The organism is Acinetobacter bouvetii (genome assembly GCF_902753875.1).
GTDB classification, from domain to species: Bacteria; Pseudomonadota; Gammaproteobacteria; order Pseudomonadales; family Moraxellaceae; genus Acinetobacter; species Acinetobacter bouvetii_A.
The window spans coordinates 115343-172799 of the sequence record NZ_CADDTS010000004.1 but is presented as its reverse complement, the minus strand read 5'-3'; the positions used below and the strand labels follow the sequence as shown (position 1 = coordinate 172799).

The window sequence follows — 57457 nt, the reverse complement described above, 5'->3', positions numbered from 1 at the left end:
TCATCAACGACCAAGTGGTGAAGAAAACTTCGAAGAAATATGAAAAAGGTGCACATCCTGTAAACCAAGCCGCTGTACTTGGCGCGGGTATCATGGGTGGTGGTATTGCTTACCAAGCGGCAAGCAAAGGCACACCAATCATCATGAAAGACATTGGTAATCCGCAACTTGCATTGGGTATGAAAGAAGCGAATGGCTTGTTAACAAAACAAGTTGAACGCAAGAAAATGAAACCTGCGCAAATGGGTGAAACCCTTGCTCGCATCCGCCCAACTTTAAGCTACGATGAGTTTAAAGAAGTGGATATCGTGATTGAAGCGGTAACTGAAAACCCGAAAGTGAAAGGCATTGTATTGGCTGAAACTGAGAAGAACGTTCGTGACAACACGATCATTGCTTCTAACACTTCAACCATTTCAATCACACGTCTGGCTGAAAACCTGCAACGTCCTGAAAACTTCGTGGGTATGCATTTCTTCAACCCGGTACACATGATGCCATTGGTAGAAGTCATTCGTGGTGAGAAAACTTCTGCTGAAGCAATCGCGACTACTGTGGTTCTTGCTCAGAAAATGGGTAAAACACCTATCGTTGTGAACGACTGCCCAGGCTTCCTTGTGAACCGTGTATTGTTCCCTTACTTTGGTGCGTTTGACCTTCTTCTTAAAGACGGTGCAGACTTCCAGCAAATCGATAAAGTAATGGAAAAATTCGGCTGGCCAATGGGTCCTGCTTACCTGATGGACGTTGTGGGTATCGACACAGGTGTTCACGGTGCAGAAGTGATGGCTGAAGGTTTCCCTGACCGTATGAAACCGGACTTCAAAGGTTCAATTCAAACCATGTATGAAGCAAAACGTTTGGGCCAAAAGAACGACGTTGGTTTCTACAAATATGAATTAGACCGTAAAGGCAAAAAAGCCAAAGTGGTTGATCCAACTGCTTATGAGCTTGTTGCTTCTGTGGCAACTGCGGAAAAACGCGAATTCGATGCTCAAGAAATCATTGACCGCATGATGCTGACTTTCTGTAACGAAACTGTTCGTTGCTTAGAAGACAACATCGTTGCAACTGCTTCTGAAGCAGACATGGCGATGATCATGGGTGTAGGTTTCCCTCCATTCCGCGGTGGTCCATGCCGTTACATCGACCAAACGGGTGTTGCTGAATACGTTGCGCTTTGCGACAAATACGCTCACTTAGGTAAGGCTTATGAAGCGCCACAAATGTTGCGTGACATGGCTGCTAACAACAAAAAATTCTACGGTTAAGGAGCAACGCGAATGGCTACTTTAAATCCGCGTGACGTTGTCATCGTTGATGGTGTACGTTCAGCAATGGGTAAAACCAAAAACGGTATGTTCCGCAATGTACGTGCTGACAGCTTGTCTGCTGAATTGGTTCGTGCATTGGTTGCTCGTAACCAGTTTGATGTCAACGAAGTTGAAGACGTGATCTGGGGCTGTGTTAACCAGACTCTAGAACAAGGTATGAACATTGGCCGTAACATTGCGTTATTGGCTGATCTTCCTAAGACTGTTGCAGGTCAAACCGTGAACCGTCTGTGTGGTTCTTCTATGCAGGCAATCCATACTGCGGCTGCGCAAATTGCGACAAACCAAGGTGATATCTTCATCATTGGTGGTGTAGAGCACATGGGCCACGTAGGTATGATGCACGGCATCGACCTGAACCCTGAAGCGTCTAAGCACTATGCAAAAGCGTCTAACATGATGGGCTTAACCGCTGAAATGTTAGGTCGTATGAACGGTATTTCTCGTGAAGAACAAGATGCGTTTGGTGTTGAATCACACCGCCGCGCTTGGGCTGCAACGCAAGAAGGTCGTTTCAAAAATGAAATCGTGGGCGTTGAAGGTCACGATGCAAATGGCTTCAAAATCCTGTGCGACATCGACGAAGTGATTCGTCCAGATGCTAACCTTGAAGCGTTCCAAGCTTTACGTCCAGTATTCGACCCGAAAGGCGGTACAGTAACTGCTGCAACTTCATCTGCTTTGTCTGATGGTGCTTCTGCAATGTTATTGATGTCTGCTGAACGTGCTCAAGCGCTTGGTCTTAAACCGCGTGCTGTCATTCGTTCTATGGCAGTTGCAGGCTGTGACGCTGCGATCATGGGTTATGGCCCAGTTCCAGCGACTCAAAAAGCGCTTAAACGTGCTGGCTTGTCAATCTCTGACATCCAAACTTTTGAGTTGAACGAAGCGTTCGCTGCACAAGGTTTGTCTGTTCTTAAAGGCTTAGGCATTTATGACCAGCAAGACCGTGTGAACCTGAACGGTGGTGCGATTGCGCTGGGTCACCCATTGGGTTGTTCTGGTGCACGTATCACAACGACTTTACTGAACGTTATGGAACAGCAAGATACACAAATCGGTCTTGCGACTATGTGTATCGGTCTTGGTCAAGGTATCGCGACTATTATCGAACGTGTTTAAGATTTAAATACTGAGATAAAAAAACCCCGCTTATTGCGGGGTTTTTTGTCCCCACTATGTCCCTTTTTAAACACATTCAAAATGTCATTATCCTTTTCGTAGACATACCAACTACACAAATTATTAAACACGAAAAGGAAAAGTCATGACTAATTTAGCAATTAATTTAACAACAGATTCAACTTTACAAGGAGCCATTTTACCTACCTCTATCGAAGCTCTGAATTTTGATAAATTAAAGCTTAAGCTTACATCTAGCAATGAAGCGATTATGTCCAAAGAGGTATTTCATTTTGCTGAACAAGAGTACAAACGGTTTTTAGCTCTAAAATACTTCTATCCAAAAGAAACACTTGTACCTAATAAACTAGTAGATGAATTCTGGCATGCCCATATTTTAGATACACGCAGTTATCATATGGATTGTTTGAAAGTTTTTGGCGCTTACATGCATCATTATCCATATTTTGGGATTCATGATGAGTTAGACCAACAAAATTTAGAAAGTACATTTAAACGAACTAAGGAATTATATGAGATTTGGTTCGGCCCATATCCAGACTTCACAAGAGCAGCAAGATGTGGAGATGATCATGCTTGCCATGCTCCATCCAGTTGTGCCTGTCGTGTTCCTGGAGCATGCAAATAACCTAATAAGGGAGCTTTTTGCTCCCTTTCTCATTTACATATACTTTTAATTAATCCATCAATATTTAAGTCAAATTTTTTCATTTTCATATCAGTATTATTTTTTTCCCAAAGTTTATACTCTAGAAAAAAGTTATATTTTTTGAAAGCATCTTCTTTTTTTAAAGAAATGGTACCAACTTTTGCACGCTGTACTTCTTTTTTTAATTTTTCATAAAAAGTATCATCAAAGTTTGAAAAATCATCACTAAATGCTTTCAACTTACCATCATAACAATCTTCTAATAACTCTAAAAATCTTGATAAATGCCGATTTTGCTGATTATCATTTAACGACATTCTCGAATACCCTCATTCGCTATGACATTACTCAATTTTCCTGATCTTGGATAATCAGTTCTTTCCACGATATAACTAACATAACACGTGCATATTTTAGCAATTTTTTCCGTAGACCAATTAGGTTTACTCATTGAGTAATTTGCCTTACATTTTCTATCAAAGTGCTCAATTTGCAAGTCTGTCCAATTTGTATTTAATTCTGAGTAATTAATCTCTGATGGTTTAAACCTTTCCTGTATTTGATCAATACCTAATCCCCCAACCACTCCAACAAAAACTGAAGCTATCAAAAGATTAGTTATCTTAGAACCCTTTTTTTCTTTATTAACAATCAATAAATCATTTCTACAAGTACCACAGGTATAAATACCTTGTCGACCTATCTCAACCACCCTATTTTTTGAGTTACATTTACTACAGATTAAATAACCATTTGTTTCTATTTCATTCATCTAGGCAGTTTCTTATACACTATATAGTTAACTATCTTAAACAAAAAAATTATTTTTATCATTATAAATCAAAAAGATAAATAATAATAAAACTTCTAACAAAATAGATAAAGATCGATAGTTATTATTCAATCCACTGCGCCAACAACGTCGCAAAATGCTGTTTAATCCGCTGCCCTTGTGCATCGACCCGATGTAACTCTCCGACATTTTCATTGTATTTCATTATGTTCCAGCCCTCGTATAAAGCACTTAACTCACCTTGCTTAAAGGTAAAAGGAAAGTCAGGCTGTGCAGGTATGTCTGGCGTGTCCATCGCACAGACAATCAGGTTATAGCCACCCGGAGCTGTCGCCTGCTGCATCTGCGCAATTAAAGGTCTAACGGTTTTGGCCTGTAAAAACATCATCACCACGGTACAACAAATAAAGTCATATGTTCCTGCAATGCTCTGGTCGGCATTGAGGTCTCTCTGCTGTACCTGAATATTATCAATCTGCTCAGCCTGGATAATCTGCCTTAAGGTTTGCAGGCTGTTTTCATTCACATCCCAGGCATCTACCTCAAAACCATGCTGACTTAAATACAGAGCATTGCGCCCCTGCCCGCAGCCCATATCCAGAGCACGGCCACCTTGCAAATACGGCGTAGCAGCCAGAATTTCCGAATGCGTGGGTGAAAGCTGATATTTTTTATGAAAATAATCTTGCGGTAGACAGTAAAACTGCAGCTGGCATTCAATGTCATCACTGGCAGAAACAATTTTGTGCCACGCCTGCGGTTCAATAAATGGAGGCTGCTGCTCTGGGCTAAACACATGCTCGGACTGTACGGCGCCCGATTCTTCCAGCATGGCAAAATGCAGCTCGCCCTTGAATACCGTGAGTTTTGCCCAGGTACCGGCTTTGGTATTGTGCTGTTTTTTAAACCCTTGCGGAATAGTCTGCTGTGTCCAGACAGGAAGTTCTTTATAACAAATCAGCTGTTGCATAAAAGACTGCGCTCCAAAGCATCGGTGGTCGGGCTGAAATTAATCAGTTGATGATGTATGTTTTTAGCATAGTACGTTCAACCGCAGATTGAAATAAGCTACTCGCATTCCATTCAGGCAAACCACGTATCCTTTTAAAAACAAAAACTGCCCAGTACGGACAGTTTGATGGTCTTTAAAAAAGAAGTAATGATACTTCGGTTTTACTGCAACAGTTGTTCGCGCAGCCACATCATGTATTTTTCCCGGTCCATAAAATCAGGCGCACTGCCCGTGTCCAGACTAAAATATTGCTGATTGAACCGAATCACAATCTGTTCGGTATAGTGCCAGCCTTCAATCATTTCAAAGTATTGATTGAAGAAAGAACGGGTTTTACCCCTGTTGTTTAAGCTTTCCAGTTTCGGATATTTTTTATTTTCAACAAACTCACTATACACATGCTGAATATCATCAAAAACGTGTAGAGTTTTCATGACTCACCTGCCTAGATTTCATGTCGTGATCTTTGCGACTGTTTTAATCTAGCAACCGAATTTGAACGGCAAATGACAGTCCTATTGCAAAACTGTCATGTTTGAAAAGATAAGATTCATGTGTTCAGCTGCATGAGGATTTTACCCGGTAAATCCCAAGAAAAATCCAATGATTACAAACATTAAAAATATCAATTTCTGTTTAATTAAACTTGGATAGAACTAAAAACTCAAAAGTAATGTAAACCATCCGCAACATCATGTTATACCTCGGTAAATCTAGTTGAATATTCATACAATCAAGCCAAGCTAACTTGTTCACTTTTAAAAAATTAATCCCTGTAGCGTTAATATAAGCCGTACAAAACCCTCTTTATTCTCATTATTGAGTTATCCACATGAATCCTATTAAAACTGCTTTGGCTATTGTTTTAGTTACCGCAACTACAGCTGCTATGGCAGCTACTACTGTAGAAACCACTCCGGCGGCTAAAGTTGCTGCTGCAAAAGCACAAGTAAAAGCAGATGCGGCAAAAACAACGGCTGCAGTTCAAAACACTGCTGCTGTAACTAAAGATAAAGCGGCTGCCGTGTCTAAAACTGCTGCACATAAAACTGGAGCTGCCAAAGATGCAGCCCTAACAAAAACAGCTCATGCAAAAGATGTCACTGTAGCTAAGACTGTAGCAGCAAAAGAAAAAGCGGTCGTTGCAACTCAAACTGCTGCTCACAAAACAGAAGTTGCTAAAGAAGCTGCTGTAGCCAAAACTGTAGCGGCTAAAGACGCACCGGCAGCCAAAGTGGTTGAAGCGAAAGATGCAACAGTTGCTAAAACTGCACAAGTATCCGATACCGCTGCGGCTAAAACTGTCACTGCAAAAGATGCTACTGTAGAAAAAACAGCTGAAGTCAAAGAAGTCGTAGCTGAAAAAACGGATGCGGTTAAAACTGAAGTCAAAGCCGAGAAAAAAGGCTTCTTCTCTTGGTTTAAAAAATCTGCGGCTTAATCTGCATAACGGATTTTAACCGCCAAAAAGGATGCCATTAATAGGCATCCTTTTTTATTGCTATTTTAGCGATCAAACTCGAGTACACCCTCCTATTCAAAGGAGTTTTTTGCTGTAGTTGCAATCCCCTAATGAATTAATTTTGCGGAACATTTTCCAAAACACCTAGTGAAATTTGCTCTCGGGCAATTTGCACATTGGTGGCACGACGGTCTATACCAAAAGGCTCAAGCAGCACATACAGGCCTTCTCTTGGATCAGGTGACTGCAAACCTCGGGCAATGGCCAGAACATATTGCTGCAATGCCAATGGCAAGCTGTTGATATCCGGCATAGGGGTTTCAGGAACCAGATCTATGGTCATCAGGATAGTGGGATCAACCACAAAGTTTTGCGTATCCATCTGGATCTGCATAATTCTATGCTGCAAAACTCGCTCATTTTGGGGATCAGTCCGATATTCAATCACGGGCGTGGTTTCAGCGCTTAACTCGGCGTCTGTTAAGGGAGTTAATCCAGGTGCATCTGCTATATCGGCAAAAGTAGAGGAAATAGAAAAGCTTGCGGCAATCGCTACGATTGCACAGGACAATTTTTTTAGGATCTTCATGGCAGTTCTACTCAACAATGAATTGAAGTAAACAAACAACCGTCGACACCTATAATTGTATAGTTTATGCGCCTTTCAGCCAGTTGCCACAGACCAGTGGTCTGGCAGGACATTATAACTTTCGTTAAAAAACTGCTTTCTTTCACCGCTTAAAAAACATTAGACCTGGGCCTATACAAAAGCTCTGCGCTGAATCATGTTGCTATAAATCAGATTTTTATCTTCCCCTGCTTATGCAGCCCTGCTCACAGAAAGACACGACTACAATCTTTATTTTTCTCGCATTCCAAGGCGTAAAAGTACAGGAAATGTTACATCTAAATATTCAGCTGCCGTTTGCAAAGCCGCTGAAATCGGCTGTAGCGGGTCATTCCGGTTGTGTTCCTGGTAATGTTTCAGGCCTGACCAGGTCTTTAAATAACTGAGCAGTTGCTGCCCTGTCCATTGATATTCCAGACGCAGCTCCGGAACCGCCTGTTCATGAAAGGGAAATGGAATGGTTTGATACAGCTCATCAATATAACGCCGTTCGCTATCCCAATAATCTTTTAGGGTTTCAGCATACAGCTGTTGAACCAAAGCATTGATTGCAGCATCCTGAACTTGAATGAGGCCATAGCCAATGACGGCCAGCACCCCTTGAGGTTTAAGCACCCGTATCACTTCTTTATAAAATGCGTCAAAGTTAAACCAGTGTATGGCTTGCGCTACGGTCACCAAATCAATGGACTGGTCCGGAATTGTCGTCTGCTCTGCCGCTTGCAGCTGATAGCTGACATTTTCAAAATAAGGCGCTTGTTGCAACTGGGCTTCACTGATATCGGTGGCCACCACATGCTCGAAATACGGCGCCAGAAGCTGGGTAAACTGACCGGAGCCTGCTCCACAATCCCAGGCAAAATTTCGTTCCGGCACATGTTTTAAAATTTCTTTGACAATTTGAGTGGAATAAGCTGGACGGGCCTGTTTATAACGCTGACTCCCCCCAGAAAACAGATCTTTCATTTAACGATGCTCAAATATTTTTATAAGTTTAATCAATAACCTGATCAATTTTAAAACTGGTCTGGGCAATCGGCGCCAGCTGATCATTCAATTGATAATATTTAACATCATATATGCCTGCTTTCCAGCCCTTTGCCGGGCTAAAACTAACCCAGTTCTGTTCCCGATTGGCACTGATGCGCTGCGGCATAAAAAACAGCACCTCACCTGTCGCCTGGTTGCTCCATCGCACAAAGACCTGCTCGTTATTCGGCGTTTTTCCCAACGTATCAAAATGAGCAAATAGCTGCTGTCCGGCATAAACCTGCCTAGGCAGTACACCACCTGCGGAATATTGTTGTTGTGCCGTGACCTTGGCCTGACCGGTCATGGCTTCATTGGGATCATTTTTTGCATCGACAAATTCACTGACCAGACGTTTGGCAAACTCGCGCTTGTTTTGAATTGCAGATAGATCATAGTTCGGAAAAGCCTGTGACAGATACTTATCGATCTGCTGGGGTGTGGCCTGATCTATAATACTATTGACCTGAGCTTTCTGGTTTTTCAGTTGCTGTTGTAACACAAGCCGGTCTTCAGGCTGGGTCTGCGTTTTTTGCTGAATAGTATGGATAAAATTTTCCACAGCCCGATCCTGAGTGTGCTCAGCAACAGGCGGTTCAGGTTCAGGCTGGAATGAGGCAACGAAATAGCCCAGTCCAAAACACGGAATGCCAATCAGCAGCGGCATAACGAATTTCATGCGGCCTAAATACACGACTTAGTTACAGGTGATGGTTTCAGTCAGGTTTCCGACATTGATATTCACGCTTCCAGTAGGAAATAATGCCCCTGCATTGACTTGCTGCCTGGTCAGGTTGGTTCCTGAAAGCAGTCTTAACCCTTCCGAAGTACACAGTCCGGTCTGGGTATCATTGGTTAGTCTAGCCACACAGCCATCTACTGTGACTTGATGGATATTGGCTGCTGTTTGAGTACATAACTGAGTAATGACGGCTGAAGAAGGTGATGCCAGCTCACAGGCTGAACAGTCCTGGCTTGGACCACCACAGGCATTTGCCGCTGTTTCACTGCGGCAAATAAAAGTTTGCGTACCAAAGGTAAAGGTTTTCTCAAAAGAAGAGTTGAAGTGATCTCCAAATCCACTACCGCCACAAGCTGTGACTAATAATGATAAACCAGCAAAAACGGGAAGCGCGATTCTTTTCATTGTGGATTCTCCAATTGTTATTACTTTGATTCTATAAGAAAAAAAATTCTTAACCTGTGGAGATCTCAAACGAGAAAAATTATTGCGTTTTCGGTGTCAATACCTCGGACACAGGAAGACTACGCATAGAATTTTCAAGCATGTCAATGTTGATATTGTTCAGGTTGATCTGTATATGACCACGGTCGAGGGGGCGCATACTGTTGCTACGGTCTATGCCAAAGGGCTGCAACATAATATATAAACCTTGTGTAGGATCACTCGACTGTAACCCCTGAGCAATATTCAATACATGCTGTTGTAGTAAGGGAGGTAAAGAATTTAGGTCTGGCTGTGATTGTAAAGGCTGAATTTCCAGATTGGCAACCACCTGGCTGTCGATCATAAAGTTCTGGGCTTCACGTGAATTACGAATTATTTGATGCTGCAAAGCACGGCGGATCTTTTCATCATTCTGATACGGCACGATCCCTGTTTCTTTACGCAATTCTGGCTCAGCCAATACTTGTAAGGTCGGCAAGTTCACAATCTCATCTGCGTGGGCGGTCATGTTCCCCATATAACCTAACATCAACATCAAAGCAGAGATTTTTAGAAGATTCATAAGCTTGACTCATAACGTAATTTCAAGGCAATGCAGCTTCACACCATGCAAGGAAAATGTTTCTCACTGCAACTGTATACGTTATAGCCTACATGAAATTCCGTTTTAGCTCACTCAGACTCAGATGAACGGTCTTCCAAAAGTATCTCAATCTATTAATGATATTTGGTTTTTTCAGCCTTTTATCACATCTTGATCTTGCATGCAGGCATAGGTTCCCATATCCAACAGGCAGGCAAAAAAAATCCCCAAACAATGTTTGAGGATTTTTTGAATATGGTGGCGAGACCCAGGATCGAACTGGGGACACACGGATTTTCAATCCGTTGCTCTACCAACTGAGCTATCACGCCGATGCGGTGTATTAAGCCGTATCTGGCATCAATAGTCAATATAATTCATCACATTTTTATTTGATCGAATATTTTTTACCCAAAAAAAATCCCTGATGGGATCAGGGATTGAAATCTTAAAACAGATTTTAAATATGGTGGCGAGACCCAGGATCGAACTGGGGACACACGGATTTTCAATCCGTTGCTCTACCAACTGAGCTATCACGCCGATGTCGCGTATTAAACAGGTTAAGCCTTTTTCAGTCAAGCAAGTTTTAGGCTTTTTAAAGCAAGTGCTTATTTTTAAGGCAAATTGGCGTTTATTTGCCTGTTTTTTATTTAAAACTCAAATCATTATTTAATCGTACCCATATTTTTCACTTATAAAAAAACAGCCTGAAGGCTGCTTTTTTATGTATTGGACGGGTTTAAATTTTTTCCAGATGCGCCAGACAGCGATGAATTGCCCCACAGCCCGGTTCAAATGTCTTTACGCCTTTTTCTTCTTCTATGCGGCACACTTCGCTGACCAGCCGTTCTGCAACCCCACGTCCACGGTTAGCCGGGTGTACCACAATATTTTCCAGTGTCCGGCTTTCCCCCTGCCCGGTACACCAAATTGCCCCAATCACTTTAGTATTAAATTCTGCTGTGTAAACTAGGGTATACTGAGCCAAGTTTTGCTCTAGTTGTTCAATGGCATCCTGCCCATCTCCAAATTCCGGGCTAGTGTCATACAGTCGCTCAAGCTGGCTGCGCACTTCGTCATTTTCCAGTGAAGTATAAGCATGTACGGTAATAGGCATTGATAAACCCTCCTGAGCAATCTAATATGCGGGGACTTCGTCACCGCGAAAAAACATTTTACATCATCATTTTTGACGTTTTTGAGGAACGTGTCTATGACGCAACGTATCAGTGAAGTGGTAAGAAACACTAACGAAACCAAAATTCGAGTTCGTGTGAATCTTGATGGTACAGGTCAAGGCACTCTCAATACAGGTGTCCCATTTTTAGATCATATGATTGATCAAATCAAGCGCCACGGTTTGTTCGATATCGACATTCATTGTGATGGTGACCTGGACATTGATGACCATCATACGGTCGAAGACTGTGGTATCACACTGGGTCAGGCATTTGCCCAAGCTTTGGGTGATAAAAAAGGCCTACGTCGTTATGGTCACTTCTATGCCCCACTGGATGAATCTTTAAGCCGTGTCGTGGTTGATTTATCGGGTCGTCCGGGCTTATGGATGGATATTCCATTCACTCGTGCCCGTATTGGTAGCTTTGATGTTGATCTATTCTCTGAATTTTTTCAAGGTTTTGTGAATCACGCCTTAATGACGCTACACATTGATAACCTGAAAGGTAAAAATAGCCACCACCAGATTGAAAGTGTATTTAAAGCTTTTGCACGTGCACTGCGTATGGCGTGTGAAGTCGATCCACGTGCTGAAAATACTGTGGCTTCAACTAAAGGTACTTTGTAATGACCCGTATTGCCCTTCTTGACTATGGTATGGGAAATTTACACTCTGCAGCCAAAGCCCTGGAACATGTCGGTGCAACTGTAGATGTCACCAATGATCCCAAACTGATTGCTCAAGCGGATAAAATTGTTTTTCCCGGCGTAGGTGCCATGCGTGACTGCATGCAAGGTATGCATGAAGCCGGTATTGATGAAGTGGTGCGTCATGCCGTGTTCAACAAGCCGGTACTGGCGATTTGTGTCGGCATGCAAGCGCTGATGCAACGTTCGGAAGAAAACGGCGGTTCAGAAGCATTGGGGATTTTTGCTGGTGAAGTGAAACGCTTTCCAGATGTTGAAGGTTTAAAAGTGCCACATATGGGCTGGAACCAGGTGCATCAGGCGGACCCAAGCCATCCAATGTGGAAAGACATTGAACAGGATGCACGTTTCTATTTTGTGCATAGCTTCTATGTTGAGCCTGAAGATAAAAGCATCGTAGCAGCCACTTGTGACTATGGTCTGGAGTTCTGCACCGCACTGCATAAAGAAAACCTGTTTGCGACCCAGTTCCATCCAGAAAAAAGCCACACCGCAGGTTTACAGTTGCTGAAAAACTTTGTGGAATGGAAAATCTAAACCAAGATTTTTAGATATTTTTAAAAGCTCAACTCTGGTTGGGCTTTTTTATTTTGAGATCCAAGCCTAAAAAATTTCTCTTTTAACCCACCTTAAAATTGATTATTATTTGACTAAATATTAAATATATCCATTTAAAAAATAACAGGAATATAATGATGAACAGCTATTCAAATGACTCAGCACTCAATGCGGCTGGACGCTTTGGACGATTATCTTATTTAGGATGGAACGGACTACTATTATTAGCTGTGATGACTTTAGGCATTCTTAGCGCCATTCTGCTTCCTGGTTTTGCACCGGAACCCAGCCAAGGTATGTCAATTTTCCCCATGTTGCTATTAGGCATTGTCTATATTGCTATGATTTACTTCTCTTTTATTTTTGTAATTCGTCGCCTGCATGACCTGAATAAAAGTGGCTGGTTGTCTCTACTGATGTTGATACCATTGATCAATTTATGTTTAGCTGTGTATTTAACCTTTGCCAAAGGGGATGAACATGAAAACCATTTTGGTCTGCCGCGTACAACAAAAACCTGGGAAAAAGTTTTAGCATGGTTCTATGTGCTGATTTTTCCACTTGGTATCCTCGCTGCTATTGCAGTCCCTTCCTATCAAGATTATGTGCAACGTGCACACGCGGCGCAAATGGAAATACAACAGCAAACAGAGCAAAATAACTAGGGCCTGTCATCAATTGGCTTGAGAAAATAGAACCTGTCCTCATTATTTTTTCATGACTAAACGCTATGCATTAAGAGATGATCAATGGGAACAGATTAAGGATCTGTTGCCTGGACGGGCAAGTACTGTTGGAGTAACTGCCAAAGACAACAGGCTATTTGTTGAAGCGGTATTGTATCGGTATCGTTCAGGTATTCCGTGGCGAGACTTACCAGAACGCTTTGGGGATTTTAGAGTCGTGCACACTCGCTTTAGCCGTTGGGCTAAAGCAGGCGTATGGCAGAAAGTTTTTGAAGTGCTGTCACATGAAAGTGATAATGAATATGCCATGCTGGACTCAACCATTGTGCGCGCTCATCAACACAGTGCTGGAAAAAAAAGAACAAGCGATCGGACGCAGTAAAGGTGGCTTAAGTACCAAAATTCATGCCCGTACTGATGCTTTAGGCAACCCAACAGGATTTTATCTCACTGCCGGGCAGGCTCATGACTTAAATGGTGCTGATGTGCTGCTGGACTTATCGTTAAGTCAGACTTGGCTCATGGATAAAGCCTACAATTCCAAGGATCGGGTGATTGATCCAATCCATAAGATCAATGGTCAGATCGTGATGCCGTCCAAAAGTAACGCGATTGATCAGCGTGATTATGACCCACATCTTTATAAGGCAAGACATCTGATCGAGAACTTCTTCGCTAAGCTCAAGCAGTATCGAGGTATTGCTACGCGCTATGATAAATTGGCTCAAAACTTCCTGTCAGCGATCTACCTTGCCTCAATCATGATATGGCTTAATTGATGACACGCCCTAACTGTTTCCTCTATAGCTGACTTGAGCCTGCAATATGCAGGCTTTATTTTGCCTAAAATCTGGAAAGCGTTTAAGCTGAATTTAAAATAAATCACTGTATCGATCATCATGGAAGAGCTGCTGCTTCAAACACTCCCTAGCAAAGAACAAATTCAAGAATTTCCTGTATTTCAAAATCTTCCACTGCAACAAATTCAGGTCATTAACAACATTGAACAATGCCTTGCCCTTGAAAAAGATCTAAAAAACTGTGCATTGCTCGGTTTTGATACTGAATCCAAACCTACCTTTACCAAGGGTGAAGTTTCCACCGGTCCGCATCTAATTCAATTGGCCAGTGCTGAGCAAGCCTATTTATTTCAAATCAATGCAGAAATTCTGCACTTCCTAAAGCCTGTTTTTGAAAATCGCGACCAGATTAAAGTCGGTTTTGGTTTAAAGAATGATGCCCATCTGTTTCGCAAAAAAGGTATTGAACTGAACAGTGTCATTGAACTCTCAAAATGCTTTTCAGCCTTTGGTTTTAGCAATCCGATGGGACTGAAAAATGCCATGGCGCTACTGTTTCAGGTCAATTTTCCGAAAAGCAAAAAAATCAGCACCTCAAACTGGGCACGAAAAATTCTAACACCACAACAGATTGAATATGCTGCAGCAGATGCTTATGCCCCAGTTTTGGTTTTTGAAGAACTGCTACGTTTAGGTTTATTACCCAAACATATTCCCAATACCTCATTAAAATTACGCATCCGTCCGAACAAAATAAAAGCTGAAACTGATGCTTAGAGATTTGCCAATACTTTGTTAAGATGGCACACAATGAATTCAACAAGATTTGGCAAGGAGCGAAAGCATGCTGATCATCCCTGCAATTGACCTGAAAGATGGCAAATGTGTCCGTTTAAAGCAAGGCCGTATGGAAGACGATACTGTATTTTCTGACGATCCAGTTGCAACTGCACAGCATTGGGTCAATGAAGGCGCGCGTCGCTTGCATTTGGTGGATTTAAACGGTGCTTTCGCTGGTACACCTATTCATAAGCCTGTGGTTGAAGCCATTGCCAAGGCACAACCAGAACTTCCAATTCAGATTGGCGGTGGTATTCGCTCGCTTGAAACCATTGAGCATTATCTGGATGCCGGCGTGTCTTTTGTCATTATTGGTACCAAAGCAGTTCAAAATCCTGAATTTGTGGAAGAAGCCTGCAAGAAATTTGCTGGCCATATCATTGTTGGTATTGATGCCATGAACGGCATGGTGGCAACTGATGGCTGGGCCAATGTGACTGATGTTAAAGCCACTGATTTGGCTAAACGTTTTGCCGATGCTGGCGTATCCAGCATTGTGTATACCGACATTGCACGTGACGGTATGATGCAAGGGGTAAACGTTGAACAAACTGTGAATCTTGCTCAATTCTCTGGTTTACCTGTAATTGCCTCTGGTGGTGTGACCAACTTGGATGACGTGCGTAACTTAAAAGGCAAACCGGGCATTTTGGGTGCGATTACCGGTCGTGCAATTTACGAAGGCACATTAAACCTACGTGAAGCGCAATTATTGTTAGATGAACAATCACTTTAATGCTGTGATGCATCTCCAAGAGGTCTTCGGACCTCTTTTTTTATGCAATGGATATCGGTTTTCAGCCCAATCTCTTAATAAATGACATTGCGAATAAATTTTAAAGGTATATCTGCACGGTTAATGTATCGATATTCCAGGGTACTGGAAAAAACAATTGACTCCCCTGCACTCAATACTTGAATGTCGCCTGCCAAATCTAGCGTCAGCTCACCTTCAATCACATAGAGCATTTCACGCCATCCTTCTGGGTCTGGCTCTGCACAATATTGCTCGTTCGGGGCAAGTACCCATGTCCACAGTTCAATCTTTTGAGTTGCAGCCGATGAAGCCAATAGTTTTGCCTCACTTGCAGCTTGTTGTCCCTGCCAGACCAAAACATTGACCACGGCTTGTCCTTGCTGTTCAGGCGCAGCAATGAGCTGGGCAAAATCGACTTCGAGCACATCGGCAATCAAACTCAGTTTTGCCAAACTGATGTTATCCTGACCCGATTCTACCCCTGCCACCATACGCCGGCTTAAACCTGACAAATCAGCCAGCTGCTGCTGACTCAATCCTTTGAGATTACGATAATGACGCACATTTTGACTGACATGTTGTAAAACCGCAGGCTGTTTCATAAAAAGGAATCACAGAAATATTGAGCAATATATTGCACAAAAGCATGAAGCATGACAAGCTATGTGCAATATATTGCATAATTTTTATTTTTATGTTCAAGTTTTCATTCGGCGCTAAAGCACCTCAACTTGCCTTAATTTTGATTACCATGATTTGGGGCGCAACTTTTATTACCGTGCAATATGGCTTAAATTTCAGTAGCCCCATCCTGTTTGTCGGTTTGCGCTTTGCTGCCGCGACCCTTGCCGTGAGCCTGTTGTCATGGAAATCCCTGAAACATTTTTCCAAACAAGATGTCTTGGCAGGTGCTGCCATAGGTGCGGTAATTGCCACAGGCTATGCTACGCAAACGGTAGGCTTACAGAGCATTAGCAGCAGTGAGTCAGCATTTTTAACTGCATTGTATGTGCCTTTAGTCCCCATATTTATGTGGCTGTGCTTTAAGCATAAACTGCACCTGATGACAGGCTTAGGGGTATGTCTGGCTTTTGTCGGTTTGGTCTTTTTAACTGGAAATGGCTTTGGTGCCATACAACTGAATTTTGGGCAAATCATTACCTTGTTCGGTTCGATTGCCATTGCCTTTGAAATTATTTTAATTAGCTATTTTGCACGACGGGTCAATTTACGCCGCGTAACCGTACTGCAACTGGCTTTTGCTTCACTGTTTTGTTTTTGCTTTGCACCGATCTTGGGTGAAACCCAACTGCCTACCATGCAATGGCCACTCATCGCCGTACTTTGTGGCTTAGGGCTTGCCAGTGCGGTGATTCAATTGGTCATGAACTGGGCACAGCGTATGGTCGACCCTGCACAGGCTGCGATCATTTATGCTGGTGAACCGGTTTGGGCCGCCATTATTGGGCGAATTGCTGGTGAACGTTTAACGCCTTTGGCACTGTTAGGTGGACTGTGTGTGGTGATGGGCGTGATTGTCAGTGAATGGCGGCCGAAGTTTTTAAAAAAACATGAGGAAGCTGCATCTTAATAAATCACTCTTTTTTCTGGCTGATTCTGAACACCCTCTCCCACTTCCTTACTCAAAATATAGGTTGAGGATGTTCATCCGAGAGAAGGAAATTCATGCTTAACTAACCAGTTCGACATGAATTTATAAAAAAGCCCCCTTTCAGGAGAAGCATAGTGAAATTTATTGGTTATCCGTATAACGAATCAAAGATTATTGATACATCGGCAGATTATCATTCAAGCGAATAATACCGCGAATGGCACGATAGACAATCCAGATCCATGAAACACCTATTACAACCAGACAGAAACTACTTGCACCCAAAGCTATGCCAGCAAAGGCATTGCTGTTTTCGCCGGTAAAAAACAGGAATATAAAAGGCACAAAAGCCACAATATTCCAGAACAGATACCACCAGAAGGTTCGAATTTGCCAGCTAAAATGACTGTCAAAAATAGAACCACGTACATCATTGCGCTTTACATAGTTAATGATCAGGGCAATTACAGCCAATAAGCCGCCAGTGAAAATGGCAATGATATAGAGAATATAGAGGACTAAAGTCAGGGTACGGTTGGGATCTTGATCAATAGAATAATTCATTATTATACCTTTTAAATAAGGGTCTACCCCTTTAAAGCTTCAATACATTTAAAGGAGAAATTAACCATAAAATCAAAATGATGTTCAGAGCTATAGTACAAAAATAAATTTTTCTAAACGGTTGTTTTTGTGTTTTATGCCGCAGCTTTTCCTGTGCTAGCCATGCTGTCGGCCAGCCCCCCAAAAATGATAAAATATGTAGCGTTTGCTCCGGAACACGGCGATTACCCAACAACGCTGCTTCTTTATCCAGTGCATACATCCAGTAAGTGAAAGCATTAATTACACTAATAAACAGCAATACCATGCCGCTTAACCAGCCCGCTACGGTAAATACAGCCAAAGCCAAAACGTAACCTACACAGGCAATTTGCATAGGTTTCAGTTTTTGTTGCTGCATGTTTGGCTTTTTCAGCTTGGTGGATAATTTTTGGGTCTGAGACGCTTTTAGATAAGTCACCTGCTGGGCACGGAAACGACCATCACCATCAATCAACACGGTATATTCCAGCGCACATCCGACGATGGGACGCGGTCCTTGACGGGCAAAGTCCTTGATGTGTAAAAACACGCGATCTTTCGCGGCATCATTGGGTTGAATAAAACCATAGCCTTTTTCATCAAACCATTCAACTAAGCGCCCCTGATCACGCATTTTTTATTCCTATTCAAGCCGTCACAAATTTTAAACGTTCCACAAGCATATTGCGCATTTCTAAAGGATTTTTCTGAAGAATATCATCTCCGCTACGTCCTTGTTGTGCATTTTTTTGTGCGACTTGTAAACGCATGAGCCAAAAGCGTGCTGCAGCTATGGCTAAGTAAATTTCCAGACAGGCTTTTTCATCCTGAGTCAGCGGACGGACTGTTTCATATGCCTCTAAAAATGCTTGCGCTTTGGCCTCGTTCAACTGTACCCCAGGGTATTCAGTACAGAAGTCGTTTAAGGTAATGGCGATATCAAACAGGAATTCATCTTTATTCAACTCATAAAAATCCAGAATACCTTTTAATTCATTGCCCTCAAATAAGGTATTGTCACGGAACAGATCCGAATGAATAAATCCCTTTGGACGGTCTGGATAAACTGCCGTAATGGCTTCATAAAGTCCCAGTACTTCACTCAGTAAAATAGAATCTGCCGGATTTAAACTTGGTTTTAATGCTTGGGCCACTTGTAACCAGTACTCATGATTACGATATTCTGCACGTTCCAAAGGAAAATTCTGTAATGCAATATGGATTTTTGCCTGAGCCACCGCAATGGCCTGAGTTTGCTCTAAAGTCGATGGCATGGGATGTTCACCCAGCATCCGTGGTGCAATCTGTGCAGGCTTATGCTTTAAGCTATGGATCGCTTTACCGGCATAATTTAAAGGTACAGGAACAGCCACGCCCTGCTGCCCTAAATGCTCAAGGACTGGAACCAGCTCGCCTGCACCTTGTTCATCCATCTCTTCAAATATGGTGAGCACATACTGCTGGCCATTTTCGCAAACTATAAAATAGTTGGTATTCTGAATACCTCCTTGAATCGGAATCAGCTCAACAACCTCTAATCCATAAGGTGCTGCGAATGTCTGAACTTCCTGTAAAGTCAAAGTGGTATAAACCGACATAGAAAACCTGCGAAAAAACTTACATAATTTTGATAGAATACATTCTACCACTAGCAAGGTGTAGCACCTTCGTGGCGAAGTTTCATATTCGGCTGTTATTTCTGGAAAAAATTATGCTTGCTAAACGTATTATTCCTTGCCTTGACGTAGATAATGGTCGAGTGGTGAAAGGTGTACAATTCCTTGATATTCGTGATGCAGGCGATCCAGTCGAAGTTGCACGTCGCTACAACGAACAAGGTGCCGATGAAATTACCTTTCTGGACATTACTGCAACCTCCAGTGGTCGTGATACCACGTATCGTACCGTTGAACGCATGGCTGAAAGCGTGTTCGTCCCTCTTACTGTAGGTGGTGGGGTGCGTAAGGTTGAAGATATCCGCTCATTGCTGAATGCCGGTGCTGATAAAGTCAGTATTAACTCAGCTGCGGTATTTAACCCTGAATTTGTACAGGAAGCATCTCAACGTTTTGGTGCGCAGTGTATTGTGGTTGCCATTGATGCCAAAAAAACCGGTGATAACAAATGGGAAATTTTCACCCACGGCGGCCGTAAACCGACCGGTATTGATGCGATTGAGTGGGCTGTAAAAATGGCAGAATATGGCGCGGGCGAACTGCTGATCACCTCTATGGATGCAGATGGCACCAAAGCCGGTTATGACTTGGCGTTAATGCGCAACATCAATGACCGTGTCACTATTCCAACCATTGCTTCTGGCGGTGTGGGGAACTTGCAACACTTAGCTGACGGCATTCTCAAAGGTGGTGCGGATGCTGTACTTGCCGCCTCTATTTTCCACTTTGGTCAATACACCATTCCTGAAGCCAAACAGTATCTCGCTGCACAAGGCATTGAAATGCGTCTCTAATAGACTTATTCCGGATATTCAAAAGAGTGTGCTAGCCACACTCTTTTTTATTTTAAGTTAGCACCTTAAAGTCCAGACCCTATCAAAATGACAGACAAAAAAAAGGAGTCTTAAAGACTCCCTATAAACCAAGAAAACTACAGCTTGAGGTTTCTTGCGAGGTAAAATAATACAATAAAGACATATACATAGACACTGACTGGGCTAAGTGAAGTTCAACTTAACTTGGCAGCAAATATAGATTAAAAAATCGCCAAGATATTGACTATTAATGCCAAAAATATTGACAAATCACGACAACTCTTCAGATTTAACTCTTATTCTAAGTCTTCATTGATCTGGTTTTGCCCTCATTCAATCCACAACCGTTTCCTTTTGAAATGGAACTTTGGTCACTCTGTCCACCCATTTCGCCGGAAAATAATTCTCTGCCGCCCGATTCAATAACTTTGATACTGAAGATGGCAGTGCGACCCCTAAGGGATTGCGTTCTTGCAAATCTGGGGATGAAATGACCCTTGTTCCCAAGAGATAATCAAACCAGGGTTTGGTCACACACCAGTTGGCATCCTGATTCGAATTCATATGATGATCATAATGCCAGGGAATTTTTTTCATGGCCCAAGCCGGCTCTAAATGTGCACGGCGGTGAATATAATAATAATTACAGGCGCTATATAACGTGGCTGCGGTCATACCTTTAGATACCGGATAAAAAGCCGTACCAAACACTCCCGCAACCACGACCAGTGAAATAATTTCGTTTTTAGTGCGCCAGTTTTCAATGCCTTCGACATAACCATAATCATGAAAGCGGGCTTTGCGGACTTCACGGTGATGTTCCCAATGCGATTTCATGCTCTCAGGTACAGGGCTATAACGTGGTTTACCACTACGATGGGTACCATGCAAAATATATTTATGTGCGAACCATTCAAAACCATTCGCAACCACCAAACCGACCAAGAAACCTTTCCACATTATCGCTTTCTCCCTACTGTGTATTGAATATAGGCGATAAAATGTGCTAAATATTGACCATAAAATAAAACTTGATTGACAAATTACGACAATAAAAAGACCCAGATGATACGATTTAAAGATTACACCGGCTCAGTCTATGGCGGGCTTGGACACTTACTTTACGCTTACTCTCAAAGTAAAGGTCTAGCTATTTCTGAACAGCTGGAACAGGTCCAAAATTTAGAACGCTTTGACTTTAGTGTTTGGCGTGAATTACTGTCCAATCTCGATCGGCAGCTGTGTATCCCAGCTCTTGGACTTGAAATTGCCGAACATGTAAAACCCAAACATTTAGGCATCATTGCCTATATTGCCATGTCCTGTAACACTTTAGGCGAAGCCTTACAGCGTTATTACGATCTACATCGTTTAATTTATGATGGTAGCCCATTACAAGCCAGCATACTGGGTGAGCATTTAGCCTTTGGCTGGGGAAGCGTACCCTTTCACTTGACCACTCAAGTCACCAACGAAATTGCCATTGCCTTGATGATGCAGTTTCTGAAACATTTTGTAGAATTTGAAGATATTCATGTACATGAAGTCCATTTCACCCATCCTGCACCCACAAATGTAGGCTTTTACGAGCAGTATTTCCGTTGTAAAGTGCGCTTTTCTCAACCCGTAGCGCAAATTATTTTACCCTTGCATGAACTTGCAAAACCTTTTCGGCAAGGTGATCAAACCTTACAAAATCTGTTAGTTCAGCAAGCTCAGGCACTGCTGGATAAGTTGCCCAATTCCACCCAGTTAGATGAGCGTCTGCAACAGGCTATTCTCACCGGGTTGCAAAAAAACCTGTATCAAATTGAACCGATTGCAAAGCAACTCAGTATGTCAGTACGGCAACTGCAACGCCATTTGCAACAGCAAGGCACGACCTATCAGCAGCGCATGCAGGAGGTAAGGCATTTATTGGCCGAACAATACTTAAAAGATCCGCATCTGAGCCTGCAAGAAATTGCATTGTTATTAAGCTATTCCGAACAGAGTGCCTTTCAGCGAGCCTTTAAACAATGGACAGGTTTGACACCACAACAATGGCGGCAACAATCTGGATAGAGATTCATCTTGTCGACATCTTCCTGTCATATCTATTCATCATGTTGTGATTGAGAAATACGTGATTTCTCGATAAATATAAAATCTCACTTGGATTAAAAATAAATAACCGTGTCTGGAGAATAAAATGAATAAATATCTTGCCGAATTAATAGGAACATTCTGGTTGGTGTTTGGTGGTTGTGGTAGTGCAGTACTGGCTGCAGCATTTCCGGAACTAGGCATTGGCTTTGCTGGTGTGGCGCTGGCTTTTGGTTTGACTGTTCTGACTGGTGCATATGCCCTTGGTCATATTTCTGGCGGTCACTTCAACCCTGCCGTCAGCGTGGGCTTATGGTTTGGGGGCCGTTTCGATGCCAAAGATTTGATCCCTTATATTATTGCCCAAGTCATTGGTGCAACATTAGCCGGACTGGTTTTATATCTGATCGCACAAGGTCAGGCCGGTTTTCCCGGTACTGGCGGCTTTGCCAGCAATGGTTATGCCGAACTATCACCAGGTAAATATTCAATGATTTCCGCCCTGATCATTGAAATTGTACTGACGGCGATGTTCCTGATTGTCATTATGGGTGCAACTGACAAGCGTGCACCTGCTGGCTTTGCACCAATTGCCATTGGCCTGGCCTTAACCCTGATTCATTTGATCAGTATTCCAGTCACCAATACCTCGGTCAATCCAGCGCGTAGCACCGGTGTAGCTTTCTTTGCTGAAACAGCAGCCTTAAGTCAACTATGGCTCTTCTGGGTTGCACCTATTTTCGGTGCCATTCTTGGTGCATTAATCTATAAAGTAATTGCACCCGAAAAAAAATGATATTCAACTCATATAAAAAAGCTCACTATAGGTGAGCTTTTTTATGTTCCACATGGAACACGCTGATAGAAAGCTATTACAAGAATGGATTTTCAATTTCCTGTGCATCAGGACGGTCAATTTTTTCCGGTAAATTCTGTTCACTCTCCAACGTGTTAACCACATCATTTAATAAGGCTTGTAAGGCCTTAGCCGCCTGCAAGCCAGCCTGATCTTTAGTCAGCTGCAAATTACCATAAATACTGACACAATCTTGTTGATTTTCTAAGGTTAAGTCATGAATGGCATACGATTCGGTGCCATTTTGAAAAGGCTTGAACATGGTATTCTCACAGATCTTTGTTGTTATTTAAAAAGTAGGATGATTTCCTTCATCCTACCTAAAAACAGTCTATTTCAACAACTGCAAAATATATTGTAACAATGACTCGATCAGCTGCTTCACGATGGCATCTTGAGTTCCTGAATCTATCGTTGTTGCTTGACCATTCTTTTCACTCGATTGAGAACTGCTGTAAGCAGAGCTACCAGGGGAAGATTTAAATTGTTTTTGCACAGCCGTCAGCTGATCTTCACTGACCTCTTCAGCACATTGACTTTCTGCATCCCAGTGTGAATACGCTATTTTCTGGTTTGCTTTGACCGCACTTGCCGTCAAGGGCAAATTATAGGTATTGCGCTTTTGATCTTCAGTCAATTGAGGGAAAATATTAATCCCGGTGAGATCTTCCAAAGCACAGATACTGGTAATTTTTACCTTAGGTGGCGTATCTTTTAAAGTATTGTCCGCATAGTAAACCCCGGCAGCCCCTGTTTTCGGCAGGTAAATTGCCTTAAAGGTGGCTGTCGGAACAATCACCCCTTTACCAATGGTTTTTAATTTCTTCGCAGCAAAAACAGGCCCTGTAACAATATATACATCCTGCTTCTGCTTGTTCACCATGGCACGGGTGGCTTCTTCCAGTTCACGCCAGACTTGCTGATTATTTTTGGGTGCCTGCGGCACCATATTGGCTAATGAAAAACTGTCGAACTGTGCCTCTTTATTGGGCATATCCGCATTTGGAGCCATATGTCCACGGTCATAACCGGTCGCCTTGTAATCCGCCAGTGTGGCACGGTGTTCAGCATCTACCTTTGTTTCTTCATGAAAATTGTCTTCACGCGGAATTTTCTGGCTCAAACGCTGTGGGGTCAAGGCCTCAGCAACCCATAACGGGGTTTTAGAAACCCCTGAATACATAACGTTGAAACCATTAAAACATAGCGGATAGCTATTTTTTTTCAGGCTTTCTTTGGCCAAATATGGTGGAATATCTCGATAAAACTGATCCAGACAAGCCGAATTATTTGAAGATGGCAATGATACAAACTGCTGGATTTTTTCCTGCCCGAATGCAATGGCAAAACTACCAGTGGCGACTAAACCTAAAATAATTTTTACGCTATTTTGATTCAAAAGTTGCACCAAAGAAGGACTGCTTTTACGTTTCTTGATTGCCATTGCTACATTAACACCCATTTTTCATGAGCTTAACAAGCAGTGAAAATGAAGTATATGTGGCAAAATTTATTTGCTTAACATTTAGGCTAAATTTGATTAACAAAAGCACAGTTGTTGTAACAGTCTGTCTAATTTTCTAAAGCTTTTATAAAGACTCTTAATGGCTTTGCGTATGTTTGATTGAAAAACCGATCATGACTATGACAAGGTAAAAATACGCAAAAAATCGGAATAATTATTTCTACGGAGTATTTTATGCATTCTAAGCTTTTAGGTTTAAGCCTGGTGACAGGACTCATGAGCGCAACTGCATTCGCAGAACCAGCCATCCAACCTGGCGATACTTTAGAAAGTTTATCTCATGCCAAAGTGACCACCACTGTGAATGGTCAAGCAGGTTCGATTGAAGAGTTAGTCGCAAGTGGTCAAATTCGTATTGTAGATGCAGGACAAGCAGCGGTAGCAACAGCTCAAGCCGGATCTGAATCAGAACTTCAAACCAACTCAGCTGCAAATGCCACTGCACCACAAACTGAAGCACAAGTCACAGATACGAATACTGCCGCACAAACGGCAGAACCCGCCCAGGCCGCACCTGAAGCAGTAGGGCAAACTGCTGCTGATGCGACTGCACCGCAAACAGCAGAGCTGAATACCACAGCACAACAGGCTACAAAACCTGCTCCAGAACAGCTAAATTCTTCAGCAGTTGAACAAACTGCTCAGGCAGCACCTGAAAGTGCAGATCCAATGCAGCCCAATGCTGAACAAGCTGCACAACAGGCTGAACAAGTAGCTGATCAAGAAATGGCAACTGCTCCAGCCAGTCAGCCAACTAAAGATGTAACCAATCAAGCGCTTGCTGCAGCTCCTGTGAATAATGCTGAAGCCACTGTACCCCAAGAAGCCTTTGCAGCAACCCCGGAAACAACTCAACTAGGTGATGCTGTACAAGCAGCGCCATCAGCTGAAGTAAGCGATGCACCAGTGAATGCATCTCCTGAAGCTCCGGTTACAGACAGCACAGAGAACTAATCACTCTCTTTTTCAGGCTTTCATCCTCCAAATAAAAAACCAAGGTTTTTCCACCTTGGTTTTTTATTGTCTGCAGAAAATCAGGCTTAGATTTCGATCTGACTACCTAATTCAACCACGCGGTTAGGAGGAATCTGATAAAAATCACTTACCGGACTGGTATTGCGCTGCATGGAAATAAATAATTTTTCACGCCATGGTGACAAACCCTCACCGACCGTATGAATGAGTCGATCACGAGAAATAAAGAAGCTCATTTGCATCATGTCGAATTCCAAATCCATTTGCTTGTATGCCTGTTCAAGCGCTTCAGGAATATTGGGCTGATCTTTAAAACCGTAATACATTGAAATCCGGTAAAAACGATCATCCAGCTTTTCAACATGCAGACGTTGCTCTGGTGCTACATAAGGAATATCACGGGTGATAACAGTCACCATAATGTTCAGTTCATGCAGCACCTTATTGTGCTTAATATTATGCAACATGGCATGCGGTACAATATTTGGTGTACCCGTCAGGAAGACAGCAGCACCCGGTACAAAATGGGTTTCAGCACTCATGCCAATACTTTTAATAAACAGGTCAATAGGCAGTGCATCTTTTTCCATACGTGCCAACACAATTTCCCGTCCTGTTTTCCAGGTCATCAGAATAGTATATACCGCTGCACCAATTAAAATTGGCACCCAACCGCCGGCTAAGATTTTTAATGAGGTAGATGCAACAAAAACCATATCAATTAACAGGAAAGGTACGGCAAATAAAAGTACCTTCCACACTGGCCAACGCCAAAAGCCATAGGCCAGGAATGAAATCAGAATCGTGCCGCAGAGCATGGTCATGGTCACCGCCACGCCATAAGCACTGGCAAGGTTGGCACTGTTTTCAAACAATAGAATCAGAATAACCACTGAAATAAACAGCACCCAGTTAATGAACGGCAAATAGATCTGGCCTTGTTCAACATCTGAAGTGTGATGTACAGTCAGTCGAGGTAAATAACGCAGCTGAATAGCCTGATTAGCCATAGAATACACACCGGTAATCACGGCTTGTGATGCAATCACGGCAGCTGTAGTCGCAAGACCAATCATTGGATACAAAGCCCAACCTGGAACCAGCAGGTAGAATGGGTTCGCAATTGCATCCGGATCACGCAGTAACAATGCACCTTGTCCTGCATAGTTTAAGAGCAGACAAGGCAAAACAATAAAGAACCAGGCCAGACGAATCGGTAAACGGCCAAAATGCCCCATATCAGCATATAAAGCTTCGCCACCCGTCATGGTCAAAATAACTGCACCCATAGTTAAAAATGCCACATAGGGTTGATGCACGATAAAATTAAAGGCCCAATGCGGACTAATCATGGTCAAGACAAATGGCGTTTGAATAATACTCCATAGCCCGACTGCGCCAATAGCTAAAAACCACGCCATGGTCAAAGGACCAAAGAATTTCCCCATGGTTGCTGTACCATGACGCTGTACCATAAATAGACCAGTTAAAATGCCAATCGCCAAAGGCATGAGCCATTGATTAAACATGGGGGTTGCAATACTGAGGCCTTCTATCGCCGACAGTACCGAAATTGCTGGCGTAATAATGCCATCACCAAAGAACAAGGATGCGCCGATAAACCCCAAAGCAATCAGATAAATTTTCTTGTTGTCGGCAATTCGTGTGGTTCGCAGGTTTAATGCCAATAAAGACATGATCCCGCCTTCACCATTGTTGTCTGCACGCATAATGATGGTGACATACTTATAGCTGATAGTCAGCGTAAGGCACCAAAAAATCAGCGACAATATTCCAAGAACTGATGCCTCAGTAATAGCTAAATGTGCGGTGAGGAAACATTGCCGGAGGGCATAGAGTGGACTGGTGCCAATGTCTCCAAATACCACCCCAAGCGCTGCAAGGGTAATCACAGGCAAGGCGGCTTTTTGTGCAGTACTTTGCATATTTCGTCTTCATTTTCGACACTATTTTTTCGCAATCATATCACTGAGCAAAAACTTTTGCTCTAAATCAATTGTTTCAACTTGGCAGAGCAGTTTTTTTTCGTTATTATCGCGGCGCAACGGTGAAGTGTCCGAGTGGCTGAAGGAGCACGCCTGGAAAGTGTGTATACGTTTATAGCGTATCGAGGGTTCGAATCCCTCTTTCACCGCCAAATTCGACTTTTACGGTAGTTTACCGTAGTGCAAAAGGCTTGATTCCAAAGGGATTGAGCCTTTTTTTATGCCCGATACACCACGATGGATAACTGTAGTATACCGACAACTTTGTCGGTATATTTGTCGGTATAAGTTCAAATCAGCTAAATTTTGACCACCAATCCAAAGAAGTGCTGATTTTGTACCGACAACCAGGAGAAATCAGAATGGCAAAACAGTCAAATAAGCTGACTGCTAAAGGAGTTAAGAACCTTAGCTTTGATGTGAATGGTGCAAAGAAGCAAAGACACCCTGACGGCGGTGGTCTGTATTTATTGATTGATGATACCGAAGCGAAGTATTGGCGCATGGATTACCGCCGACCAGTGACGCAAAAATATAACACCCTTGCAATTGGCACTTATCCCACTATTAGCCTTGAACAGGCACGAGCAAAGAGAGAAGAATTTAAAAAGATGCTGGCGGATGGTATCGACCCAGCCGAGCAACGAAATAATAAAAAACGCGAGCAGCTTGAAACCTTAGAGAATACTTTTAGTAAATTTGCTACCGAATGGTTAGAGCTGCGCAGACGTGAAGGAAAGGTGGACAGTGAAACGATACGCAAACTTGATAAAGATATACTCCCCTTTATTGGCAAGTTACCAGTAGCACAACTGACTACTGAGCAACTGGAGCGTGATGTGACCGATGCACTTGTAGAACGTGGTGCGCTTGAATCGGCTAGACGTGTGAAGTCAATTATAAATATGGTGCTTAAACTTCCATTAAAGCGCCGAATCATCACCTACAACCCTGCTCCAGACATTAGCCTACCTCAACCAATCAAGGGCAATCACAATGCTGTGACAGATGAGAGAGAGTTAGCCGATCTACTCCGTAAAACGTGGCGCTTAACCAAAGACTTTCCACGTACACGGATCCGAACTGAGTTAGCAATAAAGCTATCAGCGTATATTTATCAGCGCCCGGGAGAAATCAGAACCTTACTATGGGAATCAGTCGATTTCGAAAATAGATGCCTATCCTTTGCAGCAAGTAAAACCAATCAAGACCATATCGTGCCGTTATCAATTCAGGCTTACGACATTCTCAAAGAGCTTGAGGACATGCGGACCACTTCAAAATACGTCTTTCCAAGTGTCAAAACCTCATCTGAGTGTATGAGTACAGATACCCTCACCCAGGTATTAAAACGATTAGGTTTTAAAGGGAAACATACAGCTCATGGATTCCGTGCAACGGCGCGAACCCTGCTGGATGAGGAAATCGAATACAGAACCGATATTGTAGAGCATCAGCTTGCTCACAAGGTTAGAGACCCGAATGGTACAGCTTATAACCGAACCAAGTTTTTGCGCCGTCGACGCGAAATGATGCAGCTATGGGCTGATTATTTAGACACACTTCGTCAAGGCGGGGATGTATCAAGGTTTAAGCCAAATGATGATGGTGAAAATTTGATTCAATTCCAACAGAACACTAAAACCGCATAATTTTCAGTATTATTGAATAGCCAGGTATAGGAGGCATCCGACAAGCAAGCACCCAACTTGTTTACCTAGCTGCTTTTTGGGAGTGCTGTGGGAGGCACAAAACATGAGTAAGTTATTCAATGTTCCTGCCGTATTGATAGGCGAAGTCCTAACCTTAGAGGGAAAACATTACGATTTCTTCAGAAAAATATTTGATAGAGTGTGCACCCTTTCTACCAGACAAGCTAAAGATAGTGAAACAACTAGGCAGGGCTTTGAAGAGGTTTTAAAACTAGAGCATGTGCCTCACGATGATAGCCATATCAAAGCCCTTATTAATAATTTTAAGTCTTGTTCACCAGAGGGTTACTCTTCGGCTTTTTTGTTTCACTTCTACGCTCTAAACACTTTAGATGCTGCTTATAAGTACTGCTGCCAAGAAGAAGCTGAAGCTAAGGGCAAAAATTCACTCCATACATTAATTTTTGGTCCAGATACTCATAACCATCTTGTTGATGTAATCGATTATTTAGCAGATCTAGAAGAAATTTCTACAACGCATCTCACCGATAAAACAGTTAAGCACTTTATAGACAAAGCAGTAGAAAAAGCTAAAAAGGAAGCTACACAGAAAGCTACACATGAAGCGAGACAAGGTCAAAGTAAAGGCGGAAAGGTCAAAGCTGAAATTGAAGCAAAACGACTAGAGCCCGCTAAAGAGAAGTTACGAGAAATATGGGATAAAGATAATTGGACTTCAAAAGGCAGAGGGAAATATTCTGATTTTGCTAAATATATAACTTACAATGACATGGTTGATGGCGTTGATTATGATTTTATCCGCACTTACATTTCCAAATATGACAAGTTATAACTTTGAATTTTGCTAGCAGCATTACAAAACTGCTAGCACATAAATTTATTCACATATAAAACAACAAGATACTACCTCTAACGCCGTTGCACTACGACACACAGTTAGAGGTTTTTTTATGTCTAATAAACAACAGACCAATACTCCGAAAGGGTTTTACCGAATGTCTCACCTTGCGACTACTGCACCACGCAAGGAGCGCAAGTACACCGCCAAAGATGGCACAACCCGAATCATCAAAGCGCGTCCTGAGCGTCAAGGCCTTCTTCCGATGGGTGAAACAACAATCTGGGACAAGGTACGTGCTGGCGAGTTCCCCGCCCCTATCAAGTTAACTGAGCGTATCACCGCTTGGCGTATTGAAGATGTTGAAGCATGGATGGCTTCAAAAGGATTGGAGGCTTGAGCATGAGTGAAAACCATCAAAATCGGGTTTTAGCACACCTCAAAAGTGGCAGAACTCTTAGCCAAGCCGAGGCTATCAATCATTTTGAATGTTACCGCCTGAGTGCCGTGATTAAACGTTTACGCGACGCTGGGTATGACATCGTGACGCACAGCGAACCTAACATTAAGGGTAAAGGCAGCCATGCTCGTTATGAACTTAAAGAGGTGGCAGCATGAATAAAAAACTCACTATCTCCAGTCTAAAGTTTTCTAAAGATTTTGGCTTACATCATAAAAATGTACTTCGTACTATTCGTGGCTTCAAATGCTCTAAAGAATTTAACGAGCGCAACTTTGAGCTGGTTGAATACGTGGATGCTAAAGGTGAAAAACGCCCAATGTATGAAATCACTCAACAGGGCTTTACCTTCCTTATTTCTCGCACTTCAGGTCGTGTAAATGACCAATATGTTGAGATGTATATCAATGCTTATGAAGAAATGGCCCAGCAATTAAGCCATGAAGAAAAATCACTTCATTATCAGTTAAACCAATTCACTTTGCAGTATATGTATGCTGAAGATGGAGCGAGTAACGCTGGTCGTGACCTCCAATACTTGGGGAAAAAAGTTAAGCCCGAGCTGAGAAGAAAGATTCAAGAATTAATGGATAAGATTCAGTTGAAATTGCCTTTATTGGGGGGGACTTGAAGTATGAAAGACCTATCCCTAAACATATTAAAACTGTTTTTAGCCTGGGCAATAGCTGTTTTTCTTGTTGCAAGCTATGGACGTTCCGCTTATTCTAAAGACCTCTCAAAAAACGTAAGCGTCACCCCACAGCGTCATTGTGGTTTTATTGTGCCTAATTTTTGTTTAGCCTCTCAAGCTGTACAAGAATCAAGCGCAAGCATTACAGCCATGCAAACAAGGCTGAACTCCCTCTATGAGGGGATGACACGACAAAATAAGTCATTCGTGGCGAATATGTCGGGCGGTACTTACGTTCCGAGAGTGAATCCCCTCACCAGTTTATTTACTGGTGAAAATCTCAAAACTCAAAAACGTAAGGAGGCACCCCATGCCTAAATCTATTCAAACTAAAACAGCTCAAAACCATTTAGCAAATGCTCAAGTCCATCTTGAATCATTAGAAGTGGCAGTTGATGCGGTTATGAATCTACGGGGTGCAGCATGAATGCAAAACTCCCTTGTGATAAAACTGCAATCGCTTTAGTGGTCAGCACCGATCCGGTGACAGGCAACACAACCGAATATCATTCGATTGAAGATTTTGCAAAAGGCTGTATTGATGAGCAGAATTTTAAAGTTAAGCCTGAGAGCTATATTTATTCTGAATTGCCTGACTATAACTGCGAAGAATGCGAAGCACTACCCCTGGTTAATCCTGATGAATTGACTGAAGTCATCGGGTATGGAATCAGAGGAACGGCTAAAAAGTACGATACTAGCCAGACACCATGTAAAGAAATTGATTCTAAAAAAGTATCTTTTTCTATTGGCGTTGCTGGAGTGTTTGCAAGCAACACAAATAATAAATATACGCCGTATGTTCTAGGTACAGACAATATAGATTTATTTGTGAAACTTGCTAAGGCTGGAGAGGCCATTGTGCTTCATAAAGATATTGATGCAGCATATCAGATTATAAACAACGGTATGCCTGAATCAATATTTAGAATGATGGTGGGCTTTAATTCATCCAAACATAATCAGGATTTATTTGTTCAGGTAAATGAGAGTTTTAAGACACTTTCAACAAATCAGATTAAGCATTTTTTTACCGAAAAAAAGCAGCAAATCATAAAATCAATTGAATCTGACTCATTTGTACAGCCTCAAGTTGAGGAGATGCCAGCGGATCGGAAAGTTGAAAAGCTGGATACTTGGCAGACCCCAATCAGTTTAAGAAATGACACCCTGATTCAATCAAAACCTTATCCAATTGATGAGCTGCCGGAAATCGTTAGAAATGCAATCCTTGCTGCTGCTGAATATGCCCAAGCTCCCTTAGCAATGGCAGCTCAATGCGTTTTAGCCAGTATTTCATTTTTAGCACAAGGTAAGGTGAATGCACCCAGAGAAACCAATAGAGAAGGAATGCCCTGCTCTCTATTCTTTTTAACTGAAGGTGGTAGCGGCGGGCGTAAGTCATCTTGTCAAAAGTTGGTTGAGCTGCCGATCCGGGAGCATGAACGTCAGCAGAATGACGAGTATAAAAAGGTGCTGGGGGATTGGAATGCCAGATCAAAGACAATTGAATCAAAAGAGTTCGCTCAATGGGCTTTAGATAATCCAAAACCTACCGATCCGACCAGTATTTTTTCAGACATTACCATCGAAACATTAACCAAATTTTATATTAAAGGAGTAGTTAAAAATGCTTCGTTAAGTAGTGATGAGGCCGGACAGTTCTTTGATGGTCACACAATGAAAGGCGACACGGCCAAAAGTGCGTTAGGTGCATTTACCAAGTTATTTGATGATGGTTATTGTCAGAGAAACCGCGCGTCATCTGATGATAATGGAACGGCTTATGATGTCCGCTTGACCTTCAACTTACTTGGGCAACGTGCTGTATTGGCTGGAGCTTTAAACGATCCGACATTAAGGGGACAGGGCTTTTTACCTCGATTCATTTTAACCGCTCCAGAGAGCATTGCTGGACAAAGGACTCATACGGTTGAGTTTAGACAAAAGCTGAAAAACTCACACAACGACCCTCGATTAACTAAATTTTGGAATCGCTGTAGAGATATTTTAAAAGACGAGCTACCTGTCCTCTTGAATGATTCCGGGGAGGTTCCATACTTTCCAGTGATGCAGCTATCAAATGAAGCTGAGTTACTGGACCTTGAGTTTTACAATGAGTGCGAGATTCTACAAGGTAGTGGAAAACAGTTTGAATTTATGCAGCCTTTTGCTAGTCGTGCAAATGAGCTTGCCAGACGTTTAGGAACTGTCCTGGCTTACTTTGAAAACAAGTCTGAGATTGATTCTGAAATCATGCAGGCAGCTTGTGCTGTTATTAGACATTCATTGTCTGAGTGGTTCCGGTATTCGGATATTGAGGTTGCTGATGAAAGTGATTCTGAAAAATTGATTAAGTACCTTTTAACTAAATGTAAAAAGGAAAAAACCGACCGACTGCAAAAAACGGTAGCAATGAAAGGAGCACCACTTCAGATAAGAAAATCAAAGGAATTTGACCCTTGTCTAAATGAGCTGATCGAGTTCAATTATGTGCGACTGGTGACAATTAACCGCTCCACTTACATTGAATTAAATCCAGCATTGCTGAAATAGTTGCGATTTTGCGATTTATGGCTGAAACCATTATGTAGCAAGGTTTTCCATGTCGCAAAGGGGGTGCGATTCCAATGCGATGTATGCGACATGAACCGGTAAAAATCGCACGTGCCGCATACGAATCGCAAGGGTAATGCGATGCGGAAAGCTATACAGGACAAGGCTTACAAGGAAAAATCGCAAAATCGCAAGAAATCTAGGAAAATATAAATTAATAGGTCTGAATAATGGCAAATTTAAATAAAGCAATGGTGGCAGACCAACTGGATTTATTTAGGAGTCTGGCATGAGTATTAAAAGGGCACTTGAGCTCATCATGGCAGCTAAATCATTTCAATGCGTTTTATATCCTGATCCACCCAATGGCATACGATGGGCCAGCCAAAAAATGCCACCAGATGAATTTTTAGATGATTTGAGGGTGAACAAAGCATCACTGGTTGAATACTTCAGTTATACAGACAGAGATTTAACGCCGTTTTTTGTTCGTGCGTTTGATGGGTACCTGTACTGTCTTAACCAGGTAAACAAAGGTGCCAGCAATATCGGCAGATCAGCTCACCCAGTATCTACCTTGTATTGGCGTTTCACAGTTAAGGAAGCTCTACAGCTCAGCAATCCAGAGTTAGAACTCATTGAAAAGTTTTTAATAGAAGAGAAATGCCTTAAATATCTGGACGACTCTAGAACCGAATTAATCACACCAGAGCAAGAACAGCAAAAATACTCACCGGATAGGGATGCAGGTACCGCATTCAATGACTTGCTGAGCAAACGTAGACAGTTCATTTATTGCTGACGAACAAACGATTTAAGAATAAAAGGAAAATAGAATGGCGAACTTAAACAGAGTCACAGTGATGGGCGTATTGGGCCGTGACCCTGAAACAAAACAATTTCCCAACGGTGGCAGCGTTACCACGTTCAGCGTGGCTACTACCGACTTCTGGAAGGACAAGACCACAGGCGAACGCAAAGAGGCCACAGAATGGCACAGAATCACCACCAACAACCGTTTAGCCGAGATTGCGAGTAAGTACCTCAAGAAAGGTGGAAAGGTATTTATCGAAGGCAGTCTAAAAACTAGGAAGTGGAAAGACGGTAAAGGGATAGAGCGCGAGATAACGGAAATCAAAGCTGAAACGCTGCAATTACTTTAAATGAATAGCCCCCTTAGCTGGGGCTTTTTAATGTCTTAGATTCGATTAGATCGGCACAGTCTAATTAGACAATGAAGGCTCAATTTTGAGCTTTGATTGGTGGCTTATACCTTAAAGATTAATATGACCAGTAAAATGATCAGCACATAGTTCAATGAGTTAATCTTTTTCAATTCGTTAAATATGTGTTTTGGGAAATTATTTCTCTCTTTATCGATTTCATCAAGAAGCGTAACTTCGTTATTTGACTGTTCTCGATCAAGTCTGTCTTCTAAGGACCATACATCGTCAATCCATTCCCCTTTCTTCACATACTTGGGTTTTGAGGATGAAATATAAAAACAGCCAACCTTTACGCTATCCAGGTCATGCTTAATAAGAAGCACCTTCAGATCTTCCCCACCTACTTCTTTTCGCTCAGTTGAGTAATCCAGATTATCTAAATCATAGTCAATGCTTATGACGTGGCCCTTATTTCTCTCCCGACTCTCAAGAATCTCATCATCAGTGACATGCTTCACCAGCTCAATGATAAGAGTCGTAAACTGATCATCGACCATGCTTTTAATAAATTCAAACTGCTCAAAACTAAAATTAAGGTCACCGATGTATAGGGTTCTGTCATGAATACTCACAAATGGATTTGCGAGTAAATTATTATCGTTTTTATCAAATACGTTAATGCTTACAGCAATGCTATCCGCCGTATTCCCCTGGTGAATACTTGTGGTAGCGTCTTTATCATCAAAAATAATCAGATCTTTGTCTGTCAGTAAGTCTTTAACACTCCCCTTGATGCTTAGCTGAAATCCTCTCTTTGGGGGAATGTACTCCAGACCTTCTTTATCGCGGTATTTGGCTGGTTCAAGGTGTGCGCTTTGCACAATGTCGGCTTTGCTTAATTTGATGTTTAATTTTAAATTGTTCATATTATTCCCCTGCCTAAGCAAGGGAATATATAACACAAATACTAATCTTTTGCTGTTTTGGCTCCAACGGTAGCGCCACCAACAGCCCCAAGTTTTTGAGCCTGAATCAGTAGATTGGCCATCTGTGGGGAGTTCGGTGGAACATCCTTGGCAGCAAGTAATATCCGCTTTCCTGCTTCAGTGGTAAACAGCGCCTTAGCAATAGCAGAAACTCCAGCACCCTGAGCAGCAAGGGTAGGATTCACACCAGCACCCAATCCAAAAGCAATACCGACCAGTCTGTTTCCTGTTGGTGGGTTTTCAGCATACTGGCCAGCTCGCTCAACATGGCGCATGAGCTTAACAAAGCCATCCATCTGAGCTTTATCGCCACCAGTGAAGATATTGTTATACGGCGCTCCCAGTCGCTCAAATTCTTGAGCAAACTTGGCAGGGCTGAATACATCCCTGTTTGAGTCCCATGCTTTATCAAAGGCATTTTCAGCCATCTGATAGCGCAATGCGGCCTGTCCTTTTGGGTCTAGGTTTTTGTAGAAGTTCGCAGCCTTGTCACCCTTTCCGGCCTTCATGAACTGATTGAAAATCTGATCCGGCTCAGTGCCGCGCAAGGCATTAGCAAATGCTTTATCCTTTCCTTTCTGAAGTTGCTTATACAGTGCATTAGCTTTCTTCAGCTCCCCTAGTAGTCTGGTGTTTCCAGATCCTTGAGCAAAATCCAAAAGGTCATCATCAATAGCGGTTTTGATCTGAGTGAATGCGGATGTGCTTTTCCCTTGGCGTCCCCACTCATCAGTTAATTTCCCAAGTCGAGATTGTACGGCGCGCATCTCTTTGAAGTCTTTTTTGATATTAGCGTCAGCAAGACTTTTACGAATACCGAGCAACTCCCCTTGCAGCTCCTTGTTGGGGATAACCTTGGAATCATTAGCAATGATGTCATCAATCACCTGAACGGTCTTATTTGGAGCTATAGCGCCGTCACCAGCCAAGTTCTGTACTCGATCATACATTTGCGATGCAACACGCTGACCACGCCAATTTTTAATCTCTGCTGCAGCTTGTAGAACCTTACCAGTGTCATCACCAGCATCATTCACCATACCGAGAATGCGGATAGCGTTTCTATCGCCCGTATTGGCCGCTGCTTGAATATTCGGGATAGCCTTGTAGTCGATATCGTCCAACTTGGTTTTAAGGCCATCAAGGACCTTTGTGGCTGCATCCTTCACCTGTGCCTGTTGGGCCTGTCTGAACTTGGACGTACCAACCATGGGGATTGATTCCATAGCAACTTCAGATTTCTGCACCAATGGATTTTTACCAATATCCCCCACGGTGGTCTTAACACCAAATTGCTTCCCTAGATCATCAACTTCCTGAGCGCCTGGCACCATGCGACCTTGTTTAATATTGACCGCCTTAGTTACACCATCCCCGACCTTCTTAGCAACACCAGCACCAACCGCACCCCCAATAGCGCCATTTCTCATACTCTTGAGACGTTCTGCATTATTCTCATGTACGCCAGTTGCGCCAATCAATCCACCAAGCGCAGCATTTTCGCCAAGAAATGCCGCACCTGCTTTTGACATAAGTGGGGTTCCAGATTTAAGCACGCCAACACCACCACTCGCCATAGATAATGGAATGGTTGTTGCTATATCTGTTCCGATCCGCCAATAATCAGGGCCTTGATTGTTAGCTTTGCGTACAGTTTCATGGTTTTTATTTGCTGTTTTCAGCCCTCTAGTGACACCTTCATAAGAATCGGTACGTAGATTGGTTCCAGCAACTTTATTGATTCCCTTGCTAATTTTATCCCCTACATATGAGAACCCTTGTAATGCTGGCGCACCCTTATCAGCAAGACTGAGCAAAACAGATTCCCATGGCTGGGTTGGACCTTGCTTCTTGAGTGCTTCCTGTTCACGTTTTTGGCGTGCTTCTTTGGTGTTGTCGAAAGGCTGGTAATTTCTTTTAGGTTTTGAATCAACAAATTTAACTTTTAAGCCAAGGTCTTGTGCAATTTGCTCTTGCGTATATCCGGCGGCTCTTGCTCGTTTTGTGCTTTCATTAAAATCTGGAGTTTTCCTTAATTCATTCCAGATTTCAAAATCTTTATAGCCTGCTGCTTTCGCATTTGCTATTTGTTGCAGGGTTTTTGTAGCCATACACTTAATCTCTTATTATGTAGGGCTATGGATGCGGCTTTAAAGTCTTATACAAATTCCACACCATCACCCTATTTAAACATTACACACCTAGCTTAAACTACGCCTTTTCCTTTCATCATTGCGTAAGCTGCTGCCATGCTTCCCATATTATCTGCTGTATTAGTCCATTGATTCGCACTTGCGACCTGCCCGGCTGCAATCGAGTTAGCCGCCGCCATCGTATTATTCGCCACCGCTTGACCTGTTTGCATTCCAGCGTTACCAACCTGTGCCGCAGCGTTTTGACCCATACCAATAATGTTTGATAATCGGTTGTAGCGGTTGGTTTGGTCTGCATTAAACCGGTTGTATGCATTCCCATATTCCTGACTTGCTGATTGCTGGCCGAAGTCTTGCAGGGCTTTTAGTGTGGCACCGCTCAATAGTCCGCCTTTCGCTGCCGCACTTGACTGAATTGCATCTTGACCTTGTTGTAGACGGAATTGATAACTCGGGTCGCCATAAATATCCTGTCCAGTGTACGTCTGGTTGAAATAACCATTGGCACCCATCTGATCCATCATTTGAGAAAGTGATGTTGTGCCAGCCTGTTTATATGGATCTAAATCCTGACGAGTCTGATCGTACATGTCCCATTGAATTTGACTTGCTCGATCTGCTGATGCTGCTTGTGTTTTTGCTGCTTTTGATGCCTGTTTACTACCGTATGCACTACTGGCGGCGCTTGCTACTGCTGCTGCTCCGACCATTGCTGCTGCTACCATATCAATCTCCTAATCGTATTTATTTCACCTTTTGACTACTAAAAACATTCAATAATTTGCTCTTTAAAGGTGCTCATTTTCGGCTATTAATTTCTTAATAACTGGCTACTATTTTACCATGCATATCAATATATTTAATTATATTTTTCAATAATTTATGTAAGCTATTACATGCAAAATGGCTGTATTTTTAGGGGGTGTTTTCTGGTCAAAATGATGGAGAATTAAGAGGTTTTTATGGGGTGGTTTTATTATAGGTTTTAGAGATGAATCATAAAATTATGGGTATGTGCTGAATGTCCGTACTTTTGATCATTTTTTATACGTGGACTATGTTACTACATCAAAATTTTACTGTTACCACATCAAAACCTGTATATACCTTTTTTTGTTACCACATCAAAACGTGAACGTTTTTTTGTATAAGTACAGGCATTAAAAAAGCTCACTATTGTGAGCCTTTCTTTTGTGTCATATCTTCATTCAATTTTTCTTTAACCCATCCGCTAAAATCATCGAGATTATTGGCATGAGTCAATAGATCGGCATCGTGTGGATTCTCAGTGTTGAAGCTGACTAGCTTTTGCTTGCGCTTTTTCTCATAGCGAGTTTTGGGCGTGTCGTTAGGCTTGTTCATGCACTGGCCCTTTGTAGTCAAAAGCCGTAGGCAGAATTTTGTTAATCATGTCTAGTTTAGTTTGAATATCCCAAAGAAGGTTTTGCATGTGTTCATTGTTCATGTTGCACACAGTTTGTTTATCCTCTTGCTCATATTGGCACACCCCAATAGTTGCTAATGTTTTAGCCTGAGTTACCAAAGAATGGATTACATCCTGAGCATTTAAATAATTGGCATCTGCATGGGGGATATAAAATTCCTCAACATTGCATAGGCTTGGGTTATATGGTTTTTGGGGATTTAGGTTAGACATGATTAAGCCTCCATAGCCGTCAATGCTGCAATGCGCTGTTTATGTTTTTTCTGCCATGTAGCCCAAAACTTGTTAGGGGTGTTTTTCATGGCCCCGTCAATATGTGTAATCCCCTCAATACACACTAGCTCACTATCAGGTTTTTTTGACTGCATGGTTTTAGCAAACTGTTGTGCTTCTTCAAACGAGTAAAAAGGGGCATTCCAGGTTCCCATGAGATGCTTATCATCATCTAAAGATACTGCGAAATAATGGCAATAACGTACATTATCTGCCCATGCAGCAAGCCATGCTTTTGTTTCTTCACTTAATTGACTTTGATTTGTCATTGTGTACCCCTTAGTAGATTATTCATTCAATATATCGTATATACGATATATTAATCAATAGATAATTACTGCAATTTTTAGGTTTTTAAATGTGAGGTTTTGTGAGGTTGTGAACTCAGGATTTACGCCGTTTGCAATGTTAAGTTTTGATAAGTCCGAGCAGTAAACGGAAAGTAGTATTTTGTAGTAGTACGGACCGTAATCTAACCGTCCTGATTTCAAGTTTTATCAAGTTATCAATGTCAGGTTTTGTCAGGTTCAAACCATAACATTTGTTAACAGGCAGCACCGCAAAATATGCCGTAATGGTGCCGTAATGATTTCAGGTTCAACCTTAGGATTACTTAGGATTTACGCAGTCTGCAACCATAGGTTTTGATAGGTTCTGACTAACATTTACTAACAGGTGCAGTATTTTAAATCTCAGGTTTTATCAGGTTCAAACCTTATCAATTCTTAACAGTGCAGCAGAAAAACATGCCGTAATGAAAGTGAGGTTTTGTGAGGTTCAAAGCGTTTGAGCTTCAACACCCTGGGCATCTTTGAATATTAGGTTTTATAAGGTTCAACATCATGACGGCGCAAAATTGCGTTGTCTAAACTCTAGTTTTCCCTAGTGGCAGCCAGTGCAAAATTGCGTTCGCTAACCTGAAGTTTTCCGTAGTAGTGATTAACTACGAAACTTTCGTACAGTCACCGGCCCTCATGCTCAGATGTGAGCAACGGTATCCCAAAAATTTGGGAGATGGATCCAAATCTGGATAGGGGTAGTTCCTTAAAATTTAGGAGTAACTTTCACCAGTGATGAAAGATGAAAGGAACTTTTCCCCCATTGGAGGATATGAGCAAACTTGCTCACATCTCAAACGCGACCAACTGACTAGCTCAAAGATAGCCTGTTCAATCTCCAATTAATTTTGGAGATACCCCGAAACTTCGGGAGATTGATTTCACCAGGGAGCATGTTCACCCCAAAGGATACCGTAAAGTTATCCTGGTAATACTGGATCAAGCCTATTGTCTATCTTGCTCAGACTCTAAATCTGACCAAGTTAATTCGGCATTTGAAATGTAGATTTAAAATCTGAAATTCAACTGACCAACTCAAAGTTGGTTAGTGAGTAGCTTAAAGATACCCTGTGACTGAGTTACTTAAAGTCACTCAGTGCAGCATCACCGATATAGTCGGGTATGTCACCAATTTAAGGATTGGATTTAAAATCTGACCCTACCCGGTCCAATAAATGGAGCAGCAACTCACATGCTTATTCTTTATATTTTTTTAAGCTAAAAACTCAATTCCATATTCAAAAACACCCAAATTGAGAGAGAAGGAATCTAATTGACGATACGTGTACCGACATCACAACTTTTTCCACTTGTCGGTATATTTGTCGGTATATTTAAAATTATCCAAATTTATTATTAATTATTTCAGTATCTTATGTCGTTGTTATGACTTCCTCTTTCACCGCCAAAATTCATTCCGATCATGTCCAGCGGAATACTCAAAGGCTTAAATCTAAAGGGTTTAAGCCTTTTTTCTTGTTTTAAGGAATCCTGCCTCATCCAAAGTAATCCCCCATAATGAGGGGGACAATTGGGGGATGAATTAGTTATAATGATTTTCGTCCCCCAATTTGTACGGATTCAGCTCAAATGCTTACCGATGCTCAAGTTAGAAAAATCAAACCACTTGATAAGAAAAAACGATATTCAGATGAAAAAGGACTATATTTAGAGGTTACACCTGCAGGTGGACGATTCTGGCGTTTAAAGTATCGGTTTAATGGTCGGGAAAGTACTTTAACAATTGGAAGCTATCCTGAAATTTCACTTGCTCAAGCACGCCGTGCCCGTGATGAAGCACGTATTCAGCTTTACAAAAACATTGATCCAAATGCTGTAAAAAATGAGCGACTGCAACAAACAGATGAAAATTTACTTTTCAAATCTCTTGCCATGGAATGGATGGAAGATCGTAAAGCCGTTATTAAAGAAACAACTTACTTACGTGATTTATCTGTATTTGAAAAGGATCTATTCCCTGCTTTAGGTGAAATGCCTATCGATCAGATTAAAGGTAAAGACGTACTTGCCTGTGCAAAAAAAATTGAAGAACGTGGTGCACAGGAAATGGCGAAACGTTCAATTCCTTTAGCTGGTCGAATTTTTCGTTTTGCTATCCGTAAAGGCATTATTGAAAATGATCCAACACCTCACCTTCAAGAAGCTTTAAAACCTCGTAAAGTGAAGCATATGGCTCGCTTGGACATTTCCGAGTTCCCGCCTTTTCTAGAACGAATGGATCGCTACCATGGGAATCCAATGATTAAAACAGCGATTCAGCTTATGACTTTAACTTTTGTACGTACAGCTGAACTCAGAATGATGGAATGGGATGAAATCGATTTTGAAACTAAATTATGGCGAATTCCTGCTGACAAAATGAAAATGGCCCAGCCTCATATCGTTCCTTTATCTAAACAGGCTATCGAATTATTGGAAGAACTACGGCCTCTCACTGGTAACAAGCAATATGTTTTTTATAACCATAGTACGGCCAAGCCTATGAGCAGCAATGCGCTTTTATGCGTGATCCGCACGATGGGTTATAATGGAAAAATGACAGGTCATGGATTCCGTGGTTTAGCTTCAACCACACTACACGAACAAGGCTATATGCATGATGCCATTGAAATTCAGTTAGCACATAGAGTCGGTAATGCCGTGTCTCAAGCATACAATCATGCTCAGCACCTTGAGTATCGAACCAAGATGATGCAGGAATGGTCAGACTTTATCGACAGTTTACGGAACAAGGTTATCCCTTTTCCTAAGAAAAAACAGGCTTAGAACTTAATAAATAATCATACTGGACTGCTCCCAGACACAAGACAGCCTCATTTTGAAGCTGTCTCAAATGCTTTTGGGCTAATTCCATTTAAAAATCGATTCGCCATCCCATCCAATTGTTTCTTGATCTTTTCCCAATCCGGCTGCACCTGCGTCATCAACTGATAAAAACGCTCGCTATGGTTGTGCTCAGCTAAATGGCACAGCTCATGCAAAATCACGTAATCAATGCATTGTACTGGTGCTTTAACCAGGTAAGGATTCAATGTAAGCAGCCCTTTAGGAGAACAACTGCCCCATTGTGTCTGCATAGTCAAAATACGAAATGCTGGACATTCAGCAACCCACAATGCGCGTTCCAGTACATGATCCAAACGCTTTGCGAAGACATTCTTAGCTCTGGTTTTGTACCAATCTTCCAGCAGAATCTGAACTTTGTTCGCACTTTTCTGATGCACAGTCACTTCCAGTTTGCCACGTAACAACTTGACACCTTGAGGATGCTGCGGATCTTCCAAGACTTTCAGTTGATACTGTTTGCCGAGGTAATAGTGACTTTCTCCGCTAACATACTGACGAGGTGTGATAAATTCCAGTTGCTGACGAAATTCACGTAATTGCTGATAAATCCACCGACTACGTTTCTGCACAGCTTTAAGCACCTCAATATCCTCAGCTTGTTCAGGTGCTGAGACCACTACACGACAATCTGGATGCACTTTAATCAAAATTTTATCAGAGGTATTTGTCCGTACAGCCCTTTCACAAGAAATGGTTTCATCACCATAAGTGAAACTGAGCATCTTGTGATGTATTTGCACCTTAGCCTCCATTCAGACCAACCCGTGTGATCTGTACAATCATTTCCACAATTTTCTTAGCCTGATCCATACCACCACCTACGCTTTTGCACTCTTGGAACATTCTAGGCAATAGTTTCTTGCGAATATCAGCTTCAATATTTTGCGGATTAATTGAATTCTCTGCGACTGAATTTGTGACTGACTGATCGACTTCAAAAGCTAATTGTGCCCATTGATCTTGTATCTGTGGATTAGTCAGTACAAATGCTTCAGGTAGCGTTTTTTTAAAGACACCAAAATACGCTTGAGCATGACGATTCGCTGCAAAAACATCAGGAATCTCATCTAAACGCCGTTTTTGTACCTGTTCTTCAAATTCACGAAATAACATATATTGCTTAAGTGGATGTTCAAATTGCTTTTCTGCTTCTTCAATCGCTTGGCGCAACAGTTTAGAAAAGGCTTCCTGAGCATAAGGGTCATCACGTAACCCCTGCTCAATCATCTTGGTGACACGAGTTTTAATAATGTCAGTTTCATTACGGGTTTTCTCCTCACTCCAATCTTCAGGCTGCGGAATTTTTCCCATTTTACCGACTTCATAAACACCGTCAGGTTCTTTCACCTCAACCCCAACAACATGTTTATCCAGTAGTTTTTTGACTTGTTCAGCATACTGGCCATAATCTACCGTTTCACCTGCATCCTGTTTTACCAATTGGCGTAGGCTAGAAAGCTGCTTAACGGTTTCCTTATAGTGCTGGCGATCAAGGTCAGAAAAGCTTGTATCTTCAAAAAAAGTTGCAGATTGTAAAGCCACTTTTAAGCAGCTAGCAAATTCAGTTAATGCTTCATAAAAGTCGTCACGAACTTTGAGATGCACATCTACCAATTCGCCGTTACGCTCCTCAATACGTGGCACCAGAACCTGACGCAATTGCTCAATGTCATTTTTATTCTTTACACCATCAAAAATAGCCCACAAGTTTTTATAGAGCAAAGGCAGTCGCTTATATTCCGTGCTCATTTGACTATACAGACCTGCAATATCATTAATGTCATAACCGCCTTGAGTACGGGCAGCTAAGTCCTGATATTTTTGAATGGTAGTATCCAGTTCTTTCAAGATGCCACGGTAATCAATCAACAGACCAAATTTCTTTTTCGGATGTAAACGGTTAACTCGGGCAATCGCCTGAATCAGGTTGTGTTCTTTTAATGGTTTGTCGATATACAGTACGGCATTTTTGGGTTCATCAAAGCCTGTCAGTAGTTTATCGACAACAATCAGCATCTTCAGCGAATCATCTTTATCAAAGCGTTCAATGATCTGCTTGGTATAAGATTGCTCGTCTTGTGTTCCGATATTGTCTTTCCACCACTGCGTGACTTCTGGCGTCGTAGATTCATCCACAGCCGTATTACCTTCACGGCTATCTGGTGGACTCATCACCACCGCAGATTCAAATAAGCCTGCTTCATCCAAATATTTTTTATACTTAATCGCTGAAGCTTTACTATCACAAGCCAATTGCCCTTTGAGACCATCATCAATATTTTTTACAAAATGATTGGCGATATCCAAGGCAATCAAGCGAATACGATCATCCGCACTGTAAATTTGCCCTTTTTTAGAAAATTTACGTTTTAAGTCAGCACGCTGCTCAGCGGTTAAACCTTCTGTAATGCGTTCAAACCAACTGTCAATCGCTCGCTCATTGACATCCAAATCGGGAATACGTTCTTCATACAGCAATGGTGTAACGGTTTGATCTTCGACTGCTCGCTGCATGGTATAGGCATGCACAATTGGACCAAATTTGTTGACCGTTTTTTCATTCTTGAGCAAAGGCGTACCCGTAAAGGCAACGAATGCAGCATTTGGCAATGCCTGCTTCATGCGAATATGGTTTTCCCCCCCTTGACTACGATGCCCCTCATCAATCAAGACAATAATATCTGAGCTCTTATTGATACATTCAGGAAGTTTGGTTGCTGAGTTAAATTTTTGAATCAGCGAGAAAATTATGCGTTCATTGCCTTTACCAATTTGTTCTGCCAGACGTTTTCCCGATGTCGCCATTGCAGCTTCTTTATCTTTTTTACCAGCCAGCTCACCACCAGAAGCAAAGGTTTTACTCAACTGACTTTCTAAGTCTACTCGGTCCGTCACCACCACAATGCGGCATTTTTTGAGCGTTTCATGCAAAATCAGTGCTTTACTCAAAAACACCATAGTAAATGATTTGCCTGAGCCTGTAGTATGCCAGATCACCCCACCTTCACGCCCACCATCAGGGCGCTGAGTATTAATACGTTCAATTAGTCTTTTAATACCAAAGACTTGCTGATAACGTGCTGCAATTTTTCCCGCTTTTTTATCAAACAAAATAAACAGACGTACCATTTCTAACAAACGCTTAGGTGACAACAAGCTGATTAAAAGCTGATCCTGACCTGTCACGGCAAGCTCACCACCTGCAATTAACTGCTGATACCATTGCAGATCAGCAGCAGGACGATGATCAAATAAATTGTGTTGTTGTACTAGGCTAAGCTGTTTATTTTTAAGGGCAAACATCTCAGCATCGGAAATGTCTTCCTCACGCCATGCTGCCCAAAACTTTGCAGGAGTATTACACGTCCCGTAACGACCTTCATTACCGTTTATGGAAAGTAATAATTGGCTGTAAGCAAACAGGTGAGGAATTTCATCATGGCGTTGGTTACGCAACGATTGAGAAACCCCTTCATCAATGGTTGGTGCTTTATTTGCACGCCCATCGGGACGTTTCGCTTCAATCACCACCAGAGGAATACCATTTACAAAACAGGCAATATCGGGTCGGCGGCTATCCACACCACCCGAACGAGTTACGCAAAACTCTTCTGTAAACGTAAAACTATTATTTTCAATATTTTGCCAATCAATGAGTGCAATGGTTGGGCTAACTTTTTTACCATTTACGAACTCTGTAACCGCAATACCGTAAAGCAAATGGTTATAGATTTTTTCATTCGCAGTCAGCAGCCCTTCATTTAATGCAGGGCTACACATTTCAGCAATCAGGTTATCAATGGATTTTTCTGAAAGTGGATAATCCTGACCTGCAAAACTAAAGCTTCGCTTGGTCAGTTCAGCACGCAGAATTTGCCGTAAAACCACTTGATCTTGCTTACCATCACGGGCGATCAGTGCCTGTGATGGAGATAAGAATGACCATCCCAAATTACTGAGTAGTGTTAAGGCTGGGAGTTTAGCGCTGTATTCTTCTTGGAATTTTGGATTATATATGGTCATCTATCATAATTCCGTGTTGTTTTAACCAGTCCAAGCCTTTAGCAGTCGTTTGGTATGCTTGCTCAGGGTGGTTTTTCACTTCTGGATATGTATATCCAAGAAGTGATTCCTGTTCTCGCAATATATTTAAATGGTTACTTTTAAGAGCGGTCACTTGCCTGTTTAGTAATCTTGCTAATTGTTCTGCTTTATAGGATTGTAATGCACATAACCATAAAATGACTGGCCATAAACTTTCCTTGCGTGCTTTAGATGTTAATTGTGAGATTTTTTCGATAAGTTCACCTGGGAGGCCACTTGTATTTGCTGAGAGGTCACTTGTATTTGCTGAGAGGTCACTTGTATTTGCTGAGAGGTCACTTGTATTTGCTGAGAGGTCACCTGTATTGGCTGATTTAACATTGAATAGAGGTGGATCTTCCATCACAGCTAACTGATAGTATGTTGCAGACCCAGCACCACCTTTGATTAACAAATGATACTGGTGATGCAATCGACTCAGTATTTGACTGGCGGATAAGGTATCCAACCCTGTAATAGCTCGAAAACCTGCATTATCCACAGCACCAGTTTCTTTGGCTAAAATGAGTGCTTTTGCCTCATCATTACTCAAACCCAAATGAGTAAATTGTTTAAGCCAAGCCAATTGCTCTTCGCCTAAGAGTTGATGTAAAAGATAAATAGCCTGGAACTGATTATTAATGATGTGACTATTGAATACTGGAGCAGAAAGACCCGAGTTTTGCAAAAGTCGACGCATGGTACTTATCCCAGAACCTTTGGTTTCAGCAAAGTTCAGATCATAAAGTACTGCAGCTAAAATTGGATTACGCAGCTTAGACCCCATTTCTCCAAGCATAATTTCAGGTTTTAAGGAATAACCAGCATTACGGATTTCTATTCTGTTACTGTAGCGTACAACCAATATAGGTTGATTAACTAAATAGTCCCGATGCATTACGGCATTTACTACAGCTTCACGAATGACTTTCTGTGGCAGTAACGGCTCATCACTGCGCTGTGTACTTCCCTCTTTCAATCGGAAATGATGAGGTAAGTCATCAAGAATAGCGGCTTCGAGTTTAGGGATCAGCCGCAATAAGGGCTCACGAAGATCCAAGGTGGTGGAAAATCGCTGCTCAGGATCTTCGACCCATTGAGTTCCGTTAATCCTTACATAATCAACACGCACTGCAGGTAATAACCTACGTAATGACAATGATTTCCCCATCAACAGTAGACCAGCTACATTTGGTATCCATGCATTATCTCGTTTTTTAACCAGATTTAAAGCACGCAACATTTCTGTATCTGAAACCTGCAACTCTTCCGCATAGGGGCGTACATTAGCTCTCAACCGGCGATAAAGTTCGATTACATTAGGATCTAAATCATCCCACTCTGCATCAGGTAACAGTACTTGTTCATATCCCATGCCACTTTTGGCTAACAGTAAAGGCTCAAGCTCATTCTGGCTACATTCATAATCACCATTCAATCCACGTCGCCATACACCTGTTTTACGCTTGTTCTTACCATCAAATTTCCCTTTAAAAATACAAGGTTTAGATGCCAGCTCAAGCTCAGGAACAAAAATTTTAATGACTTTTTGGCCTTCCAAAATAGCCACTTCACCTTGCACAAAAACAGGCTGCTCAAATTGATCACGGCAATTAGCTTGTAGATCATTTAATAGCTTATCCGAATTATTTACACCACATATATAAAAAGCCTCATGGAATTCATCAGGTTCGCCCACGCCAAGTAACAGATAGCCTCCCCCCAACCCAGGTTCATTGGCAAAAGCACAAATCGTCTGCATAACCGAAGCCCCGATTTCACTGCCACGCTTAGCTTCTATGCGTGGCCTTTCATCAAGCAACTGTAATTGTTCAAATAGAGACAATGTAGAAAACTGTTCCATACTCAAACGTCCACCTTCACTCGTCGTTTACCCGTCAAAAGTTGTTGCATCAGGGCTTTTTTCTCTTGCTTTAGACAATCAAGTTTTTTCTGTAAGGTTTCAATTTCTTGATCAACTGTAGAGAGAGCAGCAGCGATTTTTTGCTGTTCCTCGATACATGGATATGGAAGCTTCAAGAATGAAAAATCATCGTAACTAATCTGTTTACCATCCCTTATACCGATGACTGCTACTGCTAAATGACCTATAAAATTGTATGATTTGTAATATTGCTTATAAAAGTTGTCACAGATTTCCTTAATAGGTTCAAGTACCGTATATGCGGGGCTCACTAATCCTCTATATTCTGAATATTCTAAGCCACCTTGGAAAGAACGAAGACTAATGATGAAATTTCCCGGTACAACCAACTTATAACCTTTAGTACTGCTATCTGGCATAACCACACGACGTTCTAATAATGAACGAGGCAAAACCCCTCGATCTTGAGTGACCGCCAATAACTCTTCATCATCTGAATTGTTTTTCTTGGAAATGGTTTTAAACAATTCATTTGCTCTTGGATACATCCACTCCCCACTAAACGCCACGCCATAATCATCCAACAACCGCTTTTTACCCGTCAGTAACTGCTGCATCAAGGCTTTTTTCTGCTGCTGACTGTTGGCAAGTAGCTGTTCAGTCGCTGTAATCGCTTGATCCCAAGTCGAAAGGATTTGAGCGATTTTCTTTTGTTCAGGGAGTGGTGGGATAAGCAATGGCGTATGTAAAACATCATCTCGTGAAATACCTGGAATTAATCCAGCCGCCGCACTTTCATAGCTAGAAAGACTAGCGGTAATATTATAGTAAATGAATTTTGCATCAAAATTTGTCGGTCTTATAGCCATTAATTGACGACTAATTGCATATTCATTATTAGACTCAATAACTTTCCCTGTTCCAGAACCTTTAACAGTTATTAACAAATCACCTTTTTGACTAAATTTTTTTCCTTCAGTAGTGAATTTAGTAATGATAATTTTCCCATTAGGAAAATCTGCTGGACCAGTAAGATAAGGTTTGCCAAGACCGTATATATTTACTAGCTCCGCTTCTACATGCTGTCCAGAAATAAGTTCAATACCTTCATTAAATAGTCCTTTTTTCCAACCCTTAGGCACCATAACCCCACTCCCCTAAATACTTCACCATTTCTATGACTGCATTATTCATCTATATGCTCCCCACCAAGCTGCTGCTGAATTAAGGCACGCTCACGTTCTAGCTCTCGTTTTAGTTCAGTTTCAGTCGGCAAATACGGTAAGTACTTTGCAGCAAACATCTGCTCGCTTTCGGTCAGAACTGAATACTTCACCACCGCTTCACTTTTCTGACTGCAAAGAATCAAACCAATGGTTGGGTTGTCGTTAGGCTCTTTTTTATGTTGGTCATAAATTCGGATATAACTGTCCATCTGCCCCACATCTTGATGGGTCAGCTTGCCAATTTTCAAATCAATCAACAAAAAACATTTCAGCTTAAAGTTATAAAACACCAGATCAATATAAAAATCCTGATCTTCCGTGCGAATACGCTGTTGGCGTTCGACAAAGGCAAAACCCTTGCCCAATTCCAACAAAAAACGCTGTAAATTATTGATAATGCTATTTTCGAGATCATTTTCTAAATAGGTCTGTCCGTCCAAATTTAGAAAATCCAGAATATACGGATCACGTAAATAATCTTTTACATCATCGGCTAATGGTGCAACCTGTTGCTGGGCTTCATGCTCAACCACAGACCGATCTTTACTCGACAATAATCGCTCGTAATACAACACGCCAATCTGACGCTCTAAAGCTCGACTACTCCAATGCAGCGTAGCGGCTTCGTTCATATACCAATCACGTGCTTGAGGGTTTTCCACCCGAAGTAAGACACGGTAATGCGTCCAACTTAATTCGGAACGCACTGCGTTCCAATTTGCAAATGCCAAATAAAATGCTCGCATATTGCGTAAATTACGCTCATCGAAACCTTTGCCATAAACCTGTGTCAGTTTTCCAGACAATTGACCTAAAAGTTGTTTGCCATAGGCTGCACGGCTCTGTCCTAATTGCTCATGTTGCACAATGCGCTGTCCGATATGCCAATAGGTCGATACCATAGCCGTGTTGACACTACGTTGGACTTGTTGCCGAGCCTGTTGAATCAGCTCACTGACCTGATCAAACAACGCATCGTCAGAAATGGGTTCAAGACTCATAACCCAACTCCTTGAGATACACTGACATTTGTTGCTCTAACTCGGTCAATTGCAATTTCAGTTGCTCACGCTCAGCACGTACCGCCATCAAGTCAATCTCTTCTTCTTCCTCAAAGGTATCGACATAACGTGGAATGTTCAGGTTATAGTCGTTTTCCTGAATTTCTTCCAAAGTCGCAAGGTAAGCATATTTATCGACATTGGCACGAGTACGATACGTTTCAACCACTTTGGCAATGTTGTCTTCAGTCAATAAATTTTGATTTTTACCTGCTTTACACTCACGACTGGCATCAATAAACAGTACGGAACGGTCAGTCTTTTGCTTTTTAAAGATCAAAATTGCAGCTGGAATGCCTGTACCATAAAACAGCTTTTCAGGTAAACCAATCACAGCATCAAGCAAGTTTTCCTCAATCAACTGCTGACGAATCTTGCCTTCTGACGAACCACGGAACAATACGCCGTGTGGAACCACAACCCCCATACGACCCGTTTTCGGTTTTAGCGTTTCGATCATGTGTAAAATAAATGCATAATCACCTTTGGTTTTTGGCGGTAAGCCACGACGGAAACGTCCAAATTTGTCGTGCTCAGCTTCATCATGTCCCCATTTATCCAATGAAAATGGTGGGTTAGCCGTCACAATATCAAACAGCATCAGGTCGCCATTTTTATCGAGTAACTTTGGATTACGAATGGTATCGCCCCACTCGATTTTGTGGTTATCTTCACCATGCAGGAACATGTTCATTTTGGCGAGTGACCAAGTTGAACCAATGGCCTCTTGACCATATAAGGCATATTGCTTGCTGTTATGATTCGCAACGACTTTACGACCACACTTCATCAAAAGTGAACCTGAACCACAAGCGGGATCGCAAATGGTGTCGCCCTGTTGTGGATCAAGTAACTCTGCCATCAAATCTGATACTTCAGGTGGTGTATAAAACTCACCTGCTTTTTGTCCGCCACTGGCTGCAAAGTTTTTAATCAAAAATTCATAGCCGTTCCCAATCACATCTAAAGAACCTACACGACTTGGTTTTAGGTCTAAGTCAGCAACTGCAAACACTTCTAGCAAATCTTTGAGAATAGTATTTTTCTGTTTTTCTTCGCCTAACTTATCGGTATTAAAAGAAATATCTTGGAATACACTTTTCCCTGCATCTTTGAGCTTTGTCCCGTTGGCTTCTTCAAGTGCATGTAATGCCTGATCAATACGCTCTCCGTTACCCGCTTCATAACGATGCTCATATAAGCTATAGAAGTTCGACTGAGCAGGTAAAACAAAACGCTCATTTTTCATCATTTCTTCAATCAGCTCAGGCTCATCACCATATTCTTTTTTATAATTATCGTAGTGGTCTTGCCATACATCTGAAATGTACTTTAAAAACAGCATGGTCAAAATGAAGTCTTTATATGTATCTGCACTGATCGTGCCACGGAACACATCACATGCCGACCAGAGGGCTTTATTGACGGTATCTTGATTGATTTGAGAACTCACGGTTTTTCCTTTTTAATGCTTTATCTTTTGACTTAATAAATCTGTGGCAATAGTTGTCATTAACTGCTCGCCATTTCGTAGCAGTTGCTCAACCAGTTGCTGTTCTTGCTTGAATGCTTTAGCGATGCCGATAATCGCCTGTTGTTTGGCCAAAGGTGGAACTGCTATCGGGGTAGCTTCCAGTACACTGCGCCGTATGCTTTTGGCCATCGAACCTTCAGAATTTTGCTCAAGAAACTTCTGACAAGGATTCTGGTTTAGCAGCCATGTCAAATATTCTGGCAACACATCCTGTCGAATAATACGCACCACAAAAAAATGCGGTGCAGCAACGGCTTGCTGCTGTTCAACCCATGCACTTTCACCAACCTGAACCGCATAATAGTGATTACCACGTGCAGCCACTAGAATGTCAGTTGCCTGTAGCCAGTCAGGTGCTTTTTTACCAGTCAGCTCAGTACCAATGCAGTGTGACCAATCAATACCATTGACCACGGAAACATCTTTCATTTGTACAACAACGATGCTTGAACCTTCCACTTCGGGAATCTTCCCACGAAATGAATAACCCGCATTGATCTCGGTAATATCCTTTAATTGCAGTTGCACTTTTATTTGCTTCATTGCTTTTGATGCAGAAAAATATAAATCATGACAAGCGACCCTGTCAATTAAAATATTGCATCATTTCAATTGATGCAAAAATATTATTTACTTTTTCAATACACTGATCTTAGCAGAACCAATAAGTTATTAATGATAGCATTCAGTTTGAAACGACATGATATGTCTTTTGAAATCAATGAGATTACAAGACACTTATGGAAAAAATGTCATAAACCACTAACTACTCTATAACAAAAATACAAAATTGGGATGCCAACTTATTTCTTCCAGAAGGAAGGATATTTTTTCTGCGTCAAAGAATGTCGCTATATTTTTTAAATTATCTCTTCAGCTCTTGTTATATTTGAAATATATAGAGATTATGATCAATATAAATTTAAAAAACCAAACCAACTTACTAACAACTAAGAGATTAACATGTCCAATATTAACGTTTACTTACGTGAAGAACTGCAGAAACTCAGTGAAAAATGTATTTATATCGCTCCAAATATTCCAGAAAAAAAATTAAATAAGGCAATCAAATCGTTTAAATATGAAGGTAATCCGGAAAATATTATTGCTTTATTAGACACAACATTACTGGGAAGTGGCGCAGATGGCTTAATGTTTACTGGTGAAAAGGTTATTTTCAAACCTGCTTATAATGATCCTCACCATATCAAATATGAAATTATCACTGATGTGAGTGTAAATTTTGAAAAATCAAAAGCAGAAACAGCAACGATAGTAACTGAAAGTGAAAAAATTCAACTCGAATATATTGCATCGTCTTGTAATTTAGTGGAGTTGGAAAAAATTCTTAAACATGTCTCTAAAGAATTTGATGAATATACAGAGCAACGACAAGTTGTTCCTTTAGAGGAAATGGACGAAAAGTTAAAGCTAGCCTATCTTAAAATTATAATTAATATGGCCTACGAAAATGATCAAGTCATTGATAAAAAAGAAATGGCTGAAATATTTCTTTTAATGAATCGTCTAGGCCTCAAACAAGAAACCAGATTTGAAATTCGATCATATATGTTTGCTCCTGAACTATTGCAGGGTACAAGCATTTTATTCGATGAGTTAAGTAAAAATGTTATGGATGGACAATTGCATACGGTCCATATTTCTCTAGCCAAGGATCTGATTAATATTTATTTTTCAACACAAAGCCGAGATCTGGAAAAATTTGATTTTCTAAATAAAAATAGAAACCTCTTAAACATAAAAGACAGTGACTTAGACATCGTAGTCTTAGCTTTAGAAACAGACTATAAACTCTTAGAAGACGACTTCACAGACGATAAAATGACCGCAGCATTTAAAGAGCTGTCAGCTAAGGCTGCCGCTGTGGGAACACCACTTGCAGCAGTATATTTATCAGGTTCAGTGATTGGTATGTCTGCCGCAGGTATGACATCTGGTTTGGCAATGCTAGGGATGGGAGGAATTTTAGGCTTATCAAGTATGGCGACAGGTATAGGGGTAGCTATTCTTATAGGTGTTGGTACATATGCAGGGGTTAAAAAAATTACTGGATCTGACGAGCTAAGTAATTATAAACGTAAGCAATTGATGTTGAATGAAGTGATTAAACAAACACAAGATACCATTTCAACGATTCTTGGTGATATCAATTACATTACGAGTAAATTAAATACCACCATAGAGGAAACTACAAAATTAACTGAAAATCAAAGTGCTCTAAAAATCATAAATGGTAAATTGTTACAACAAATTGCAATGCTGAAAGGTGTTTCAGGCGCGGCAGATATTTTAAATGGTAAAGTGCACAATGCTGAAGGTGCCTCTAATAAACTTAAATGTCCAGCTATTTTAGATTTGTCAAAATTAGAAGCTTTGACTTCAGAACCAACGAAGAAAAAATTCTATGACTTCATCCGTGGTTTTTATATTGAAAAAGAATCGATTGAAGAAAAAAATACTGATACAGAGGTTGTTAAGAAGTGGGTTATCGATACTTCAAAAAGAGGAGAGTTTGCTCAACTAGCAAAAGCATTTGAAGCAATAGGATATTTTAATGTCAGCGATGTTCTTGCAGGAAAAACAAAACAAGCATTATCTGGTTTATTTTCATGAGTAAAAAAGATCTTTTGAATGAACAAGCATATAGCCTGATCATGCAAGATCATCAACTATCATCTGCTCAAGCCAAGCTTGGGCAGGTGGATAGTATGGCAAATCAATTAAATATTGATTTAGCACAGATGCTCTCAGAAACTGATCAGCTAATTTTAGAATCAACCAATTTGCTAGAGAATCTAGAAAATGATTTTTTAGAAATCACCTTAACTACTAATGAAGACGTTTTCTTTGTCGTAGATGAAGATACCAATTCATTACATGAATTGGAAAACCCAAGTCCATCCGCTCCTAAATACAGTCCCTTGAGCATGCTAGACACTTTCGAATTTTCTAAGGATCTAGAATGGGATGAATATCAAAAATCACTTAGAGCATTCCAAAAACAGTCAAATATCATTATCTCGGAAGATCCTTTTAAAGATTTAATGTCAGCCTCACAAAAAATAGCATTACAAAAAAGGATCAAAGAAGAATTTTCTATTAAAAATGCTCAATGTGATCAGTATGATTACATGATCGCTGGTACCTGTGGATTTATTGGAGGACTAATAGATATTTTATTTGTTGGTATTCCAGGCCAAAGCCATTTGGGGAATTTAACAGATGATGCTACGAATAAGGCTGTACAATTATTCGCAAAAATGAATGGCTGGAAAGGTGCGAAAGCAGGAAAAGACACTACAGCTAGTGCTATAGGTTTTTTAGAGACAAATTTTAAAGTCAATTACGATCAACGATATGGTGCTGATGTTGAACATTTTTTCAAAATGAGCACAAAAAATCACCATATTAAAAATCTGGCACACTCACCAGACCTCTGTGGTTTATTCTTTTCGTTATTAGACCAATTCCAGAATACCGCTACATTTGTTGGCATTTTTGACGTCATCAATGATGAGGGTGTGAAAATTGGTGAATCATCAAAACTGGTCAGAATCAATACGAAGACTTTTGAACTCCAGGGTACAGATTTAATCAGTAAAATATATTGTGGATTTATAAATTGGTTAGGCCATCTATTCTCTGATGTAGCTGGATCTTCTGGAGCAGCTACACGTGGGTCAGGAATTCCAATCCCTTTTTATTCATTACTGCAATTTGCAGACTTCGGAAGTTTCGGACAACATAGACAAAGTTTTGCGACTTTAGCTGTAAAGGTTTTTGAAGCAGGCTATGATTTCCGCCATGGTATGGCTATGGCAATTCCGGTCTTAATTACTGAACTGCTGACCAGATTTATGTGGTCATTTAAACAAAAAATTTATCACAGCAAAGCATGGTTAGATTGCATTCCTAATGCTAATGTACCTGAATTAAGGCGTATGTTATTGGTTTCACATGGTACTTTGTGTGTTATGGATGGAATGGATGCTGCACTTAAATCAGCAGGTGAACCAATCCAATTTTTATTAAGAACCAATCTTATTGGGTGGACTAGGTTCTCAATGCTGGCTTTAAAAGAAGTACATGCCACATTTAATGAAGGCAATTTAGATATAGACGCAGTTGATAAATATTTAGAGCAAGAGTATAGGAATCTTAAACAAAGCTTATATTAATACTCTAATTTTCCTTATCCCAATACAATTGAAGGTAAATTGTCCAATTTACCTTCAAATTCTCGCTAATTCACTGATTGAACACTTTGCCTCAAGCCCGTTTGAATCTTCTGTACAAAATCCACATTGTCAGCTGGCTGTTCAGGATGTTGACCTGTAGCCGTTTCAGAATAAAACTCATCCACCACATCCTCACTATTCACCTCAAATCTGGCATTGGCAAAACCCAGTCTTGCCACATGATCCAGTGCCTCCTGATAAAACCCAGCCTGTTTGCTTTCTGCATCAATCTGTCTGGCTTGAGCAATCGCATCATTCAGGCTAATCCCATCACGCAAAGTCAGATCTACATAGTACACCGGCTGGCGGTAACTTTGTGTGGTGCTTTTCCCGCGCAAGATCAATTGTAATGGTAAACAAGACAGTAAATCCCCTGATGCAGCATGGTAATAAGCTAGGCGTGCAGCCAAGGTTCGGATACTGTTAAAACCTGTGGTTCTGAAGATGAAAGTACCAAACTCATCGGACTCATCCA

Annotated in this window: 58 protein-coding genes, 3 tRNA genes and 1 pseudogene (2 of these 62 cut by a window edge); 28 read left to right on the top strand and 34 right to left on the bottom strand. The window is 41.5% G+C overall.

Annotated features, from left to right (window positions below; all coding sequences use genetic code 11):
• From fadB to FB6_RS01125, 3 genes are all read left to right on the top strand, one after another.
• A protein-coding gene (fadB, locus tag FB6_RS01135; RefSeq protein WP_174558234.1) for a fatty acid oxidation complex subunit alpha FadB crosses the window boundary here: on the top strand, positions 1–1271 show its 3' portion. It extends 883 nt beyond the left edge of the window; 1271 of the gene's 2154 nt are visible here — the last part of the coding sequence; its start codon lies off the left edge, out of view; the stop codon is at positions 1269–1271.
• 12 nt (positions 1272–1283) lie between these two features.
• Positions 1284–2456 (top strand): acetyl-CoA C-acyltransferase FadA, encoded by a 1173-nt coding sequence (gene fadA, locus FB6_RS01130; protein ID WP_174558233.1) that lies wholly within the window; start codon positions 1284–1286, stop codon positions 2454–2456.
• Positions 2457–2601: 145 nt separating this feature from the next.
• Positions 2602–3105 (top strand): glycine-rich domain-containing protein, encoded by a 504-nt coding sequence (locus FB6_RS01125; protein WP_174558232.1) that lies wholly within the window; start codon positions 2602–2604, stop codon positions 3103–3105.
• Between the two features lie 29 nt (positions 3106–3134).
• Here the strand turns inward: FB6_RS01125 and FB6_RS01120 are convergent, their stop codons facing one another.
• From FB6_RS01120 to FB6_RS01105, 4 genes are all read right to left on the bottom strand, one after another.
• Positions 3135–3443, bottom strand: coding sequence for a hypothetical protein (locus FB6_RS01120; protein WP_174558231.1), 309 nt, complete (start codon positions 3441–3443; stop codon positions 3135–3137).
• Entirely contained in the window at positions 3434–3898 is a 465-nt protein-coding gene (locus FB6_RS01115; protein ID WP_174558230.1) for a hypothetical protein, read from the bottom strand. The genes FB6_RS01120 and FB6_RS01115 overlap by 10 nt, the downstream gene beginning before the upstream one ends.
• Positions 3899–4022: 124 nt before the next feature.
• Entirely contained in the window at positions 4023–4889 is an 867-nt protein-coding gene (gene tehB, locus FB6_RS01110; RefSeq protein ID WP_174558229.1) for an SAM-dependent methyltransferase TehB, read from the bottom strand.
• 203 nt (positions 4890–5092) lie between these two features.
• Positions 5093–5365, bottom strand: a complete 273-nt coding sequence (locus FB6_RS01105; RefSeq protein ID WP_131274922.1) for a hypothetical protein — start codon at positions 5363–5365, stop codon at positions 5093–5095.
• 398 nt (positions 5366–5763) lie between these two features.
• On the opposite strand from FB6_RS01105, the gene FB6_RS01100 reads away from it, so the two are divergent.
• Complete coding sequence (locus FB6_RS01100) at positions 5764–6372, top strand: hypothetical protein (protein ID WP_174558228.1); 609 nt, start codon at positions 5764–5766, stop codon at positions 6370–6372.
• Between the two features lie 136 nt (positions 6373–6508).
• Here FB6_RS01100 and FB6_RS01095 read toward each other — a convergent pair whose 3' ends face one another.
• The 8 genes from FB6_RS01095 to FB6_RS01060 form a co-directional block, all read right to left on the bottom strand.
• On the bottom strand, positions 6509–6982 hold the full coding sequence (locus tag FB6_RS01095; RefSeq protein WP_174558227.1) for a hypothetical protein: 474 nt from the start codon (positions 6980–6982) through the stop codon (positions 6509–6511).
• Between the two features lie 270 nt (positions 6983–7252).
• Positions 7253–7987, bottom strand: coding sequence for a class I SAM-dependent methyltransferase (locus FB6_RS01090; RefSeq protein ID WP_174558226.1), 735 nt, complete (start codon positions 7985–7987; stop codon positions 7253–7255).
• Between the two features lie 28 nt (positions 7988–8015).
• The gene (locus FB6_RS01085; protein ID WP_217427315.1) at positions 8016–8717 is read right to left on the bottom strand and encodes a hypothetical protein; all 702 of its coding nucleotides are present in this window, start codon (positions 8715–8717) and stop codon (positions 8016–8018) included.
• A 30-nt stretch (positions 8718–8747) separates the two neighbouring features.
• Complete coding sequence (locus FB6_RS01080) at positions 8748–9197, bottom strand: hypothetical protein (RefSeq protein WP_174558224.1); 450 nt, start codon at positions 9195–9197, stop codon at positions 8748–8750.
• Between the two features lie 79 nt (positions 9198–9276).
• Positions 9277–9801 (bottom strand): hypothetical protein, encoded by a 525-nt coding sequence (locus tag FB6_RS01075; protein ID WP_131274934.1) that lies wholly within the window; start codon positions 9799–9801, stop codon positions 9277–9279.
• A 277-nt stretch (positions 9802–10078) separates the two neighbouring features.
• Positions 10079–10154: transfer RNA gene (locus FB6_RS01070), tRNA-Phe, on the bottom strand.
• Between the two features lie 135 nt (positions 10155–10289).
• Positions 10290–10365: transfer RNA gene (locus FB6_RS01065), tRNA-Phe, on the bottom strand.
• A gap of 199 nt (positions 10366–10564) precedes the next feature.
• Entirely contained in the window at positions 10565–10942 is a 378-nt protein-coding gene (locus FB6_RS01060; protein ID WP_092820994.1) for a GNAT family N-acetyltransferase, read from the bottom strand.
• 96 nt (positions 10943–11038) lie between these two features.
• Between FB6_RS01060 and hisB the strand changes: the two genes are divergently transcribed.
• The 6 genes and pseudogenes from hisB to hisA all read left to right on the top strand — a co-directional run bounded on the left by hisB (position 11039) and on the right by hisA (position 15332).
• On the top strand, positions 11039–11632 hold the full coding sequence (gene hisB / locus FB6_RS01055; RefSeq protein ID WP_174558223.1) for an imidazoleglycerol-phosphate dehydratase HisB: 594 nt from the start codon (positions 11039–11041) through the stop codon (positions 11630–11632).
• Entirely contained in the window at positions 11632–12249 is a 618-nt protein-coding gene (hisH, locus tag FB6_RS01050) for an imidazole glycerol phosphate synthase subunit HisH (protein WP_174558222.1), read from the top strand. Before hisB ends, hisH begins: the two co-directional genes overlap by 1 nt.
• A gap of 158 nt (positions 12250–12407) precedes the next feature.
• Positions 12408–12935 (top strand): DUF805 domain-containing protein, encoded by a 528-nt coding sequence (locus FB6_RS01045; RefSeq protein ID WP_174558221.1) that lies wholly within the window; start codon positions 12408–12410, stop codon positions 12933–12935.
• A 52-nt stretch (positions 12936–12987) separates the two neighbouring features.
• Positions 12988–13735: pseudogene (locus FB6_RS01040) on the top strand (IS5 family transposase).
• Positions 13736–13855: 120 nt separating this feature from the next.
• On the top strand, positions 13856–14533 hold the full coding sequence (locus tag FB6_RS01035; RefSeq protein WP_174558220.1) for a 3'-5' exonuclease: 678 nt from the start codon (positions 13856–13858) through the stop codon (positions 14531–14533).
• A 67-nt stretch (positions 14534–14600) separates the two neighbouring features.
• The gene (hisA, locus tag FB6_RS01030) at positions 14601–15332 is read left to right on the top strand and encodes a 1-(5-phosphoribosyl)-5-[(5-phosphoribosylamino)methylideneamino]imidazole-4-carboxamide isomerase (protein WP_174558219.1); all 732 of its coding nucleotides are present in this window, start codon (positions 14601–14603) and stop codon (positions 15330–15332) included.
• Between the two features lie 74 nt (positions 15333–15406).
• On the opposite strand, the gene FB6_RS01025 is transcribed toward hisA, so the two are convergent.
• Entirely contained in the window at positions 15407–15955 is a 549-nt protein-coding gene (locus FB6_RS01025) for a helix-turn-helix domain-containing protein (protein WP_174558218.1), read from the bottom strand.
• Between the two features lie 92 nt (positions 15956–16047).
• Between FB6_RS01025 and FB6_RS01020 the strand changes: the two genes are divergently transcribed.
• Positions 16048–16944, top strand: a complete 897-nt coding sequence (locus FB6_RS01020; RefSeq protein WP_174558217.1) for a DMT family transporter — start codon at positions 16048–16050, stop codon at positions 16942–16944.
• Positions 16945–17136: 192 nt separating this feature from the next.
• Here the strand turns inward: FB6_RS01020 and FB6_RS01015 are convergent, their stop codons facing one another.
• The 3 genes from FB6_RS01015 to FB6_RS01005 are packed head-to-tail and all read right to left on the bottom strand — an operon-like array spanning position 17137 to position 19148.
• Entirely contained in the window at positions 17137–17529 is a 393-nt protein-coding gene (locus FB6_RS01015; RefSeq protein WP_174558216.1) for a DUF4870 family protein, read from the bottom strand.
• Positions 17530–17560: 31 nt separating this feature from the next.
• The gene (locus tag FB6_RS01010; protein ID WP_174558215.1) at positions 17561–18184 is read right to left on the bottom strand and encodes a DUF1294 domain-containing protein; all 624 of its coding nucleotides are present in this window, start codon (positions 18182–18184) and stop codon (positions 17561–17563) included.
• Positions 18185–18197: 13 nt separating this feature from the next.
• Positions 18198–19148 carry a homoserine kinase gene (locus FB6_RS01005; RefSeq protein ID WP_174558214.1) on the bottom strand — a complete coding sequence of 317 codons (951 nt, stop codon included), beginning with the start codon at positions 19146–19148 and terminating at the stop codon, positions 18198–18200.
• Positions 19149–19261: 113 nt separating this feature from the next.
• On the opposite strand from FB6_RS01005, the gene hisF reads away from it, so the two are divergent.
• Complete coding sequence (gene hisF / locus FB6_RS01000) at positions 19262–20020, top strand: imidazole glycerol phosphate synthase subunit HisF (RefSeq protein WP_174558250.1); 759 nt, start codon at positions 19262–19264, stop codon at positions 20018–20020.
• A 354-nt stretch (positions 20021–20374) separates the two neighbouring features.
• On the opposite strand, the gene FB6_RS00995 is transcribed toward hisF, so the two are convergent.
• Positions 20375–21001 (bottom strand): sterol desaturase family protein, encoded by a 627-nt coding sequence (locus FB6_RS00995; RefSeq protein ID WP_174558213.1) that lies wholly within the window; start codon positions 20999–21001, stop codon positions 20375–20377.
• A 105-nt stretch (positions 21002–21106) separates the two neighbouring features.
• Here FB6_RS00995 and FB6_RS00990 point away from each other — a divergent pair, with 105 nt between their 5' ends.
• Together FB6_RS00990 and aqpZ are read left to right on the top strand one after the other, a co-directional pair.
• Positions 21107–22105 (top strand): AraC family transcriptional regulator, encoded by a 999-nt coding sequence (locus FB6_RS00990; protein ID WP_174558212.1) that lies wholly within the window; start codon positions 21107–21109, stop codon positions 22103–22105.
• 127 nt (positions 22106–22232) lie between these two features.
• Complete coding sequence (gene aqpZ, locus FB6_RS00985) at positions 22233–22922, top strand: aquaporin Z (RefSeq protein WP_174558211.1); 690 nt, start codon at positions 22233–22235, stop codon at positions 22920–22922.
• A gap of 76 nt (positions 22923–22998) precedes the next feature.
• On the opposite strand, the gene FB6_RS00980 is transcribed toward aqpZ, so the two are convergent.
• Together FB6_RS00980 and FB6_RS00975 are read right to left on the bottom strand one after the other, a co-directional pair.
• The gene (locus tag FB6_RS00980) at positions 22999–23244 is read right to left on the bottom strand and encodes a hypothetical protein (protein ID WP_174558210.1); all 246 of its coding nucleotides are present in this window, start codon (positions 23242–23244) and stop codon (positions 22999–23001) included.
• A gap of 69 nt (positions 23245–23313) precedes the next feature.
• The gene (locus FB6_RS00975) at positions 23314–24426 is read right to left on the bottom strand and encodes a DNA/RNA non-specific endonuclease (protein ID WP_174558249.1); all 1113 of its coding nucleotides are present in this window, start codon (positions 24424–24426) and stop codon (positions 23314–23316) included.
• Between the two features lie 255 nt (positions 24427–24681).
• Between FB6_RS00975 and FB6_RS00970 the strand changes: the two genes are divergently transcribed.
• A complete protein-coding gene (locus tag FB6_RS00970) occupies positions 24682–25461 on the top strand; it encodes a hypothetical protein (protein ID WP_174558209.1) in 780 nt (259 codons plus the stop codon).
• Positions 25462–25547: 86 nt separating this feature from the next.
• On the opposite strand, the gene FB6_RS00965 is transcribed toward FB6_RS00970, so the two are convergent.
• The gene (locus FB6_RS00965; RefSeq protein WP_174558208.1) at positions 25548–27428 is read right to left on the bottom strand and encodes a potassium transporter Kup; all 1881 of its coding nucleotides are present in this window, start codon (positions 27426–27428) and stop codon (positions 25548–25550) included.
• A gap of 121 nt (positions 27429–27549) precedes the next feature.
• On the opposite strand from FB6_RS00965, the gene FB6_RS00960 reads away from it, so the two are divergent.
• From FB6_RS00960 to ssb, 10 genes are all read left to right on the top strand, one after another.
• Positions 27550–27640, top strand: a tRNA-Ser gene (locus tag FB6_RS00960).
• A gap of 210 nt (positions 27641–27850) precedes the next feature.
• Positions 27851–29140 (top strand): tyrosine-type recombinase/integrase, encoded by a 1290-nt coding sequence (locus FB6_RS00955; RefSeq protein WP_174558207.1) that lies wholly within the window; start codon positions 27851–27853, stop codon positions 29138–29140.
• Positions 29141–29243: 103 nt separating this feature from the next.
• A complete protein-coding gene (locus tag FB6_RS00950) occupies positions 29244–29993 on the top strand; it encodes a hypothetical protein (protein WP_174558206.1) in 750 nt (249 codons plus the stop codon).
• Positions 29994–30111: 118 nt separating this feature from the next.
• The gene (locus FB6_RS00945; protein ID WP_174558205.1) at positions 30112–30399 is read left to right on the top strand and encodes a helix-turn-helix transcriptional regulator; all 288 of its coding nucleotides are present in this window, start codon (positions 30112–30114) and stop codon (positions 30397–30399) included.
• Positions 30400–30401: 2 nt separating this feature from the next.
• Positions 30402–30617: a helix-turn-helix domain-containing protein gene (locus FB6_RS00940; RefSeq protein WP_174558204.1), complete on the top strand. Its 216-nt coding sequence runs from the start codon at positions 30402–30404 to the stop codon at positions 30615–30617.
• Positions 30614–31090: a Rha family transcriptional regulator gene (locus FB6_RS00935; protein ID WP_174558203.1), complete on the top strand. Its 477-nt coding sequence runs from the start codon at positions 30614–30616 to the stop codon at positions 31088–31090. The genes FB6_RS00940 and FB6_RS00935 overlap by 4 nt, the downstream gene beginning before the upstream one ends.
• A gap of 3 nt (positions 31091–31093) precedes the next feature.
• Positions 31094–31468, top strand: coding sequence for a hypothetical protein (locus tag FB6_RS00930; RefSeq protein WP_174558202.1), 375 nt, complete (start codon positions 31094–31096; stop codon positions 31466–31468).
• Between the two features lie 105 nt (positions 31469–31573).
• Positions 31574–33706, top strand: coding sequence for a DUF3987 domain-containing protein (locus FB6_RS00925; protein WP_174558201.1), 2133 nt, complete (start codon positions 31574–31576; stop codon positions 33704–33706).
• 289 nt (positions 33707–33995) lie between these two features.
• Positions 33996–34508, top strand: coding sequence for a hypothetical protein (locus tag FB6_RS00920; RefSeq protein WP_174558200.1), 513 nt, complete (start codon positions 33996–33998; stop codon positions 34506–34508).
• A 34-nt stretch (positions 34509–34542) separates the two neighbouring features.
• The gene (ssb, locus tag FB6_RS00915) at positions 34543–34869 is read left to right on the top strand and encodes a single-stranded DNA-binding protein (protein WP_174558199.1); all 327 of its coding nucleotides are present in this window, start codon (positions 34543–34545) and stop codon (positions 34867–34869) included.
• A 104-nt stretch (positions 34870–34973) separates the two neighbouring features.
• Here ssb and FB6_RS00910 read toward each other — a convergent pair whose 3' ends face one another.
• The 6 genes from FB6_RS00910 to FB6_RS00885 all read right to left on the bottom strand — a co-directional run bounded on the left by FB6_RS00910 (position 34974) and on the right by FB6_RS00885 (position 39997).
• On the bottom strand, positions 34974–35798 hold the full coding sequence (locus FB6_RS00910; protein ID WP_174558198.1) for a hypothetical protein: 825 nt from the start codon (positions 35796–35798) through the stop codon (positions 34974–34976).
• Positions 35799–35839: 41 nt separating this feature from the next.
• Positions 35840–37969 (bottom strand): hypothetical protein, encoded by a 2130-nt coding sequence (locus FB6_RS00905; protein ID WP_174558197.1) that lies wholly within the window; start codon positions 37967–37969, stop codon positions 35840–35842.
• A 95-nt stretch (positions 37970–38064) separates the two neighbouring features.
• On the bottom strand, positions 38065–38736 hold the full coding sequence (locus tag FB6_RS00900) for a DNA transfer protein p32 (protein WP_217427314.1): 672 nt from the start codon (positions 38734–38736) through the stop codon (positions 38065–38067).
• A 448-nt stretch (positions 38737–39184) separates the two neighbouring features.
• A complete protein-coding gene (locus FB6_RS00895) occupies positions 39185–39373 on the bottom strand; it encodes a hypothetical protein (protein ID WP_174558196.1) in 189 nt (62 codons plus the stop codon).
• Positions 39360–39668: a hypothetical protein gene (locus FB6_RS00890; RefSeq protein WP_174558195.1), complete on the bottom strand. Its 309-nt coding sequence runs from the start codon at positions 39666–39668 to the stop codon at positions 39360–39362. Before FB6_RS00890 ends, FB6_RS00895 begins: the two co-directional genes overlap by 14 nt.
• A gap of 2 nt (positions 39669–39670) precedes the next feature.
• Positions 39671–39997, bottom strand: a complete 327-nt coding sequence (locus FB6_RS00885; RefSeq protein ID WP_174558194.1) for a hypothetical protein — start codon at positions 39995–39997, stop codon at positions 39671–39673.
• Positions 39998–41656: 1659 nt separating this feature from the next.
• Between FB6_RS00885 and FB6_RS00880 the strand changes: the two genes are divergently transcribed.
• Entirely contained in the window at positions 41657–42853 is a 1197-nt protein-coding gene (locus FB6_RS00880; RefSeq protein WP_174558193.1) for a tyrosine-type recombinase/integrase, read from the top strand.
• Positions 42854–42900: 47 nt separating this feature from the next.
• On the opposite strand, the gene FB6_RS00875 is transcribed toward FB6_RS00880, so the two are convergent.
• Genes FB6_RS00875 through FB6_RS00845 form a run of 7 tightly spaced genes read right to left on the bottom strand, consistent with a single transcriptional unit; the run spans position 42901 to position 53266 of the window.
• Positions 42901–43674: a M48 family metallopeptidase gene (locus FB6_RS00875; protein ID WP_438819949.1), complete on the bottom strand. Its 774-nt coding sequence runs from the start codon at positions 43672–43674 to the stop codon at positions 42901–42903.
• A 1-nt stretch (position 43675) separates the two neighbouring features.
• A complete protein-coding gene (locus FB6_RS00870) occupies positions 43676–46957 on the bottom strand; it encodes a type I restriction endonuclease subunit R (protein WP_174558191.1) in 3282 nt (1093 codons plus the stop codon).
• Entirely contained in the window at positions 46944–48881 is a 1938-nt protein-coding gene (locus tag FB6_RS00865; RefSeq protein WP_174558190.1) for an ATP-binding protein, read from the bottom strand. The genes FB6_RS00870 and FB6_RS00865 overlap by 14 nt, the downstream gene beginning before the upstream one ends.
• A 2-nt stretch (positions 48882–48883) precedes the next feature.
• Positions 48884–50047: a restriction endonuclease subunit S gene (locus tag FB6_RS00860; protein ID WP_174558189.1), complete on the bottom strand. Its 1164-nt coding sequence runs from the start codon at positions 50045–50047 to the stop codon at positions 48884–48886.
• A 41-nt stretch (positions 50048–50088) separates the two neighbouring features.
• Positions 50089–51129, bottom strand: a complete 1041-nt coding sequence (locus FB6_RS00855; RefSeq protein WP_174558188.1) for a PDDEXK nuclease domain-containing protein — start codon at positions 51127–51129, stop codon at positions 50089–50091.
• Positions 51119–52642: a type I restriction-modification system subunit M gene (locus FB6_RS00850; RefSeq protein ID WP_174558187.1), complete on the bottom strand. Its 1524-nt coding sequence runs from the start codon at positions 52640–52642 to the stop codon at positions 51119–51121. The genes FB6_RS00855 and FB6_RS00850 overlap by 11 nt, the downstream gene beginning before the upstream one ends.
• A 12-nt stretch (positions 52643–52654) precedes the next feature.
• Positions 52655–53266, bottom strand: a complete 612-nt coding sequence (locus FB6_RS00845; RefSeq protein ID WP_254592174.1) for a restriction endonuclease subunit S — start codon at positions 53264–53266, stop codon at positions 52655–52657.
• A gap of 420 nt (positions 53267–53686) precedes the next feature.
• On the opposite strand from FB6_RS00845, the gene FB6_RS00840 reads away from it, so the two are divergent.
• Together FB6_RS00840 and FB6_RS00835 are read left to right on the top strand one after the other, a co-directional pair.
• The gene (locus FB6_RS00840; RefSeq protein WP_174558186.1) at positions 53687–55357 is read left to right on the top strand and encodes a hypothetical protein; all 1671 of its coding nucleotides are present in this window, start codon (positions 53687–53689) and stop codon (positions 55355–55357) included.
• Positions 55354–56922: a hypothetical protein gene (locus FB6_RS00835; RefSeq protein WP_174558185.1), complete on the top strand. Its 1569-nt coding sequence runs from the start codon at positions 55354–55356 to the stop codon at positions 56920–56922. Before FB6_RS00840 ends, FB6_RS00835 begins: the two co-directional genes overlap by 4 nt.
• A 65-nt stretch (positions 56923–56987) precedes the next feature.
• Here FB6_RS00835 and FB6_RS00830 read toward each other — a convergent pair whose 3' ends face one another.
• Positions 56988–57457 carry the 3' portion of a recombination directionality factor gene (locus FB6_RS00830; protein WP_174558184.1) on the bottom strand. It continues 421 nt past the right edge of the window, so 470 of the gene's 891 nt are visible here — the last part of the coding sequence; its start codon lies off the right edge, out of view — the gene reads right to left on this strand; its stop codon occupies positions 56988–56990.

What these genes read in the sequence shown, in the direction of transcription:
- FB6_RS01100 (WP_174558228.1), top strand. Translation starts at nt 5,764, where the DNA reads ATGAATCCTATTAAAACTGCTTTGGCTATTGTTTTAGTTACCGCAACT.
- FB6_RS00930 (WP_174558202.1), top strand. Translation starts at nt 31,094, where the DNA reads ATGAAAGACCTATCCCTAAACATATTAAAACTGTTTTTAGCCTGGGCA.
- FB6_RS00855 (WP_174558188.1), bottom strand. Translation starts at nt 51,129, where the DNA reads ATGAGTCTTGAACCCATTTCTGACGATGCGTTGTTTGATCAGGTCAGT.
- FB6_RS01105 (WP_131274922.1), bottom strand. Translation starts at nt 5,365, where the DNA reads ATGAAAACTCTACACGTTTTTGATGATATTCAGCATGTGTATAGTGAG.
- hisA (WP_174558219.1), top strand. Translation starts at nt 14,601, where the DNA reads ATGCTGATCATCCCTGCAATTGACCTGAAAGATGGCAAATGTGTCCGT.
- FB6_RS00880 (WP_174558193.1), top strand. Translation starts at nt 41,657, where the DNA reads ATGCTTACCGATGCTCAAGTTAGAAAAATCAAACCACTTGATAAGAAA.
- FB6_RS00920 (WP_174558200.1), top strand. Translation starts at nt 33,996, where the DNA reads ATGAGTATTAAAAGGGCACTTGAGCTCATCATGGCAGCTAAATCATTT.
- FB6_RS00840 (WP_174558186.1), top strand. Translation starts at nt 53,687, where the DNA reads ATGTCCAATATTAACGTTTACTTACGTGAAGAACTGCAGAAACTCAGT.
- FB6_RS01120 (WP_174558231.1), bottom strand. Translation starts at nt 3,443, where the DNA reads ATGTCGTTAAATGATAATCAGCAAAATCGGCATTTATCAAGATTTTTA.
- FB6_RS00965 (WP_174558208.1), bottom strand. Translation starts at nt 27,428, where the DNA reads ATGCAAAGTACTGCACAAAAAGCCGCCTTGCCTGTGATTACCCTTGCA.
- FB6_RS00975 (WP_174558249.1), bottom strand. Translation starts at nt 24,426, where the DNA reads ATGGCAATCAAGAAACGTAAAAGCAGTCCTTCTTTGGTGCAACTTTTG.
- FB6_RS00905 (WP_174558197.1), bottom strand. Translation starts at nt 37,969, where the DNA reads ATGGCTACAAAAACCCTGCAACAAATAGCAAATGCGAAAGCAGCAGGC.
- FB6_RS00860 (WP_174558189.1), bottom strand. Translation starts at nt 50,047, where the DNA reads ATGGTGCCTAAGGGTTGGAAAAAAGGACTATTTAATGAAGGTATTGAA.
- FB6_RS01085 (WP_217427315.1), bottom strand. Translation starts at nt 8,717, where the DNA reads ATGCCGCTGCTGATTGGCATTCCGTGTTTTGGACTGGGCTATTTCGTT.
- FB6_RS00910 (WP_174558198.1), bottom strand. Translation starts at nt 35,798, where the DNA reads ATGAACAATTTAAAATTAAACATCAAATTAAGCAAAGCCGACATTGTG.
- FB6_RS00945 (WP_174558205.1), top strand. Translation starts at nt 30,112, where the DNA reads ATGTCTAATAAACAACAGACCAATACTCCGAAAGGGTTTTACCGAATG.
- FB6_RS00890 (WP_174558195.1), bottom strand. Translation starts at nt 39,668, where the DNA reads ATGTCTAACCTAAATCCCCAAAAACCATATAACCCAAGCCTATGCAAT.
- FB6_RS00900 (WP_217427314.1), bottom strand. Translation starts at nt 38,736, where the DNA reads ATGGTAGCAGCAGCAATGGTCGGAGCAGCAGCAGTAGCAAGCGCCGCC.
- tehB (WP_174558229.1), bottom strand. Translation starts at nt 4,889, where the DNA reads ATGCAACAGCTGATTTGTTATAAAGAACTTCCTGTCTGGACACAGCAG.
- FB6_RS01125 (WP_174558232.1), top strand. Translation starts at nt 2,602, where the DNA reads ATGACTAATTTAGCAATTAATTTAACAACAGATTCAACTTTACAAGGA.
- FB6_RS00950 (WP_174558206.1), top strand. Translation starts at nt 29,244, where the DNA reads ATGAGTAAGTTATTCAATGTTCCTGCCGTATTGATAGGCGAAGTCCTA.
- FB6_RS01095 (WP_174558227.1), bottom strand. Translation starts at nt 6,982, where the DNA reads ATGAAGATCCTAAAAAAATTGTCCTGTGCAATCGTAGCGATTGCCGCA.
- FB6_RS01080 (WP_174558224.1), bottom strand. Translation starts at nt 9,197, where the DNA reads ATGAAAAGAATCGCGCTTCCCGTTTTTGCTGGTTTATCATTATTAGTC.
- FB6_RS01045 (WP_174558221.1), top strand. Translation starts at nt 12,408, where the DNA reads ATGAACAGCTATTCAAATGACTCAGCACTCAATGCGGCTGGACGCTTT.
- FB6_RS00885 (WP_174558194.1), bottom strand. Translation starts at nt 39,997, where the DNA reads ATGACAAATCAAAGTCAATTAAGTGAAGAAACAAAAGCATGGCTTGCT.
- FB6_RS00980 (WP_174558210.1), bottom strand. Translation starts at nt 23,244, where the DNA reads ATGTTCAAGCCTTTTCAAAATGGCACCGAATCGTATGCCATTCATGAC.
- FB6_RS00995 (WP_174558213.1), bottom strand. Translation starts at nt 21,001, where the DNA reads ATGTGGAAAGGTTTCTTGGTCGGTTTGGTGGTTGCGAATGGTTTTGAA.
- FB6_RS01005 (WP_174558214.1), bottom strand. Translation starts at nt 19,148, where the DNA reads ATGTCGGTTTATACCACTTTGACTTTACAGGAAGTTCAGACATTCGCA.
- aqpZ (WP_174558211.1), top strand. Translation starts at nt 22,233, where the DNA reads ATGAATAAATATCTTGCCGAATTAATAGGAACATTCTGGTTGGTGTTT.
- FB6_RS00835 (WP_174558185.1), top strand. Translation starts at nt 55,354, where the DNA reads ATGAGTAAAAAAGATCTTTTGAATGAACAAGCATATAGCCTGATCATG.
- FB6_RS01015 (WP_174558216.1), bottom strand. Translation starts at nt 17,529, where the DNA reads ATGAATTATTCTATTGATCAAGATCCCAACCGTACCCTGACTTTAGTC.
- FB6_RS00895 (WP_174558196.1), bottom strand. Translation starts at nt 39,373, where the DNA reads ATGAACAAGCCTAACGACACGCCCAAAACTCGCTATGAGAAAAAGCGC.
- FB6_RS01025 (WP_174558218.1), bottom strand. Translation starts at nt 15,955, where the DNA reads ATGAAACAGCCTGCGGTTTTACAACATGTCAGTCAAAATGTGCGTCAT.
- FB6_RS00970 (WP_174558209.1), top strand. Translation starts at nt 24,682, where the DNA reads ATGCATTCTAAGCTTTTAGGTTTAAGCCTGGTGACAGGACTCATGAGC.
- FB6_RS01060 (WP_092820994.1), bottom strand. Translation starts at nt 10,942, where the DNA reads ATGCCTATTACCGTACATGCTTATACTTCACTGGAAAATGACGAAGTG.
- hisF (WP_174558250.1), top strand. Translation starts at nt 19,262, where the DNA reads ATGCTTGCTAAACGTATTATTCCTTGCCTTGACGTAGATAATGGTCGA.
- FB6_RS00865 (WP_174558190.1), bottom strand. Translation starts at nt 48,881, where the DNA reads ATGGAACAGTTTTCTACATTGTCTCTATTTGAACAATTACAGTTGCTT.
- FB6_RS01115 (WP_174558230.1), bottom strand. Translation starts at nt 3,898, where the DNA reads ATGAATGAAATAGAAACAAATGGTTATTTAATCTGTAGTAAATGTAAC.
- FB6_RS01075 (WP_131274934.1), bottom strand. Translation starts at nt 9,801, where the DNA reads ATGAATCTTCTAAAAATCTCTGCTTTGATGTTGATGTTAGGTTATATG.
- FB6_RS01010 (WP_174558215.1), bottom strand. Translation starts at nt 18,184, where the DNA reads ATGCGTGATCAGGGGCGCTTAGTTGAATGGTTTGATGAAAAAGGCTAT.
- FB6_RS01035 (WP_174558220.1), top strand. Translation starts at nt 13,856, where the DNA reads ATGGAAGAGCTGCTGCTTCAAACACTCCCTAGCAAAGAACAAATTCAA.
- fadA (WP_174558233.1), top strand. Translation starts at nt 1,284, where the DNA reads ATGGCTACTTTAAATCCGCGTGACGTTGTCATCGTTGATGGTGTACGT.
- FB6_RS00925 (WP_174558201.1), top strand. Translation starts at nt 31,574, where the DNA reads ATGAATGCAAAACTCCCTTGTGATAAAACTGCAATCGCTTTAGTGGTC.
- ssb (WP_174558199.1), top strand. Translation starts at nt 34,543, where the DNA reads ATGGCGAACTTAAACAGAGTCACAGTGATGGGCGTATTGGGCCGTGAC.
- FB6_RS00870 (WP_174558191.1), bottom strand. Translation starts at nt 46,957, where the DNA reads ATGACCATATATAATCCAAAATTCCAAGAAGAATACAGCGCTAAACTC.
- hisB (WP_174558223.1), top strand. Translation starts at nt 11,039, where the DNA reads ATGACGCAACGTATCAGTGAAGTGGTAAGAAACACTAACGAAACCAAA.
- FB6_RS00845 (WP_254592174.1), bottom strand. Translation starts at nt 53,266, where the DNA reads ATGAAGCAAATAAAAGTGCAACTGCAATTAAAGGATATTACCGAGATC.
- FB6_RS00990 (WP_174558212.1), top strand. Translation starts at nt 21,107, where the DNA reads ATGATACGATTTAAAGATTACACCGGCTCAGTCTATGGCGGGCTTGGA.
- FB6_RS00935 (WP_174558203.1), top strand. Translation starts at nt 30,614, where the DNA reads ATGAATAAAAAACTCACTATCTCCAGTCTAAAGTTTTCTAAAGATTTT.
- hisH (WP_174558222.1), top strand. Translation starts at nt 11,632, where the DNA reads ATGACCCGTATTGCCCTTCTTGACTATGGTATGGGAAATTTACACTCT.
- FB6_RS01020 (WP_174558217.1), top strand. Translation starts at nt 16,048, where the DNA reads ATGTTCAAGTTTTCATTCGGCGCTAAAGCACCTCAACTTGCCTTAATT.
- FB6_RS00955 (WP_174558207.1), top strand. Translation starts at nt 27,851, where the DNA reads ATGGCAAAACAGTCAAATAAGCTGACTGCTAAAGGAGTTAAGAACCTT.
- FB6_RS00940 (WP_174558204.1), top strand. Translation starts at nt 30,402, where the DNA reads ATGAGTGAAAACCATCAAAATCGGGTTTTAGCACACCTCAAAAGTGGC.
- FB6_RS01090 (WP_174558226.1), bottom strand. Translation starts at nt 7,987, where the DNA reads ATGAAAGATCTGTTTTCTGGGGGGAGTCAGCGTTATAAACAGGCCCGT.